Origin of the sequence: Streptomyces sp. NPDC059989, assembly GCF_042736975.1 — a bacterium.
Taxonomy (GTDB): Bacteria; Actinomycetota; Actinomycetes; order Streptomycetales; family Streptomycetaceae; genus Streptomyces.
Genome location: NZ_JBHWUO010000051.1, coordinates 1 through 49,746, shown reverse-complemented (window position 1 = coordinate 49,746; position 49,746 = coordinate 1). Strand labels below are relative to the sequence as shown.

The 49,746-nt window shown below is 69.0% G+C and carries 43 protein-coding genes and 11 pseudogenes; 31 read left to right on the top strand and 23 right to left on the bottom strand.

The features are described from left to right. Positions 1-135 (bottom strand): transposase (locus ACFWBN_RS32330; RefSeq protein WP_385182816.1); only part of this gene is annotated, 135 nt, incomplete at its 3' end. 429 nt (positions 136-564) lie between these two features. Here ACFWBN_RS32330 and ACFWBN_RS32325 point away from each other — a divergent pair. Continuing rightward, positions 565-2,136 carry an alpha/beta hydrolase gene (locus tag ACFWBN_RS32325; protein WP_385182813.1) on the top strand — a complete coding sequence of 524 codons (1,572 nt, stop codon included), beginning with the start codon at positions 565-567 and terminating at the stop codon, positions 2,134-2,136. 434 nt (positions 2,137-2,570) lie between these two features. After that, positions 2,571-2,843 (top strand): annotated as a pseudogene (locus tag ACFWBN_RS32320) (transposase); the annotation flags it as partial. Positions 2,844-3,226: 383 nt separating this feature from the next. On the opposite strand, the gene ACFWBN_RS32315 reads toward ACFWBN_RS32320, so the two are convergent. Then, positions 3,227-3,751 carry a peptidylprolyl isomerase gene (locus ACFWBN_RS32315; RefSeq protein WP_385182811.1) on the bottom strand — a complete coding sequence of 175 codons (525 nt, stop codon included), beginning with the start codon at positions 3,749-3,751 and terminating at the stop codon, positions 3,227-3,229. A 699-nt stretch (positions 3,752-4,450) separates the two neighbouring features. Here ACFWBN_RS32315 and ACFWBN_RS32310 point away from each other — a divergent pair. After that, positions 4,451-4,882 carry a DUF5958 family protein gene (locus tag ACFWBN_RS32310; protein WP_385182809.1) on the top strand — a complete coding sequence of 144 codons (432 nt, stop codon included), beginning with the start codon at positions 4,451-4,453 and terminating at the stop codon, positions 4,880-4,882. A 471-nt stretch (positions 4,883-5,353) separates the two neighbouring features. Here ACFWBN_RS32310 and ACFWBN_RS32305 read toward each other — a convergent pair whose 3' ends face one another. Beyond that, on the bottom strand, positions 5,354-5,854 hold the full coding sequence (locus tag ACFWBN_RS32305) for a hypothetical protein (RefSeq protein ID WP_385182806.1): 501 nt from the start codon (positions 5,852-5,854) through the stop codon (positions 5,354-5,356). Between the two features lie 460 nt (positions 5,855-6,314). Between ACFWBN_RS32305 and ACFWBN_RS32300 the strand changes: the two genes are divergently transcribed. Together ACFWBN_RS32300 and ACFWBN_RS32295 are read left to right on the top strand one after the other, a co-directional pair. Continuing rightward, positions 6,315-6,848: a hypothetical protein gene (locus ACFWBN_RS32300; RefSeq protein WP_385182803.1), complete on the top strand. Its 534-nt coding sequence runs from the start codon at positions 6,315-6,317 to the stop codon at positions 6,846-6,848. Between the two features lie 448 nt (positions 6,849-7,296). Further along, positions 7,297-8,226 carry a hypothetical protein gene (locus ACFWBN_RS32295; RefSeq protein WP_385182800.1) on the top strand — a complete coding sequence of 310 codons (930 nt, stop codon included), beginning with the start codon at positions 7,297-7,299 and terminating at the stop codon, positions 8,224-8,226. A gap of 90 nt (positions 8,227-8,316) precedes the next feature. On the opposite strand, the gene ACFWBN_RS32290 is transcribed toward ACFWBN_RS32295, so the two are convergent. Continuing rightward, a complete protein-coding gene (locus ACFWBN_RS32290) occupies positions 8,317-9,543 on the bottom strand; it encodes a serine hydrolase domain-containing protein (RefSeq protein WP_385182797.1) in 1,227 nt (408 codons plus the stop codon). Between the two features lie 292 nt (positions 9,544-9,835). Between ACFWBN_RS32290 and ACFWBN_RS32285 the strand changes: the two genes are divergently transcribed. Both ACFWBN_RS32285 and ACFWBN_RS32280 read left to right on the top strand, forming a co-directional pair. Continuing rightward, entirely contained in the window at positions 9,836-10,612 is a 777-nt protein-coding gene (locus tag ACFWBN_RS32285) for a MerR family transcriptional regulator (RefSeq protein ID WP_385182794.1), read from the top strand. 127 nt (positions 10,613-10,739) lie between these two features. Next, positions 10,740-11,144, top strand: coding sequence for a hypothetical protein (locus ACFWBN_RS32280; protein ID WP_385182791.1), 405 nt, complete (start codon positions 10,740-10,742; stop codon positions 11,142-11,144). A 159-nt stretch (positions 11,145-11,303) separates the two neighbouring features. On the opposite strand, the pseudogene ACFWBN_RS32275 reads toward ACFWBN_RS32280, so the two are convergent. Further along, positions 11,304-12,076, bottom strand: a pseudogene (locus ACFWBN_RS32275) (class I SAM-dependent methyltransferase). A gap of 74 nt (positions 12,077-12,150) precedes the next feature. Continuing rightward, positions 12,151-12,531, bottom strand: coding sequence for a hypothetical protein (locus tag ACFWBN_RS32270; protein WP_385182788.1), 381 nt, complete (start codon positions 12,529-12,531; stop codon positions 12,151-12,153). Positions 12,532-12,964: 433 nt separating this feature from the next. On the opposite strand from ACFWBN_RS32270, the gene ACFWBN_RS32265 reads away from it, so the two are divergent. From ACFWBN_RS32265 to ACFWBN_RS32255, 3 genes and pseudogenes are all read left to right on the top strand, one after another. Beyond that, positions 12,965-13,834 carry a hypothetical protein gene (locus ACFWBN_RS32265; protein ID WP_385182786.1) on the top strand — a complete coding sequence of 290 codons (870 nt, stop codon included), beginning with the start codon at positions 12,965-12,967 and terminating at the stop codon, positions 13,832-13,834. Positions 13,835-14,118: 284 nt separating this feature from the next. Beyond that, a pseudogene (locus tag ACFWBN_RS32260) lies at positions 14,119-14,765 on the top strand (hypothetical protein). A 53-nt stretch (positions 14,766-14,818) separates the two neighbouring features. Then, positions 14,819-15,744 (top strand): annotated as a pseudogene (locus ACFWBN_RS32255) (IS5 family transposase); the annotation flags it as partial. A gap of 33 nt (positions 15,745-15,777) precedes the next feature. Here ACFWBN_RS32255 and ACFWBN_RS32250 read toward each other — a convergent pair. Continuing rightward, on the bottom strand, positions 15,778-16,035 hold the full coding sequence (locus ACFWBN_RS32250) for a hypothetical protein (RefSeq protein WP_385182783.1): 258 nt from the start codon (positions 16,033-16,035) through the stop codon (positions 15,778-15,780). Between the two features lie 389 nt (positions 16,036-16,424). Between ACFWBN_RS32250 and ACFWBN_RS32245 the strand changes: the two genes are divergently transcribed. From ACFWBN_RS32245 to ACFWBN_RS32230, 4 genes and pseudogenes are all read left to right on the top strand, one after another. Further along, positions 16,425-17,864 (top strand): acetyl-CoA carboxylase biotin carboxylase subunit family protein, encoded by a 1,440-nt coding sequence (locus tag ACFWBN_RS32245; RefSeq protein WP_385182780.1) that lies wholly within the window; start codon positions 16,425-16,427, stop codon positions 17,862-17,864. Next, positions 17,861-19,861 carry a PEP/pyruvate-binding domain-containing protein gene (locus ACFWBN_RS32240; RefSeq protein ID WP_385182778.1) on the top strand — a complete coding sequence of 667 codons (2,001 nt, stop codon included), beginning with the start codon at positions 17,861-17,863 and terminating at the stop codon, positions 19,859-19,861. The genes ACFWBN_RS32245 and ACFWBN_RS32240 overlap by 4 nt, the downstream gene beginning before the upstream one ends. Positions 19,862-19,906: 45 nt before the next feature. Continuing rightward, complete coding sequence (locus ACFWBN_RS32235) at positions 19,907-21,178, top strand: MFS transporter (protein ID WP_385182775.1); 1,272 nt, start codon at positions 19,907-19,909, stop codon at positions 21,176-21,178. 266 nt (positions 21,179-21,444) lie between these two features. Further along, a pseudogene (locus ACFWBN_RS32230) lies at positions 21,445-22,036 on the top strand (IS110 family transposase); the annotation flags it as partial. 847 nt (positions 22,037-22,883) lie between these two features. On the opposite strand, the gene ACFWBN_RS32225 reads toward ACFWBN_RS32230, so the two are convergent. The 3 genes from ACFWBN_RS32225 to ACFWBN_RS32215 all read right to left on the bottom strand — a co-directional run bounded on the left by ACFWBN_RS32225 (position 22,884) and on the right by ACFWBN_RS32215 (position 24,993). Then, positions 22,884-23,270: a DoxX family protein gene (locus tag ACFWBN_RS32225; protein WP_385182773.1), complete on the bottom strand. Its 387-nt coding sequence runs from the start codon at positions 23,268-23,270 to the stop codon at positions 22,884-22,886. Positions 23,271-23,305: 35 nt separating this feature from the next. Beyond that, entirely contained in the window at positions 23,306-23,776 is a 471-nt protein-coding gene (locus ACFWBN_RS32220; RefSeq protein ID WP_385182771.1) for a carboxymuconolactone decarboxylase family protein, read from the bottom strand. An 83-nt stretch (positions 23,777-23,859) separates the two neighbouring features. Next, positions 23,860-24,993: a GDSL-type esterase/lipase family protein gene (locus ACFWBN_RS32215; protein ID WP_385182768.1), complete on the bottom strand. Its 1,134-nt coding sequence runs from the start codon at positions 24,991-24,993 to the stop codon at positions 23,860-23,862. 172 nt (positions 24,994-25,165) lie between these two features. Between ACFWBN_RS32215 and ACFWBN_RS32210 the strand changes: the two genes are divergently transcribed. From ACFWBN_RS32210 to ACFWBN_RS32200, 3 genes are all read left to right on the top strand, one after another. After that, a complete protein-coding gene (locus tag ACFWBN_RS32210) occupies positions 25,166-25,657 on the top strand; it encodes a MarR family winged helix-turn-helix transcriptional regulator (RefSeq protein WP_385182766.1) in 492 nt (163 codons plus the stop codon). A 445-nt stretch (positions 25,658-26,102) separates the two neighbouring features. Then, positions 26,103-26,348, top strand: coding sequence for a hypothetical protein (locus tag ACFWBN_RS32205; protein WP_385182763.1), 246 nt, complete (start codon positions 26,103-26,105; stop codon positions 26,346-26,348). A 214-nt stretch (positions 26,349-26,562) separates the two neighbouring features. Continuing rightward, complete coding sequence (locus ACFWBN_RS32200) at positions 26,563-27,066, top strand: N-acetyltransferase (protein ID WP_385182760.1); 504 nt, start codon at positions 26,563-26,565, stop codon at positions 27,064-27,066. Between the two features lie 101 nt (positions 27,067-27,167). Here the strand turns inward: ACFWBN_RS32200 and ACFWBN_RS32195 are convergent. Continuing rightward, positions 27,168-27,302: pseudogene (locus ACFWBN_RS32195) on the bottom strand (N-acetyltransferase); the annotation flags it as partial. Beyond that, positions 27,293-27,655, bottom strand: a pseudogene (locus ACFWBN_RS32190) (transposase); the annotation flags it as partial. The pseudogenes ACFWBN_RS32190 and ACFWBN_RS32195, both read right to left, overlap by 10 nt. A 420-nt stretch (positions 27,656-28,075) precedes the next feature. Between ACFWBN_RS32190 and ACFWBN_RS32185 the strand changes: the two are divergent. After that, a pseudogene (locus ACFWBN_RS32185) lies at positions 28,076-28,374 on the top strand (transposase); the annotation flags it as partial. A 68-nt stretch (positions 28,375-28,442) separates the two neighbouring features. Here the strand turns inward: ACFWBN_RS32185 and ACFWBN_RS32180 are convergent. Next, positions 28,443-30,713, bottom strand: coding sequence for an MMPL family transporter (locus tag ACFWBN_RS32180; protein WP_385182758.1), 2,271 nt, complete (start codon positions 30,711-30,713; stop codon positions 28,443-28,445). 175 nt (positions 30,714-30,888) lie between these two features. Here ACFWBN_RS32180 and ACFWBN_RS32175 point away from each other — a divergent pair, with 175 nt between their 5' ends. After that, positions 30,889-32,061: a sensor histidine kinase gene (locus ACFWBN_RS32175; protein ID WP_385182756.1), complete on the top strand. Its 1,173-nt coding sequence runs from the start codon at positions 30,889-30,891 to the stop codon at positions 32,059-32,061. Continuing rightward, the gene (locus ACFWBN_RS32170) at positions 32,036-32,698 is read left to right on the top strand and encodes a response regulator (protein WP_385182753.1); all 663 of its coding nucleotides are present in this window, start codon (positions 32,036-32,038) and stop codon (positions 32,696-32,698) included. The genes ACFWBN_RS32175 and ACFWBN_RS32170 overlap by 26 nt, the downstream gene beginning before the upstream one ends. Positions 32,699-33,273: 575 nt before the next feature. Here ACFWBN_RS32170 and ACFWBN_RS32165 read toward each other — a convergent pair. Further along, entirely contained in the window at positions 33,274-33,633 is a 360-nt protein-coding gene (locus ACFWBN_RS32165) for a DoxX family protein (RefSeq protein ID WP_385182750.1), read from the bottom strand. A 46-nt stretch (positions 33,634-33,679) separates the two neighbouring features. Then, entirely contained in the window at positions 33,680-34,174 is a 495-nt protein-coding gene (locus ACFWBN_RS32160) for a cupin domain-containing protein (RefSeq protein ID WP_385182748.1), read from the bottom strand. Positions 34,175-34,255: 81 nt separating this feature from the next. On the opposite strand from ACFWBN_RS32160, the gene ACFWBN_RS32155 reads away from it, so the two are divergent. After that, positions 34,256-35,107: a LysR substrate-binding domain-containing protein gene (locus ACFWBN_RS32155; protein WP_385182746.1), complete on the top strand. Its 852-nt coding sequence runs from the start codon at positions 34,256-34,258 to the stop codon at positions 35,105-35,107. 346 nt (positions 35,108-35,453) lie between these two features. Continuing rightward, entirely contained in the window at positions 35,454-36,728 is a 1,275-nt protein-coding gene (locus tag ACFWBN_RS32150; protein WP_385182744.1) for a DUF1266 domain-containing protein, read from the top strand. A gap of 603 nt (positions 36,729-37,331) precedes the next feature. On the opposite strand, the gene ACFWBN_RS32145 is transcribed toward ACFWBN_RS32150, so the two are convergent. Together ACFWBN_RS32145 and ACFWBN_RS32140 are read right to left on the bottom strand one after the other, a co-directional pair. Then, entirely contained in the window at positions 37,332-37,553 is a 222-nt protein-coding gene (locus tag ACFWBN_RS32145; RefSeq protein ID WP_385182741.1) for a hypothetical protein, read from the bottom strand. A 227-nt stretch (positions 37,554-37,780) separates the two neighbouring features. Beyond that, entirely contained in the window at positions 37,781-38,479 is a 699-nt protein-coding gene (locus ACFWBN_RS32140) for a DUF4232 domain-containing protein (protein ID WP_385182738.1), read from the bottom strand. A 402-nt stretch (positions 38,480-38,881) separates the two neighbouring features. Between ACFWBN_RS32140 and ACFWBN_RS32135 the strand changes: the two genes are divergently transcribed. Then, positions 38,882-39,814, top strand: a complete 933-nt coding sequence (locus ACFWBN_RS32135) for an SMI1/KNR4 family protein (RefSeq protein ID WP_385182734.1) — start codon at positions 38,882-38,884, stop codon at positions 39,812-39,814. Positions 39,815-39,843: 29 nt separating this feature from the next. Here ACFWBN_RS32135 and ACFWBN_RS32130 read toward each other — a convergent pair whose 3' ends face one another. Beyond that, on the bottom strand, positions 39,844-40,044 hold the full coding sequence (locus tag ACFWBN_RS32130; RefSeq protein WP_385182731.1) for a hypothetical protein: 201 nt from the start codon (positions 40,042-40,044) through the stop codon (positions 39,844-39,846). Positions 40,045-40,355: 311 nt separating this feature from the next. On the opposite strand from ACFWBN_RS32130, the pseudogene ACFWBN_RS32125 reads away from it, so the two are divergent. Next, positions 40,356-41,234: pseudogene (locus tag ACFWBN_RS32125) on the top strand (IS110 family transposase). Between the two features lie 49 nt (positions 41,235-41,283). After that, positions 41,284-41,766 carry a hypothetical protein gene (locus ACFWBN_RS32120; RefSeq protein WP_385182728.1) on the top strand — a complete coding sequence of 161 codons (483 nt, stop codon included), beginning with the start codon at positions 41,284-41,286 and terminating at the stop codon, positions 41,764-41,766. Between the two features lie 331 nt (positions 41,767-42,097). Here ACFWBN_RS32120 and ACFWBN_RS32115 read toward each other — a convergent pair whose 3' ends face one another. Then, positions 42,098-42,679, bottom strand: coding sequence for a dihydrofolate reductase family protein (locus ACFWBN_RS32115; RefSeq protein ID WP_385182725.1), 582 nt, complete (start codon positions 42,677-42,679; stop codon positions 42,098-42,100). 687 nt (positions 42,680-43,366) lie between these two features. Between ACFWBN_RS32115 and ACFWBN_RS32110 the strand changes: the two are divergent. After that, positions 43,367-43,513 (top strand): annotated as a pseudogene (locus ACFWBN_RS32110) (IS5/IS1182 family transposase); the annotation flags it as partial. Positions 43,514-43,638: 125 nt separating this feature from the next. Here ACFWBN_RS32110 and ACFWBN_RS32105 read toward each other — a convergent pair. From ACFWBN_RS32105 to ACFWBN_RS32095, 3 genes are all read right to left on the bottom strand, one after another. Then, positions 43,639-44,160 (bottom strand): hypothetical protein, encoded by a 522-nt coding sequence (locus ACFWBN_RS32105; protein WP_385182723.1) that lies wholly within the window; start codon positions 44,158-44,160, stop codon positions 43,639-43,641. 289 nt (positions 44,161-44,449) lie between these two features. Next, a complete protein-coding gene (locus ACFWBN_RS32100) occupies positions 44,450-44,824 on the bottom strand; it encodes a hypothetical protein (protein WP_385182720.1) in 375 nt (124 codons plus the stop codon). A 761-nt stretch (positions 44,825-45,585) separates the two neighbouring features. Further along, positions 45,586-46,077 carry a hypothetical protein gene (locus ACFWBN_RS32095; protein ID WP_385182717.1) on the bottom strand — a complete coding sequence of 164 codons (492 nt, stop codon included), beginning with the start codon at positions 46,075-46,077 and terminating at the stop codon, positions 45,586-45,588. A 65-nt stretch (positions 46,078-46,142) separates the two neighbouring features. Between ACFWBN_RS32095 and ACFWBN_RS32090 the strand changes: the two are divergent. From ACFWBN_RS32090 to ACFWBN_RS32075, 4 genes and pseudogenes are all read left to right on the top strand, one after another. Then, a pseudogene (locus ACFWBN_RS32090) lies at positions 46,143-46,403 on the top strand (transposase); the annotation flags it as partial. Further along, the gene (locus tag ACFWBN_RS32085; protein ID WP_385182818.1) at positions 46,292-46,669 is read left to right on the top strand and encodes a hypothetical protein; all 378 of its coding nucleotides are present in this window, start codon (positions 46,292-46,294) and stop codon (positions 46,667-46,669) included. The pseudogene ACFWBN_RS32090 and the gene ACFWBN_RS32085, both read left to right, overlap by 112 nt. A 492-nt stretch (positions 46,670-47,161) precedes the next feature. Further along, on the top strand, positions 47,162-47,644 hold the full coding sequence (locus tag ACFWBN_RS32080; protein WP_385182714.1) for a hypothetical protein: 483 nt from the start codon (positions 47,162-47,164) through the stop codon (positions 47,642-47,644). Positions 47,645-47,841: 197 nt separating this feature from the next. Next, positions 47,842-48,237, top strand: coding sequence for a hypothetical protein (locus ACFWBN_RS32075; protein ID WP_385182711.1), 396 nt, complete (start codon positions 47,842-47,844; stop codon positions 48,235-48,237). 587 nt (positions 48,238-48,824) lie between these two features. Here the strand turns inward: ACFWBN_RS32075 and ACFWBN_RS32070 are convergent. Beyond that, positions 48,825-49,307: a hypothetical protein gene (locus ACFWBN_RS32070; protein ID WP_385182709.1), complete on the bottom strand. Its 483-nt coding sequence runs from the start codon at positions 49,305-49,307 to the stop codon at positions 48,825-48,827. Positions 49,308-49,471: 164 nt separating this feature from the next. Between ACFWBN_RS32070 and ACFWBN_RS32065 the strand changes: the two genes are divergently transcribed. Further along, positions 49,472-49,746: transposase (locus ACFWBN_RS32065; RefSeq protein WP_385182707.1), on the top strand; the 275-nt coding region annotated here is incomplete at its 3' end.

Sequence of the window (49,746 nt, the reverse complement as noted above, 5' to 3'; positions counted from 1 at the left end):
CCCGGTCCGCGTCCGGTAGAGGACACCGTTGACCACGGTCCGGTGGTCGGCCCACCGCCCGCCCGGCCCGCCAGTCTCCGGCAGCAGCGAGGCTACGCGATCCCACTGAGCATTCGTCAGTTCATGCCGACGCACCATGACCGACTCATGCCCGGAACGGCAACAGATCCACCACCCGGGGCAAGAGCCATCAGACACCGCCTAGTACACGGTGGTTCCGACGCTCCGGCTGGTGCTGCCGGCATCCGAGGCCGGCGCGATCCGGGTCTCCTCAAGACGGGTGGAGCAGACACAGGGTCGTCTCGATTCTGGAGCCGAAGAACTCCTGACAGCATGGCAGTGCGGCGATCTCCCCTTGCGGCAGGCGCGTGGCCAGGACGGCCCTCAGCTCAGCCCCGCCGACGGTCTCCTCCCGGAGGAGGAGGCCGGACCGGGCCGCAGGTCCCGGACCAGGGGTGGACGGGACCGGGGTCCTCGTGCCCTTGGGCGATGTGCCGTACCAGGGCGGGTTCCTAGCCTCGGGGCATGCGATCACACGAAGCGGACGATGCTCAAGGAGACCCCGTGACCACTGTCAGCCCCGCCGCACGCCGCGCCTTGGCCGTGGGCCTCACCCTCGCCGCCTGCCTCACGTCCTCCCCCGTCCTGGCCACGGCCGCCGAGACCCCCGCCCAGGACAGCTCCGGGGCCGGACTGGACCGGTACTACCGCCAGCACCTCGGCTGGGGCAGCTGCATCAAGGGCCCCGACGACACCACGGGCCGCGATCTGGACCAGGCAGGCGTGCAGTGCGCGGACGTGACCGTGCCCCTGGACTACGCCGACCCCCGGGGGCGCACGATCACCGTGGCGATCTCCCGGCTCAAGGCCACCGACACCCGCCACCGCATCGGCGCGATCCTCCTCAACAACGGCGGTCCGGGCGGTCCCGCGCTCCAGTCCCCGCCGCAGGCCCGCGCGTCGATGAAGGAGGTCGGCGCGCGCTACGACATCGTCGGCTTCGACCCGCGCTTCATCGGGCGCAGCACCGCGCTGGACTGCGGCTTGCCCGTCGGCATGACCTGGCTGTCCGCCGGCACCGGCCGGGCGGGCTTCGACCGCCAGGTCGCCCTGCAGAAGAGCCTGGCCGACAAGTGCCGGGCCACCGACGCCGCGGTGCTCCCCCACATCACCACCCGCAACACGGCCCGCGACATGGATGTCATCCGGGGCACGCTCGGCGAGCGGAAGATCTCCTTCCTGGGCTACTCGTACGGCACCTACCTGGGCACTGTCTACACGCAGATGTTCCCCGGCCGCCACGACCGGATGGTGCTGGACGGGGCGATCAACCCGAGCGACTACCGCCCCCGGCTGCTGAAGGGCACCGAGCGCGAGAACGAGAAGGCGCTGTCCGACTGGGCCGCCTGGGCCGCGGAGCACCACGACACCTACGGCCTCGGCCGCAGCCGCGCCGAGGTGCTCGCCGCCGTCGACCGCATCGTCGCGGCGGCCGCGCGCGGTCCGCTGACCATCGGCGCCGGCGCCGATGCCTTCCGGATCGACGACAGCCAGGTGCCGCTCCTCCTCTTCTCGGGCATCGCGGACGACACCGCCCCGGCGCGGGCGTCGTTCGGCGAGCTGCTTTCCGTACTGGCCAAAGCCGCGGAGGGCCGGCCGACGACGGTGCCGCCGATGCTCGTCCCGGAGCTCCGGTACGTGCTGCGCGGTGAGGGCGAGCCCACCGGCGCGCAGTCCGCCGTCATCTGCGGGGACGTGGCCGCCGCGCGCGATCCCGAGCTCTACTGGCGGGACATCGAGCGCAACCGCACCGCGCACCCGCTGTTCGGCGCTCTGACCAACAACATCAACCCGTGCGCCTTCTGGGACTCGCCGCGCGAAGAGCCCACCCGGGTGCGGCGCGATGCCCCTGCACTGATCGTCGCCGCCACCGGTGACCCGCGTACGACGTACAAGGGAAGCGTCGAGCTGCACAAGCAGCTGCCGAGCTCCAGGCTGGTCACCCTCGAAGGCGCCAACCGGCACGCCCTCTTCGGGCGCTACGGCAACGCGTGCGTGGACGACCAGGTCAACCGGTACCTGGCCACCGGCAAGCTGCCGGCGAGGGACCGGACCTGCGTCAAGCAGGCGGGGTAGCGGCCCGCGGTTCACGTTCCGAGTGCGCGGGCCGGCAGCATTCTGCGGTTGTTCGTCGCGGTCTTCGCGAACACCGACTTGAGGTGGTCCTGCACGGGTGTGCTCGGAGACGAACATCCGGCGGGCCACCGGGTGGCTGTCCCGCCCTTCACCAGATGGCTGTCACCGAGGAGATCCAGCGAGGCTTTCTCGCGTCGCCCTGACTAGATTCTGAAGTTGGATCGGCCCCGCCGAGCCTCATGGATCCGGAGGCTCGGCGGGGCCGATCTGTAGGGTCGAGCCGCCTCAGGACTCGATGATGCTGTTGAGGAGAGCAACGCTCAAGACCTGTGGATCGGTTCCGGGAGGGCACGCGGAGGGCGTACCTTCCCGAATGATCCGTTGATGGTCACCAAGTAGGCCCGCGTTGCAGCGCGGGTCGGGAAGGCACGCCCGTGCTCAGCGTAGTCACCGCCGACGGCTCCACAGAGTCCGGCTCCCTGATCGATGAGATCGTCCGCGAGAGCGCCCGACGGATGCTCGCCGCCGCACTGGAGGCGTAAGTCAACCAGTACATAGCCGAGTTGGCAGCCGAGAGCGACGAGGCCGGCCGACGCCTGGTGGTCCGCAACGGCCACCACCGGCCCCGCACCGTGGTCACCGCGGCCGGCCCCGTCGAGGTCACCGCGCCACGCGTGAACGACCGCCGCGTGGACGAGGCCACGGGCGCTACTCCGCCAGCCACTGCAAATCACACGTCGCCCATCACCCAGTCCAGCTCAACTCACCCGGTGACACCACCTACACCGCATCAGATCGTCCCCGCGAGCCGCCCCTCGCTGGCCTGACCAGCCCAAAACCGAAGACGGCCCGGAAGGACACCGGCTGGGGCTTGCTGGACAACCACCCACGATGTCGCAATGGGTGCGATGTCCATGGGCAACACCGTACGGAGTCCCCTGGTTGCGCTTGGGCGCTTCGCGTAGTCCGGGCACAAGGTCCGGAGCCCTCCGCTTCCGCACCCAGACGCTTCACTCAGCCGGCGTAGTCCGCATGGGGCGGCCACAGGCGCCGGGCACGCTCATCGAGCACGTGGCCACGCCGCGGTGCGTCAATGCCGGCAGGACGGCCGGACGCGGAGCAGCTCGGTTCGCAGCACGGGTGTGCCGTCGACCGGTGCCGGGTCCTCCGCGGTCGGTTCGATGCCTGCGGCGGCGACTTTGTCGAGTGTCGTCAGACCGTCGGCGCCGACCGTGCCGAACACCGTGTAGTTCGGTCGCAGCGCGGAGTCGCCGTACACGACGAAGAACTGTGAACCGTTCGTGTCCGGACCGGCGTTGGCCATCGCCAGCAGGCCGCGCCCATAGAGGCGGCGCGCGCCGGTGGGATCGGTCGGTGCCGGCGGCAGGTCCACCGGCAGCTCGTCCTTGTACTTGTACCCGGGCCCGCCCTCACCGGTACCGGTCGGGTCGCCGCACTGCAGGACCTTCAGCGTCGGGTACGCCGTCAGACGGTGGCACACCGTACGGTCGTAGAACCCATGCCGTGCCAGGTGCAGGAAACTCTGGACCGTGCACGGCGCCTTGGCCCGGTCCAAGCGCAGCGGGAGCGGGCCCTGGCTGGTCGGAACAGCCATATCAACCGTGCCACGACTGGGGGTGCGCCGCGGGTCAGGCGGCAGCGGAACAGAGCGCGCCGGCGGCTCGTCCGGGGTCTGTGTGTACTGGCAAGGGCCGTGCGTCGTGCGCGGCGGAGCACCGTCGGAAGCGGTGGCGACACTCCCCCCGGATACGACTAACGCCACGGCCGCGAATGCGCTGATCAGTGCCCGTTTCATCTCGCACGCCCTCCCGTTGATCGCCAAGTCCTGGAGCGGTCGCAGTCTAGGGCGTGGGTTTGGTCCGCGGGAATAGTCAACGGCAGGAGGCTGGGCCGGCCGGCCCCGAGGTCCTCGCCCTCCAGCTGAAGTCCCCTGCTCGACGGAGGCGCTGGCGCTGTAGGCGTCGCCGGCACCACAGGCTCCAGAGACGGCCCGTACGCGGCTCCGCCAGCCGCTTCCATACCGTCCCCGAACCGTCACACCGGCAGCCTCCGCCATCACCCGCACATGCAGCGACGACACCGGCCCCGACCCCGGCCCCCGGTCCACCGCCAACAACCGACGGACCACCACACCCCGCGCCAACCGGCCGCCCTCACCCATACCCACCAGCACAGCCCGGCCTTGACCGGCCGCACACAGGAACGGGCAAACCCATGACAGCCACTGCGAATGAAGACATCGCAGTGCACCGGACCACCCTGTCCTGAGCCGACAACATGGAATGATCACGAGATGACCGCAACGAGCAGTGCGGACGGCCGCTCCCAGACCGAGCTGGTCGTCAACGAGATCGCCCAGGAGCTCCGAACCCTGGACGACGGGGTGGCCTGGTTCTCCGGTCTCTCCCCGGCGAGTCGACGGGAAGTACTGCAACAGGTCGGCGACTACGCGATGCAGGCGCACATCACGGCCGCAGACGGCCGCGCGGGCGTGGCGCGGTCCGGGGTGAAACCCACCGCCAACCCCTCAGTGATGATCTGCATGGACCCACCCCGCTACGGGTTCTCAGGTCTCCCCGCCGACGAACACGTGACAGCGTTCCGTGTCCTCGTCTCGGTGTTCGCCGTCGCCGATACCCGCCGCAGACAGACCTACTGCAAGAACGCCTGCGGACACCCCTGGCACCACCTGCCCACAACACCAGCGGAAGCCGAGCAGGCGTAGCAACGGCCGCCCTCAGCTCTAGCCCGTAGGACCGCAGGGAACAGTCACCAACCGCCGTACCCCAGCACGGTCACCCGCTGACAACCAACCGCTGCCACCACACCACCCATTCACAGCCACCGACCGGGCCCCCAGCGCCGCCCGCAGCTGCTCCGCGTCGGCGGCCTCGACCACGGCCCCGCGTCCGCCGCCGGTACCAGGGACGGCGGACTGCAGGCACTACAAGCGTCCGGTCGCCGATCACCTCCCAGTCCAGAAGGTGTTCGGGGCCGGCCCAGCCACAGGAGCACATTGCGCGCAGGACGGCCGCGCGCGGCACGTGGGGAAGTGGCCGTCATCGGCACGCACTCCACTGCGTCACCGCTTGCCCGCCCGAAGCGGAGGCGGTGTCGAAGTACACCGGGCCCGGGATGGTGCCGTCGGCCAGGAGCACTTCTCTGCACCAACAAGGGCGCTGCTGTGCGGAGGAGGTTAGTCCTGTGTGAGCCTGAGCCGTCCCAGGGAGCGCTCGTCTGCAAGCCACTCGTCGGCCTCATGATCGGCAATGAGCGCTGCCAGTCCAGCCCGCAGCTCAGATTCGAGGTGGCTGCAAGCGTCTGTGAACGTCCTCAGGTCATCGGTGCTGCCCAGAAGGGTCAAGAGCTGGAGGACTTGGCCGCTGTGGTCACGTGGGATGTTCAAGAGGTCGGCGGCAGCCGTGATCGTGCCACTGATCAGGTGCTGGCCGGGGAATTGCTCCAGGGCACCGTAGATGGCTTCGTGGGCGCCGTATCCTTGCTCCACTTGGAGCGACGCGATCAAGGCGTGAACGGCTGCGGGACCCTCGGTGCCGTCGACCATGTCCGCAAGGGCGACGTAGCGGTCGTAGCGGTAGCCGGCCTCTTCGTCGGAGACGGAGGTGTCACCGTCCTGGACTAGCACGCCCGTCCAGAGCAGCTCTCGCCGCCAAGCATCGAAGTCACCGAATGGCATGAGTGCTCCCTCTCGCGACGGCCCGCTGGACTGATGGCGGCGGGTTCGACCTCGGACATTACCGAGCGCTCGCGGTCGCGGCCCGCCCGATGACATGCATTGAGCAGGTCGCCATGCTGGCGACGTTCGGTTCGGTGTGGGCGGTGCTCGCGGTCGGACATAACCTCGCGGACCACGTGATCGGACAGACCGACCACCAGGCCGAGGGCAAGGCGGCGCCGACGGCGGCCGAGGTCGCCGACGGCGTGAGACCGAGAAGGGGCTGGGGCTCCCTGTCTGGGACACGTGCTTTCTGTCTGGTTAATGGCGGGTCGAGCCAGCGGTCAGCGAGTGTCGTCCCTGATCAGAACCACTGCGACCGGTCGGACCGCTTCGCGACAGCTGTCGCAGACGGTGCTGGCGCCGACGTACAGTGGCGCCAGGCTCCGCTAATGGGCCTTCGGGGGGACGGGTAATCGCCATGGGCATGAACAAGGCTGCCAGGACCGAGTGGTGGAAGAATCTGCCTACCGGGATCCGCGACGAGATCGACGGATACATCCTCCAGGATTCCCTGCTCATGGCGGTGAAGGTCATCACCGACGTTGGCCTCGTTCCCCATGGCATAGAGGTCGGTACCGCTCAGCTGATCGCCAACGATCGCCATCTCCACTACGGCGACCAGATTGCCCGCGAGCCGGAGAGCCCCCTCGACCTGGAGTCGCTGGCCTATCGGGCGGCTGGATGCGGGGGCCGCATCGTGGCGATCGAGGCGATCTGGGACGGTGACACCGTCCACGACTGGTTTGTGCAGCTGCTGGCCATCACTGCCGACCCGGCGGGAGAGGCTCAGATGGCCACCATCCATTGGTCGACAGCTCAGCAGTGCCTCAGCGAGCAAGAGGATCGCCACCCGCGCCACCCCGTAGCGGTAGCTGCCGAACGGGCTGGTCGTGCCCTTGCTGAGCACCTCTCAGTTCCGTTCCACTTTCGCCAGCCCGGACAGGCCAGATGATGAGGCCCCACGCTGGCAGCCCTGAGCGACAATGAGGGGCGCTGTCATCCTGCCCCCTGCCCGCCTGTATGGGGTGCGTCGGGACGGCGACTCGGGTGCCTCGGTCGCGTCTTCTGTCGGGCTTCTCGAAGGACGAGCGGTAGGCGCCCTTACGTATGTCGTGGTCAGCGCCTCTGCTCTGGGCCGCTGCGATGCACGACACGTGATGCGGAGGGCGGCAGCTTGATGTGGCGCCGTAGGCGCGGCCCACCGGCCCTACCCCAAAAAAATCCGGTGGGTCCTTCGCCGTAGGTGAGGCACAATTCCCGGGGAAACGGGGCGAGGGGGAGCTTGTTTGGACGTGTTTGCGTGTGCCGGGTGCGGCACGGAGCTGACGGCGCGGGTGTCCCGAGTAGCCCTCCCGGTCCATACCCATCACGGGGGATGGGAGGAACTTCATCCTCCGCTGATGGAGCCCGCGACGTACGCCGTCGACCCCCGGCCCACTGGACCGCCGTGGCGGTTGTGGGAGGAGGTCGGAGAGGACGCGGCTGCCCGGCAGGGCGTGTACGCGCCGGTGTTCTCCATTTCCTTCGGCGCGCGCAACAGGATCGTCATCGCCCCCGGCGACTCCCGGTCCATGGCCCTGATACCCGAGAGGTGCGAGGGCTACTGCCAGGGTGTGGACGGCCGGGCCGGCCCCAACCTGGCTTGCGAGGGGTGCGGGCGGGCCGTGGCGACCCGCATGGACGACTGCGGACTGTGGCAGACGGTATGGCTGGAGCCCGGCGCGGTCGTACGCCGCCCCTCGGGGCTCCCCGCCGGTCCGCCTCCCGACTGGGACGAGCTGGAGCGCGCCGAGCACCGCGTCCCACCCGTCGAACCCGACGGGTCGTGGAGCCGTCGCTGGGAGGCGGCGGTCGGGGTCGCGCTGGCTCACCTCGTGGCGGCGACTGAGGACCGCCCCGTGACCCTTCCCGCCGGCCCCGTCACCGAACTGCTCGGCCACGCCGTCGGCCGGTACCTGCCGGCCGGGCCCGATGCCCGTACCGTGGGGCTGGCCGGCCCGGGACTCCGCACGCCCCGGCCCCGTCCCGACGTCCTCCTCGTCCCCTGCCACCCCCTCACGGGCACACCCTGGCGCCCACCGGGCGAGGACGCGGCCGTGGTGCCGCTGGACAGCGGGGTCTGGGCGTACCTCGCCCACCCGGGCGAAACCTCACCGATGCCCGCTACGGGGGTGCTTCCGGACGGCGTGCTGCGCGACGACTATCCCCTGCCGCCGCGCCCCTGGCGCCCGCTGACGCCCCACCACCGCGCCTTCGAGTACACCCTGGTCGGGCTGCCCGCCATACGCGCCCCCCGGCTGCGCAGATACCACGACGCGTACCGATCATGAACGTTCGACTGGGCGTCTACGGCGCCGCGATCGCAGCGGTCCGCTCATTTTGCTTCCCCCTCCTACGCAAAGTATCGGTCGAGCTCGTTGTCAGTCGATGGCCTGGTAGAGCGTGGTCCAGAAGTCGTTCATGGCACGCGGCGAATCCGGGGTGGACAGTCCGACCTGGGTGAGCAGGACTCCGGTGAGCTGGTTGGTCCTGTCTGCGTAGGCGGTGGTGCCGGTACCGCCGAACCAGCCGAACTGGCCGATGGGCGCGTAGTCGCCGCGATAGGTACGCACCGCCATCCCGAAGCCCCAGCCGCCGTTCGACCCCTGGCCGGACGACAGGTGGGCGACGTTGCCGAACATGGCCTCCCGGGCGGCTAGTTGCTCGGGCGAGAGACGGTTGGTGGTCATCAGCTCGACGGCGGCCCGGGACAAGATCCGTTCACGCCCGTGCATCCCGTGGTTCAGCAGCATCTGGAAGTAGGCGTGGTAGTCGTCGGCGGTGGAGACCAGCCCGCCGCCGGCACCCTGGAACGCGGGGGGCACGCTGGACCTTCCCCCTGCCGCCTCGTCCCACACGAGGAACTCGCCGGTCTGCGGGTCGGGCCCGTACAGCGGCGGCAGTCGGTCGATCTTGTCGGCGGGCACGTGGAAGGCGGTGTCCTTCATCCCCAGCGGATCGAGGATGCGTGTCCGCAGGAACGTCTCCAACGACTGTCCCGTGACCCTGGAGACGAGCACACCGACCACCTCGTTGCTGAGGTCGTACTGCCACCGCACTCCGGGCTGGTACTGCAGCGGCAGTTCGCCGAGGCGGCGCATCCACTCGTCCGGCTCCGGGGCCGGCCCGGATGCCACGCTGTAGTCGAGACGCTCGAAGGTCGCGGCCCTGATCGGGGAAGCCATCGACTCGAAGTCCACCCCGAGCCCGAACGTGGAGGTCAGCAGGTCCCGTACGGTGATCGGCCGGTGTGCCGGCACGGTGTCGTCCAGGGGTCCGTCGGGCCGCTTCAGCACCTGCCGGTCGGCGAGTTCGGGCAGCCACTGGTCGACGGGGTCGTCCAGCCGCAGCCGACACTCGTCGAGCAGGATCATCGCCGCCGCCGTCGTGACCGGCTTGGACGTGGACGCCATCCGGAAGATCGTGTCCCGGCGCATCGGTGCGCCACCGTCATGACGCATCGTCCCGATCGCTTCGACGTGCGTCCGGCCGCCGCGGCTGACGAGGGCGACAAGGCCGGGAATCTTCTTGGACTCGACGTGCTGTGCCAGCACCTCGCGCAGCCGGCGCAGCCCTGCGTCGGAGAAGCCGCTGTTGCTTGTTCCCATGATGAATCTCCTGTTCACGGTGTGGTTCTCACGGCGGCCCTGGTGGCTGCCTGGCCCTTCGAACGGCCATGTGCAGAGCCTGCAGCCTTGACCCAAGGTCAAGGTCAACCCCCTTTACCGATCAAGGGGTGACCGGCACCGATCGCAGGCGTCCCGGTCCCTCTTGGCAGCAGGGGGTGGGCGGGAACTGGTGCGCGCTATCCTCATCCCGGTGATCATCCGGACTTCCCGGCCGTCACCGACGCGGTGCGCGAGACCGCAGCCGCCCACGATCCGGAGGTGCGCCGAGCCGATGACAGACGGGCTCACGATCGGTCAGGCGGCGGCGTTCGCCGGTGTCACGATCAAAACCGTGCGGCACTATCACCGGCTCGGCCTGGTCGCCGAGCCGGAACGCGACGGCTCCGGCTACCGCCGTTATCGATCGGACGAGCTGTACCGGCTGGTCCAGGTCCGGACCCTGGCCGCGGCAGGCGTGCCGCTGGCCGAGATCGGTGACCTGCTCGACGCCGATCCCGCGACGTTCGCCGCCACCCTGGACGACGTCCACCACCAACTCACCGAACGGATCGAAGACCTGATCGCGCGCCGCGACAGGCTGCACCGTCTCGACCACGGTGACCGCGCCCTGCTGCCCGACCGGGCCTGCACGGTCTTGGAGCGGCTCGCCGAACTCGGCTTCGATCCCGACTACGTGGCCGGTCAACGGGAGGCTCTGGTGCTGGCCCGGGCACTGGTCCCGGAGATCTTCGACAGCTTCCTGGCCCGGCTCGAGCACTCCCTGGACGACCCCGAGTCCGTCGAGCTGACCAAGCGCGGTTGGGATGCGAGGGCCTGGGATCCGGACGACCCGCGGATCGAGGAGTTGGCGTCGACGCTGGCCGACAAACTGCTGTCCCAACGGGCGCTGCTGGCGATGCCGACCGGGTTTCAAGACCAGTCCGACGCCGCCTCCCGGTACGCAATGGTCAACCACCACCGGGAAGACCAGTCACCGTCCATCGCCCGGTTGAACACGCTGGTCGAGGCGAACCTGCGCGCGGCCGGCATCACCGTTCCGAGTCAGTGACGGCCGCCCGGCAGACCCGGCACTGCGGCGAGACGCCCGCCTCGTCCAGCCGCGTCCGAACCGGGATCTGCCCGGCGGACGGCCAGTCAGCTCGACGCTCATTGCTGAGGCCGGTCAGGTGTGTCTGGTGTTCTTGCCAGTCACCGTGGCCGTCGAGCAATTCCGCCTTGTGGCCAAGGATGGCGCGACGCTCGGCTCCGGCCAGCGCATCGATGTCTCCCCAGCCCGGGATATACATCCTGCGCCCGGCGGGCTCCTGCTAGCCCCGGAAGACCTGCCGGCGCCCGGACGCCTGGTTCAGACCTACCCGCTCGCTGGCTACGCTGCCGACGTACCCGCCGAGTACGAGTACGTCTACGAGCAAGAGCGAGTTTCGAAGCTTCAGATTGGCGTGGAGGCAGGAGGCGCCAAGCTCGCCATTACTGGTACGAGCAGTATGAGGTCGGCCGTGACACTCACCTACACCCTTGCGGGTGGACGCGATTACCGTCTCTGCCGGCTTGCCGACGCCGACGGTCTCCTGTGGGGGTGAGTGGGCATCCCGGCCGTGGAACCTCCAACGGCGCAGCGGTCCCTGGCTAGCGACAGGCCTGAGGCGGACTACTGAAGTTCGATACCGAGAGTTACCAAACGGAGACCAGTCTCTGGAATACGTGACACTTGGACATGCGACCTCACCAGTCTCAACCCCCTACTCGCCGGCGCGGGCCACAAGCAGCGGCTGGAAGAAGCCCGTCTCCTGTGGCATCCGCCACTGAGGGTCGACAAACCCGGCCTCGGCTGCGAGGCCGACCAGCCGGACCCGGCCAAGTGCCCAGTAGGTCGTCCGGCGGACCTGGACGCGCCATTCTCCGCCTGCCGGGAGGAGTTGGAAGTGCTCCAAGTCGTAGTGCTCCCCATCGTCGTGCCAGTGCCAGAGCTGGAAAGTGACGGTTCGCTCTCCGCCGTCGGCTTCGGCGACCCTCGAGACTTGCGGAGGCGTCGAAGCCGGACGATCGCGCAGCAGGTCGTCGTAGGGCCGTGTGCTGATAAGCAGCTGGCCTCCGGGACGCAGGACTCGGCGCATCTCAGCCAGGGCGGCGTTCACATCCTGCTCTGTCAGCAGGTGAGGCAGCGAGTTGTCGGCGCAGACGACAGTGTCGAACTGGCCATCGGCAAACGGGAGGCGCCGCATGTCGGCGGCGGCCGTGCGCAGGCTCAGGCTCCGGCGGGCGGCCTCCCAGGCAGCGCGGGCGGCGGCGCGGGGGCTGATGTCGGTCCCGGTGACCCTGTGCCCGCGCAGCGCCAGGCCGATGGCCTGCGTGCCGATGCCGCAGGAACAGTCGAGCACCGCCGCGCGATCCTGGCCGATCAGGGGTCCAGGGCGTCCCCCTGCCGACGGATGCTCGCGTCCCAGTCTGAGTAGATCAGGTGGTAGTCGTCGGCCAGTTCGTCATAGAAGTGCGCCACTGATATCTCAGGCATGACCTGAGATTACCGTGCCAGATTCCCTGGAGGTCGCCCTGGTGACACGAACGTCCTCGCTGACGACAGTTCCGTCATTCCCCGTGAACATCTGCGAGCGTGCTGATCACCAACTGCTGTTGAAACTCATCGACGAGCGCTGCTGCTGAACGTGAACGAAGCCAGTGAAGGCGACCCCTCAGCACAAACGGCTGGGCGACGATGCCGAGCACAGCAGGGTCGAAGTCGGCATACACGAGATGTGAGAGTTCCGGACGAGACTCGTAGACCACGTGCTTCTGTGTTGTCGCCGACCAGTACGACCCCGAGAAATGCCTCTGCCCCCTGTACCAGCGGAACGTCCTCCATGGACTGGCCGAACGCAGCAAATCCAACGAAGCAGTCGCCCAGCCTTGGTCCTCAATGACCGCATCGCCATGAAGGCGAACACTGAACGTAATGATGCGATCGGTCATGACACACCCCCTCAGCCAGCCGGTGGCAGGGAGGCCGGACTGTCGAGAGACTGTCCAGAAGGGGGCTGTGTTACTTCGCCTTCACCCAAAAGAGCGAGCAGCTTGGGCCGGGGAGTCTCAGATCCGTGGCCAATCGGCCACGAGGTGGCCAATGGCCGTGAGATTTGGCCACGCCATCTGAGATCCCACACAACGCTGGACTCAGGGGCCCTACACACGGAGGTCCGAGTGCGTCCCATCCGGTCCGGAGCGATCTCTTTCGGCCTGGTCACTTCTCTGAACTCTGGCGCGTGCACGGCTGCGGTCGGTTGCGCATAGGCGGTTGTGCCGCTTTGCGCCTTGCGCCGGCATGGGGTGCGCCGCACACAGGAAGGACGCGGCTCGTCCTGTTGGGTTGGGCTCGCTGTCGGAGAGTGTTGGCAAGATCATCGCCATGAATGGCACACGTACCACCCCGCCGCGGCCGGTCGACATCGCCGCGGTCTTCCCCGCGCTGGCCCCGCTGGCCCGCCCAGCGGTCCGGTTGCACCCGCGTCCCGGCTCTCCCACGGTGCACGACAGCTCGATCGGCGGGCCCCTGCTATGGCCCGCACAGGAACCCTGGCTGTACTGCCGCATCGAGCATGAAGGCCTCCACCCCCTGGTGCCCGTCGCCCAGTTGTACGCGCGGGACATACCCCTGCTGCGGCCGCCCGGGCGGACCGACCTGCTGCAGGTCCTGTGGTGCCCTTCGGAGCACGCGCCGGACTCAAGCATTCCGATCGAGTTGTCCTGGCGGACCGCCGCGGATGTCACCGACGTGCTGGCCGCGCCGCCCGAGCCGTTCGACGCGGACGAGTACCTCTACGTTCCTGAGCCGTGCGTGATCGCGCCGGAGCAGGTCACCGAGTACCCCGATTCCCTGGAACTCCCCGAGGAGTTGAAGCAGCAGATCACGGACCCCGCGCCCTGGCGGGCGGCGGGCATCGTGGTCGACGATGCCGACCCGCAGGAGCTCTATGACAACGCGCTGTCCCACGCCCCCGGCTGGAAGATCGGTGGCTGGGCCCCCTGGGGACTCACCGACCCCGTCCCGCGGTTCTGTGTGGCCTGCGGTACCGCGATGACGCCGCTGCTGACCATCGCCTCGTCCGAATGGCACCGCAACAGCACGAGTTGGATCCCGTACGAGGACCGGGTCCCCGGCGTATCCGACGACAGTTGGTCCAATCCGCCCGAGATCACGGTGCTGGACGCCAATCACCTCCAGCTGTACGCCTGCCCGGCGAGCGGAGGCCACCCGCACACCGACCTGGTCCAGTGAGGAGCTGCGGAAGGCCCGGAACCGGGTAACAGAAGGCCGCACTCCGCAACAACGGCGTCCGTACGGGCTGACGAAGGGATCCGGCCGCTCCCCCGGCCGGATCCGGCGGGGCAGGGCGAGCCTTTCCGACCTTGCCGGTCAAGCCCGCGTCGCCCGGTGCCCTGCATCGCAGGCAGAAGGTCGCCCGATTACTAGTGCTCTGACCGCATACCTCCGCCGGGTTGAGCGGGTGTGGGGCCATTAATGCTGGCGATCTGGCCGAGGCATCCGCCTATGCTCGACTCGTGCAGCCGCTTTCCGACAGCAGCAATCCGTTCATCACGGCGTTCCCAGCCGAGCTTGCAAGCGATGCCGAGGCAGTCCTGGCGGTGATGCCTGATTCTCGGCTCCAGCCGCATGCCTCGTTCTGGGTCGCTGTAGAGGGCCAGCAGGTTTTGATCCCCGGGCGCCTTTACAACGACGAGCCGCCAACCGACGCGGTGGCGTCGCTTTCGTCGCGCCAACGGCAGCTTCTGCACTGCCTGTACTCAAGGCACTGCGACGGGGTGGTCAGGCAGCGTCACCTGGAGAAGGTGGTTGGTTCCACGGACCCATGGGTCGGGTCGTCCCCTTCGTCCTGCAGCTGATTGGCGAGTACGTCTTGGAGATCCTGGTCGTCATCTGCGACGAGCTCCGCGATCGCGCCACGCCCGGCACCTGCGGCCACCTCGCTTATGGGCAGTTCATCGCGGACAACCCTGCCTTCTTCGCGCGCACTCAACGACGCGTCGTGAGCTACTGGAGCTGCTACTACCGGGGCAACTATGCGAGTTTTCGGGGCTACCCGGGGTGCACTCTCCTTGACCTCCTACGGTCCGCTGCCTCCGACAGAGCAGGGCATCCCTGGCCCAACCTCGCTCCCGCCGGCGCCAGGGTGGACGGCTACTGCTAGGACTTGTCCAGCCGATCATGTGACTGCTCCATGCCCGGCTCGTTCCTGGGTGCATGGGGCGGGGTGATCTGAGTGATGCCGAGTGGGAACGGTTGCGGCCGTTCCTGCCGGTCAGTAGCGGGCGTTGTGGCAGGTGGCGGGATCACCGGCAGGTGATCGACGGGGTTCTGCACCGGGTGCGGACCGGCGTTCAGTGGCGTGACCTGCCCGGAACGGTTCGGCCCGTGGAGGGCGGTCTACGAACGGCACCGGCTGTGGTCGGCTGACGGAACCTGGGAACGTCTGCTTCAGCAAGTCCAGGCCGAGGCCGACGCGGCGGGCGAGATCGACTGGAACATCTCTGTCGACTCCACCATCGTGCGGGCCCATCAACATGCAGCTGGCGCCCGCACAGATCCTCCGCCGGCTCCCTCGTCAAAGGGGGCCGAGCAGGCAGAACGCCAGGACGAGACACCTCGGCAGAGCCTGCGCGCCCGCCTGGTGGAGGTGGTGCAGGAAGTGAGGGCCTGGGCCGATCGCGCGGAGGGTTCACGACCAAGCTCCACCTGAGCTCGGACGGCCGCTGCCGCCCGTTGTCCCTGATCGTCACACCAGGGCAGCGGGCGGACTGCACACAGTTCACGGCCGTGTTGGAAAAGATCCGCGTCCCCCGGCCCGGGCTGGGCAGGCCCCGCAAGAAGCCGGACAGTCTTGCCGCGGACAAGGCATACAGCAACGGCCCCTGCTGCGACTACCTGCGACGACGCGGATCCGGCACACGATCCCGGAGAAGAGCGACAGCCAGGCCGCCCGCCTACGCAAAGGCTCACGCGGCGGACGGCCACCCGGCTTCGACGAGGAGCGGTACAAGAAACGCAACACCATCGAACGAGCGATCAACCGGCTCAAACAGCACCGCGCCGTGGCCACTCGCTACGACAAGCGCGGCTACGTCTGTCTCGGATCCGCAATCGCAGCAGCCCTCACCATCTGGCTCCGATCTCGACGGTGTAGTTCGGAGCCAATGGTGCTGCTACCAGTCCGCAGGACGCTGAAATCCGCATGGTGCTGGCGCCCCAGCGTGATCGAACACCTCAACAACGTAGTGCTCGTTCACGATCACGCTGACGCCGTCAGGATGGACTGTGACATCGAAGGGCCAAGATGTCGGATCCCCTTCTGCAGTGACCACAAGTGACTCACCAGGCCGCATCCAGTGATCGGTACCCCAGGGCTCCACGAAGAGGCAGAGCATGTCCTGGTTGTCGTTGCGCACGCCGATCTTCTGCATGTCAGCACGATATCGAACGCATGGAGGAATCCGGCAGCGACGTCTCGCAGAGGAAGATCGCCCGGTCAAGTCCTAAGCGAGCTGCTGAGCCCGGGGAAGACCGAGATCACGTGCAGCACGCCGTGTGGACCCCACGCGACTGCCAAACGCCCCGCGCGGACGCGTGATCCCCACGAGCTCCGCGCGAATGGCTGAAACACCCTCGCCCCGGCCCCACTTGGTGAGCGTGGTTGTTTGGCGAACACCTAACCGAGTAGGCGTACATCCGTGCGTCGCCTTTTTCGTCGCGGTCCAGTCACCCCTGGTCCGTTCGCGGTTACACCGCGTACGGATCGTCCGCCGACGACGCCGTCGCACCACGCGGCGTCCCCCTCGACCCGAGGAGCACCATGACCCCGATCCTCTTCGTCTATGCCAAGGGCGGCCCTCCTCTGGAGTACGCGGTCCCGCGCATCGTCGCCCATGCCGAGGTGCACGTCCTGGCGCTCGCGCCGTTGCCCCGAACCACCGAGTTGGTGTGGTTGCCAGGGTGCGCGTCGGTCACCACGGCCCTGCCGGGCGAGGGGGTGGAACTGGTCGATCTCATCTGTTCCCACGCTCGCCGCGTCGGCGCCGAGGCGGTGCTGACCCTGTCGGAGTACGCGGTGGTGGCCGTCGCCCACGCGAGCCTGCGGCTGGGTCTGCGCGGTGCCGGCGAGCGGGTTGCGGGGGCGCGGGACAAGCGTCTGATGCGCCGGATCTGGCGTGCCGCCGGGGTGCCCGTACCGGGGTTCGCGGAGATCCACGCTCCGGAGGACATCACGGCCGCCTTCGAAACCCTCAGGCCGCCGCTCCTCCTGAAGGCCGCCTGGAGCGCGGGTTCCACGGCCCACCTCAGCGTGTGGAACGAGCAGCAGGCCGAGGCGGCCTGGAAGACCGGACGTTCCGTCATGGAAGCCTCCTCCGCGCAGGGTTACGCGGAACTGCACGCCGCGGACCAGGGCGTCAGCGATTTCCTGCTGGAGGAGATCGTGACCGGAGAGGCGTCCTACTGGTTCGACGGGGACGGGTGGGGCGACTACGTCAGCGTGGAGGGGATCGTCGCCGACGGCCACTACCACCCGCTGTGCATCACCGGGCGGATGCCCACCATCGCGCCCTTCACCGAGCGGGCGAGCCTGGCTCCGGCCGCCCTCCCGAACGCGTTGCAGCACCGGATCGAGGAGGTGTCGCGCGCCGCCGTCGACGCGCTCGGCCTCGACACCTGCGCCACCCACACCGAGATCAAACTCGGCGCGGACGGGGCCCTGTGGTTGATCGAGGCCGCGGCCCGTTTCGGTGGGGTGATGACCACCCGGCAGGTGGAGACCGTCTTCGGGCTCGACATGATCGGCATGCTGGTGCGCCAGTTGCTCGGCCGGGAGGTCGCCTACCCGGAGCGGATGCTGACCGAGGGCAAGGGCGCCGCCGGATCCCTCGTCGTCCTCGCCGTCGACCCCCAGGGCCGGCCCTGGACCGAGCACCCGGCCTGGGACTTCGATGCGGTCGACTGGCCCGCCCTGGTCGCGCCGGGAACCCGTGTGGAGCTGGTGCGCGAGCACAGTCTCGCGCCGGGCAGCCCGGTCCCGCCGTACGAGGAGGCGGGAGGGGCCAATTCCATGGCCGCGCTGTGTTTCCTCACCGCCGAGTCCGGGCCGGCGCTGCTGGCCGACTGCGGCCGCATCCTCGCGGCACTGCCGAACGCCCTGACCGCGCCGCCCGTCGCTCCCAAGGCTGCCGCCGCCCCCGCCGCCCCCACCACGCCGTCCGCCCTGTCCGCCGACCGGTCGACGCCCGGGAGCATCGCATGACGAACGCCGGAACCCTCGCTGCCGGCCCGTCCCCCCGGGGCGCCGCCGTGGACACCCTGCTCACGCTCCCCCTGTTCGAGCAGCTGGCCGGGGTGCTGGGCGGGCATCCGTACGTGAAGGTCGTCGTGGACCGCGACCAGGGCCTCTGGCACGTCCTCGACAGCGCCGTGCACTCCTTCCACGTCAACTACATAGCCACCGAGATCCAGGGGCTGACCCTCGAGCAGCTCGACGCCGAACTCGACCGCTTCAACCATGACGTCTACCAGAACCCCGCGCGGCGCTTCCTCCTCGGTGTCCTGTCGCTGCACTCCCTGGGCGGTCCGGAGCGGGACGAGCCGTTCATGGTCCTGGAGACCACCGAGGCCGACACCATGGGCGCGGATCTGTTGATCGAGTTCCACGCCTTCGTACGGGCCCACCTCGATCCCGGGCTGGAGCTGCTGGTCAAGCCGGCCAATCACGGGCAGGAGAACGCCCTCGCGGCGGTGCCGGAGACCGTGGTGCCCCGTGCACGGGGTCACGCGCTCCTGGCGACCGCGCCCTTCGTGCCGTTGACGCTCGCCTCGGCCACCGGCCGGCTCCGCGCCTTCGCCTCGGGCGAGGAGTACCTGGCCGCCCGCGGGGACCTGACCTGGTACGACATCGTCGCCATGCCGGTGGTCCCCGACGACATCCCGCGGCTCGCCGGTCTGATCAACGCCCGGCCCACCACCCCGCTGTCGCACACCAACATGCTGGCCGCCGGTTGGGGCATCCCCAACTCCATCGTCCGCGGAGTCCTCGACACGATCGCCGACGAGAAGCTGGACGGTGCCTGGGTCCGTTACGAGGTCACCGCCGACGCGTTCGTCATCCAGCGCGCCGAGGAGCCGTCCGACCTCGCCGAACCGACGTGGCACACGCAGCGGGTCCGCCTCGACGCGCCGCACGTGACGGACGTTCCGCTCGTGCCGCTGTCCGCGTTACGCGCCCGCGACCGGAACCGCTACGGCACCAAGGCGGCCAACCTCGGGGAACTGCACCACGTACTGCGCCACGGCTCGGGCCGACTGACCGGCTACTACTCCGTGCCCCGCCCGCCCCGGGCCGACCTGCTCGGCCACCTGGCCGCCCGGCTGGGGGTGCCCGAGGACGGCGATCTCGCCCAGTACGCGGGCGAGTTCCTGACCCGGCACGTCCAGGCGCCGGCGGGCATCGCCGTCCCCTTCTCCGTCCAACAGCGCTTCCTGGACTCCTCGCCGGCCGTTCAACAGAGCATCGGCAAGCTGAAGATGGCCCTGGAGCTGAACGCCATGGACGCCGTGGACACGGTCTGCCTCCAATTGCAGCACTTGGTGCGCACCCTTCCGGTGCCCGAGGACCTGGTGCGCGCCCTGGACACGCAGCTGGTCGAGCACTTGGCGGGCACGGGCCGCTTCGCCGTGCGGTCCTCCTCGAACGCCGAGGACCTGCCGGGCTTCTCCGCGGCCGGGATCTACGAGTCCCACACCAAGGTCACCGATCTGCCGGGGCTGCTGGACGCCATCCGCCAGGTATGGGCCTCGTTGCTCTCCCCGCGCAGCGTGCGGCTGCGCCATCAGGCCGGCATCTCCCTGGACGACACCTACATGGGGGTGATCGTCCAGCGCTACGAGCAGTCCCCGCTCGGAGGCGTCATGGTCACCTGCAATCCGACCAACCGGGCCGACTTCCGCAACGTGTACCTCAATTGCGCGCACGGGTCCACGGCCGATGTCGTCGACGGCCGGACGATGCCCCTGCAGTACCTGTACAACACGGTCGAGGGCGGCGGCCGCACGATCTCGCTGGGCGCGGCCACCGAGGACCTGGCCCAGGAGACGAGGGCCCACCTGGGCCGGCTGGCCTTGGCGGGCCGCCTGCTCCAGTCCCATTTCGCCACGGACTACACCTTCGCGGGGCCGCTCGACATCGAGTGGCTGCTCGGGCCGGGAGGCGTGCCCCACATCCTCCAGCTGCGCCCGTACAGCGCCTGACCCGCCCGTACTTCCCCGCGTCCCGTCCACCCGAAGGTCACGCCGATGCCCATGCCCGTGTCCCTGCGTGCGCGCGTGAAGCGCCGCGTCCGTCCACCCGCCGCGGTGCTCCGCGTGATCCGACTGAACAACGGGTTCCAGCTGTTGTTCAACCTGCTGTGGTGGATGCCGGTCTTCTACCAGTACCAGAAGCAGGCGGGCCTGTCGGACAGCCAGATCTTCGGCATCCAGAGCGTCTACTACGTGGCGTTCTGCCTGCTGGAGATCCCCACCGGCTTCCTCGCCGACCGCATCGGACAGCGCCGCTGCATGCAGCTCGGGGCAGCCGCGATGGTCGCGGCGAACCTCCTCCCGGTCGCCTCGCCGTCCTTCGCGGGCTTCATGGCGCACTTCTTGGCCATCGCCGCCGCCCGCTCGCTGGTGTCGGGGGCCTCCAGCGCCTACCTGTACGAGTACCTGCACGAGCACGGTGCGGACGCACACTACGTACAGGCCGAGGGCACCGCCCGAGCGCTCGGCCTCTGGGCGAAGATCGCCTGCTGGCCCCTGGTCGGCGTCCTGATGCACGTCCGGCACGAGGCCCCTTATGTGCTGACCGCTCTCTCCGCGCTCGGTTCGCTGGCCTGCGCCGCGGCCCTCCCGGCGATCGCGGCGCCCCGCGGGGGCGCTCACCCGCCCGCGGACCGCGTCGGGCTCCTCGACTCGGCCCGCCATGCCGCGAAAGTGCTCGGAACGTCACGATCCCTCGGGCCTTTGATGGTGCAGGGCGTAGCCGTGTTCACGCTCGCCCGCATCTGCCAGGTCAACCTCTTCCAACCGCTGCTCCTCGAAAAGGACCTCCCCGTCGCCGACCACGGTGCGGTGCTGTCGGCGATGACGGTCGCCGAGGCCGTTGGTTCGGCCAGAACCGGCTGGTTGCGCAGCCGACTGTCCGACATCACCGTGGTGACCGTCCTCAGCGTGGTCATGGCGCTCACGCTCGCGGCCACCACGCTGTCGGGGGGTCTGGGCACGATCCTGTGGCTGTGCGTGTTCGCCGCCGCGGCGGGCCTCGCGTACCCGGTGCAACGCAACCTGATCAACGCGGCCATCCCGCCGACCCCCTACCGGGCGACCCTGCTGTCGGTGGAGTCCATCGTCGACCGCGGCGTGTGCGCGCTGGTGGCGCTGGCCGTCGGGGCCTACCTGGAGGCGGACCGCCTCGACGCGCTCCTCGTGCACGCCGCGGCGGGCACCTGTCTTCTGCTGCTCGTCGTGGGCGTCGTCCTGGGGCGGCTGCGCCGGGACGGGGTACGTCCGGCCGCCCGTCAGCCCTGATACGGCGGGACAGCCATTCAGGAGCCCCCCCCCGGTTACCTTCTTCGTGGCTCCGCAATGGGGCCTCCGGCCTCCGGGACGGCATGACTTCCCCCCTGTAGTTCGCATGATCTGGGGGGTGGTGTCACCGCTCCCCGAGGCACTGGTTGACCGCTGATGAGGGGCATGACCACCGACTCCTTCGGGAGGCAGGGAGGTTCTTCGTCATGTGGATGCCGGCTCTGGTGCCGCAGGTGAGGCCGGGTACGTACGACCGGAGAGTGCACGTGATCGACACCAGTGACATCGGCGCCTTCCTCGGCCTGGACGTCGGCAAGGGCGAACACACGCCATCACGCTGACACCGGCGGGCAAGAAGGTCTTCGACAAGCGGCTGCCCAACAGCGAACCCAAGCTCCGCGAGGTGTTCGCCAAACTGATCGCGAAGCACGGCACCGTGCTCGTGGTCGTCGACCAGCCCGCCTCGATTGGCGCCCTGCCACTGGCTGTGGCCCGTGACGCGGGCTGCCAGGTCGCCTATCTGCCCGGGCTGACGATGCGGCGGATCGCCGACCTCTACCCCGGTGAGGCCAAGACCGACGCCCGCGATGCGTTCATCATCGCGGACGCCGCCCGCGCGATGCCGCACACACCCTGCGGTCCATCGAACCCACCGATGAGACGGTCGCCGAGCTTCAGATGATCGTCGGCTTCGATGACGACCTCGCGGGCGAAGGCACCCGGGTCGCCAACCGGCTCCGCGGGTTGCCGACCCAGATCCACCCGCACCTGGAGCGAGTTGTCGGTCCACGGATCCAGCACCCGGCTATCCTGACGCTGCTAGAGTGGTTCGGATCTCCGGCCCAGATCCGCAAGGCCCCCGACCCCGTCCCCAGGTACCCGGCCCGATCGACTGGGAGCTGCACGCGGTCCTGTACACCCTGGGCACCGTGCACACCCTGCTCCTGGAGCGGAAGACCGGCGGGACCGCGGGCGGGCCATCGGCGGCGGAGCTGGCACATCAGCTCACGGGGGACTTCCTGCCCCACCGGGCCCGGCCGGGCACCCTGCGAGGAGTCTTCGGCGCGCTGAACCCCGTCCACAACCTGATCCATGCCACGGACAACCCCGAAAACCTCGACCGGGACGCGCGGGGCCCTCTTCGGCCGACCCCTGGCCGGGCTTCTGGGGCCAGGCGGTGCCACACCGTACGGGATCGCTCAAACCCCGCAGCTCCTACGTCCATTCAAGATGTGGAGCACCGTGTCTGGAGTCCTGTCGGCCTGGCTGGGACGGAGACGGTACGGCCAATCGACTGGTCTGCGGACTCCCACGGGCCGTCCGGGCCGGCGGTCGGCGCCGCCCTGATGGCCTGCATGCGCGCCGCACAGCGAGCCGGGAACGCGGCAGGCGCGCTGCTGACCGGAGTGCAGGACGGGAGCACCTCCTCCCCCACTTCACCAGCCGGGTCCCCAACACCGGCCCCTGGCCGGGCTACCTCACCTACACACTGCGCCACCTGACCCTGTGCGCCGACACCCCATAGCCGAGACCGACCCGCAGATGGCGGTAACACGACGGAGGTGACGGACGTCTGACAGGACAGCACCGGACTGGGGGGGACACCCCGCGACGGCCTGAGGCATCGTGGCCCGCAGCAGATCCGCCTACCGGCCCGTGCCCTCCTGTGCTTCGCCGTGCTGGCCTCGATGTCGATCCGCCTCAGTCAGCTGATGAAGGATTCGGGGCCGAAGCGGCCCCACGCCACGAAGGCGGCCAGGGCGGCATAGACCAGGTCCACCATCACGAGCTTGGACTCGTAACGACGGATCCGGATGATCGCCGCGCCCAGCATGAGCAGCACCAGGCCCAGGGCGGCCGACGGCACCAGAACCGGCGCAACGTCGAGTACGGCGGGCAGGACCAATCCCACCGCGGCCAGGACCTCCAGGGTGCCGATGGCCTTGACACCGCCGGCGCTGAACTCTTCAACCCACCTCCCGCTGGACCCGCCGGCGGCTATCTTCTCCTTCGGCGTGATCACCTTGAAGGCGCCGCCGACCAGATAGGCGGCGGCGAGCAGTCCGGTAACGATCCACAGGGCTAGGTTCATCGGATTTGCCTTGTAAGTTGGAGGGGTGGCGGTCGTCAGTGCCGGCCGGGCTCGTAGCTGCCGGCAGGCTGCTGGACGGTGACGTTCAAGCGGTTGAAGGCGTTGATGACGGCTATCTGGGTCACCAGGGCGGCGAGCTGGTCTTCGTCGTAGTGCTTGGCGGCGTTCGCCCAGACCTCGTCGGGGACGCCACCGGCGGCGTCGGCGATGCGGGTGGCCTGTTCTGCCAGGTCCAGGGCGGCGCGTTCGGCGTCGGTGAAGACGGTGGCCTCGCGCCAGGCCGCGACCAGATGGAGGCGCACCGCGGTCTCACCGGCGGCTGCGGCGTCCTTGGTGTGCATGTCGATGCATCCGGCGCAGCCGTTGATCTGGCTGGCGCGGAGCATCACCAGTTCGCGGGTCGCGGTCGGCAGTGTCGAGTCCCCGAGGGCGTTGGCCGCCGCGATGATGTGCTTCCACGCCTTGGCTGCGACCGGGCTGGTGAAGACGTTCAGACGGGCATTCATCGTGGATTCCTTCGTTGTTGTCCGCTGGTGCCCTTAAGACACGGGACCCGGGCGGGTTGTGACGGCGGCAAATATGGCGTGTGTCACAGGTGCAGGTGCGCGAGGTCGACGCCGGCGGCCATCGCGTGCGCGCCCGCGTCGTTGAGGTGGAGGTGATCGCCGCTGTCGAGGTCGGCGCGGATGGAGTCCGGGGCGCCGGGGTCCTGGACGGCCGCGGCGATGTCGGCGACGGCGTCGAAGACGGTGGAGGTGCGGATCCACTCGTTGACCTCGCGCCGGACGGCGCGGCCTTCGGGGGTGTCGATGCCGGGGTAGATGGTGCCGGCGTACGGGCCCATCGTCATGCCGATGGTGGCCAGTCCTGCCGAACGTGCGCGGTCGGCAAGTTCGGTGAAGCCCGCGATCAGGTCCTCGGCGGTGGCCGGGGGCTCACCGGTCATGCCGGGCAGGCCCACGTCGTTGAGGCCGAAGTGGAAGAGCACGTGGGTGACGCCGGGCACCTGGAGGACGTCGCGGTCGAAGCGGGCCAGGCCGCGCAGGCCGATCGCGTCGGTCAGCAGGCGATTGCCGCCGATGCCCTGGTTGACCACCCAGCCGCGGTCGAGCCGTCGGTTCAGCTGGTTGGGGAAGCGCTGGTTGGTGCCGGTGGAGGTGCCGACGCCCTCGAACCAGGAGTCGCCGAACGCGACGGCGATCGCGGTGTTCTCGGGGGCGAGGACGTCGACGCCGGTGACGTAGTAGCGGCCGTCGATCTCCTCGGCGCCCGTGAAGTCGGCCGAGACCGCGTTGCCGGGCAGCACGTAGGCGTTCTGCGACGGAGTGTGGGAGTACGTCGCAAGGCCCGTGTCCCCGGGCAGACGGAGAGTCAGCGCCAGGTCCGTCCCGGCCGGCACCGCGAGGGCGACCGGGTCGCTGTGGAGCCGCTCGCCGACGGGGATGACCACCTCGGTCGCGCCGCCGAAGCGCAGCGCGGTGTCGGTGGCGGGATCGACGACGCTGCCGCTGGTACGGACGGCAAGCCGTGCCGCCTCGATGACCAAGGGCTCCTTGCCGTACTCGTTGCTGAGGAGGACGCGCAGCGCCTCGCCGCCGCCGTCGAGGTGGAGGATCTGGCGCAGCGTCTGGTCGTTAAAGCCGCGGGAGGGCTTGATCTGGATGGACTCGTGGGGGCTGAGGACGGCGGAGCGGAAGCCTGCGACCCATGCGGTCGTCGTCATGAGGGTGAACTCCTTGTCGTGGTACGGGGTTGCGCGGTCGGTCGGCGTCAGGCGACCGACCCTCCATTTACTTGCTGCGGGGAATATCCCCGCGGCAAGTAAATTTCTACCGTGCAGATGTTCCGCACGTCAACTATCCCCGCGGCAAATATGTGTGGCTAGGATGAAGGGCATGGACCCCGACGTCTTCGACGACCCCCGCCTGACCGCCGCCGGCCTGCTCTTCGAGGCCCACGACGGGCTGATCGCGCGGCTGGCGCCGACCTTGGAGAAGGCAGGCCTGTCGTCTCTGGACTTCGGCGCCCTGACGCGGTTGAGCCGTTCCCCCGAGGGCCGGTTGCGGATGACCGACCTGGCCGCCCAGTCGCTGCTGTCGACCAGTGGCGTCACGCGGGTGGTGGACCGCCTCCAGCGCGGCGGCCTGGTGCGCCGCGAGGCAAGCCCCGACGACCGGCGCAGCACCTACGCCGTCCTCACCCCCGAAGGCGCAGACCGGCTGCGCGGGGTGCTGACCGACCACCTCGACGAGATCGAACTCTGGTTCACCGGCCTCTTCACCCCTGAACAACTGCGCAACCTGGTCGCCGGCCTGCGCACGCTCCGCGATGCCGTCCACCCGAACGCCGCGAAGAACACCGACCCACCACCCACCGCCGCAGAGTGACACGGACTACAGCAAGCCCGGCCCGCCGACCCGGTAGCCGCTGGAAGCGGAGCGGGTGCCGGAAAATGCCCCGCTCAACGGCGCGATCGGCGCTGATTCCCGCCACCAGGTCCGGGCGGACGAGCACCACGTCCAGGACGTCCCGGCTCCCCCACGACGCCGCGACTCGCCCCAGACCCGGCCGAGGAAGCCGATGCTGCCCTGCGGTAGCGCCCTGGCAGGTCCTCTCCGGTGTGCCTTCGAGCTGGCTGATGCCGTGGGGCTACCTGTGGCAGCAGCCGTGAGGACCGGCTGGAGGCCTGGGACCTGCCCGGACAGCCCGCTGATGCGCCCAAGGGTGCGATACCCCGTTCTCCATCACCGCTTGCTGTCCGCCGGCTCGGTGCCTTCGCGCCGGTCTCCTTCGTCCGTCTGCGGTCCGGGACGCACTCGAACGGAACTCGTCATGCCCTACAGCCGCGACAAGGCTGGCCTCGCCATGTGCCGGGAGACCCTGAGCATCCCCGCCAACTACCTGCGCCGGATGCGGCAGCCCAACGGCCGGCTCATCCTGGACACCGCAGAGCCGGGGCAGCAGCGTCTTCAGGCGCTGCTGTTCGCCTGCTTCTTCAGCCGCGGTGCCGAGCATCCATTCGACCTGGCAGGCAGCCGCACCTTCCCCGACCTGTTGTCCTACCTAGGGCCTGTCTGATGGGTCGGTGACGAACCGAGAGGAGAACTCGTTCCCAGGCATGTGGGACGGGGAGATCTCAGAGGCCGTTGCCATACCGATCATGGAGTCTGCCGATCGAACGGGTGTCTCGATCGGGTGATCGCGGGCACTGCCCGGCATGAGAGCAGGGCCTGGCGGTATACGGGGAAAATCCAGGGGAGCGGACGGCCGCGCGCTGCTACGGTCGGGCGCTATGAGCTGGCTCCCCGAGAACTTCATCCATCCCGTCCTGATACCGCTGCCGGGCAGTGGTCATCACCTGCGGCCGATCCGGGAGACGGACACCCCGCTCGACTATCCGGCTGTGATGGGTTCGCGCGAGCGGCTGTGGACCATCTACGGCCCAGCCTGGGGCTGGCCCGCGGCCACCATGACCTACGAGGCCGACCAGGCCGACCTGTTGCGCCACGAGAAGGAGATCGCCGCACACCAGTCTTTCAACTACGCGCTGTTCGACGCGGCGGAGACCGCTCTGCTCGGCTGTGTCTACATCGACCCACCGGAGAGGGCCGGCGCGGACGGCGAGATCTCCTGGTGGGTCGTGGACGAGCTGGTGGGCAGCAAGGTCGAGCAGGCCCTCGACGAGCTGGTGCCGCTGTGGATTGCCGCCGACTGGCCGTTCGAGCAGCCGCGCTTCCTCGGCCGAGAGATCTCCTGGTCGGACTGGCTCGCCCTGCCGGAGCACCCCGACGCGTAAGTGGCTGTTGTCGTTCCGATCTTGAGGAGTGCTGGTCGAACGGGGTCCCGTTCGGGTGATCACGGTGGGTTCCGGGCATGAGAACAGGGCCTTTTGGTAGCCAGGTCGGCCTGGTCGGCCTCGTAGGTCATGGTGGCCGCGGGCCAGCCCCAGGCTGGGCCGTAGATGGTCCACAGCCGCTCGCGCGAACCCATCACAGCCGGATAGTCGAGCGGGGTGTCCGCCTCGTTCGCAGGATGTTGGCCAGGGCCGCGGCGTCGACGGCGTCCGACTTCTTGCGGGCGACCGAGTGGCGGTCCCGGTAGCGGGCGACTGCCAACGGATTGATCGAGAAGACCGGTCGGCCGGTGGCCCGCAGACACGCGACGAGCAGTCCGCGTGACGTCTCGATCGCCACCGGAATCGGGGTGTCCTCGCTGTCACCGTGCTCGGCCAGCACAGCCATGAGCTGGGCAAACCCTGCGGCATCGTCGCTGATCCGCACCTTTGCGAGCTGCTGCCCACCCGCATCGACCAGTGCGATGTCGTGGTGATCTTCGGCCCAGTCCACGCCGCAGAACACTGTTGTCGGTAACCCGGTGATCTCCATCTGGCCCTCCTTCGTGACGAGTCTCTTCCCAGGTCAGAGCCTGTGCAGGGTGCGCGTGCTCCCTAATGGAAGTGCTCAAGGCACGTCATCCCACCAGCCGTTCGCAACCCCAGCGAGTCGCGCGGCCCTCGGTCCGCGTCAGAGCTGAAGGCTCAAGGCAGAGCTGAGAGGTGATCCGCGCAACCGGCTCGGACTACGAACAGCCAAGCGCCCGAGATCCGCAGGCGGACCGTCGCGCAGGAACAGGATCTCTTCGAGGCTTATGCAGAACGAACCGCACCTGATTCCGAACACTCCTGCCCGGACTGCTGGGCGCGAGCCGGCCTCGTCTTGTCAACAGGGCTCTTAGGCCCGGTCATACTCAAAGGCTCGACTCGCGCCCACGAAGGTCAGCTCCCGCCGGCTTTCGTCTCCCATTAGGCGTACTCGTCCCGCGGATCCGCGCCCACCTGCGCAAACGCCGTATCAAGGCGGTCATCCCGGAGAAGAAGGACCAGGCCGCCAACCGGAAGAAGAAGGGCTCCAGAGGTGGCCGACCCGTCCGCCACGACGCCGATCTCTACAAGGAGCGGAACACCGTCGAGCGCCTGATCAACAAGCTCAAGGCATGGCGAGGCATCGCCACCCGATACGACAAGACTCCCGACAGCTACCTCGCCGGTCTCCACCTGCGCGCCTCGATGATCTGGATCATGGACCTCACCAGGACCGCCCGATGATCACGACTCGATATGCCCCCTGGGTGACGCGCTGAGGTGCCGGACGCCAAGGGCGGGCAGGAGTTGAGTCAACGGTCAACCGGCCGTGGACGCGGGGCCTCACCCGTGGATTGCGCGTCGGTGTCGTCGGTGCCGACCGGGCCGTGGGGAAGCATCCGGTCCAGCCACTTCGGCAGCCACCAGTTGGTCCGGCCGAGGAGTGTCATGGTCGCCGGTACCAGCACCATGCGTACGACCGTGGCGTCGATGAAGATCGCGGTGGCCAGGCCGAGCCCGAACATTTTGGTGGAGGGGTCCTCGGCGACGGCGAAGGACAGGAAGACCGCCACCATGATGAGGGCGGCCGAGGTGATGATCCGGGCGGTGCCCGAGACGCCCTCAACGATCGCCGTGCCGTTGTCGCCGGTGCGCAGGTACTCCTCGCGTACGCGGGAGAGGAGGAACACCTCGTAGTCCATCGACAGGCCGAACAGGATGGCGAAGAGGAACATCGGGATGAACGACACGATCGGAACCGTCGCTTCCAGCCCGATGAGTGCGCCTCCCCAGCCCCACTGGAAGACCGCGACCATGATGCCGTAGGCCGCGCCGATGCTCAGCAGGTTCAGCAGTACCGCCTTGAGCGGTACGAGTATCGAGCGGAAGACCAGCATCAGCAGCAGGAACGACATCGCCAGCACGGCGGCGACGAGCACCGGCAGGCGTTGGCTGGTGCGTTGGCCCACATCGGACAGGCTCGCGGTGGCGCCGCCGACGTGGGCCCTGGCCGGGCCGTGCCCGATCGCCGTGGGCAGCACGCCGGTGCGCAGCCGGGCGATGGTGTCGGCCGTGGCCTTGTCCTGAGGGCTGGTGGTCGGGAACACCACGAGGGTCGCGATGCCGGTGGCCCGATCGATGTGCGTCGGCGCGACGGATGCGATGCCCGGATCCGCCGCAACCGCCCCGACGAGTCGGTCCAGCACTCCCGGATCACCGGCGGGGTTCGCGGCGATGACGAGGGGACCGTTGGTGCCCGGGCCGAACCCCTCGGCGACGAGGTCGTAGGCGCGGCGCTCGGTACGGCTGTGGGGCTGTGAGCCGTCGTCGGGCAGGCCGACGCGCAGGCCGAGCACGGGCAGCGTCGCGGTCAGCAGCAGCCCCGCCGCACCGATCGCGTACAGCACCGGGTGCCGGCTGACGTGCCCGATCCAGCGCCGCCAACCGGCGGCGGGAGCGGCGCCCGCCACCGTGTCCCGCCGCCGTGCGAGTCGGCCCAGCTTCCCGGTCTGCAGAGCCCGGCCGATCCGGCCGGCCCGGGCCAGGCGTGGGCCGGCGGCGCCGAGGAAGGCCGGCAGAAGCGTCACCGACGCGACCACCATGGTCAGAACGACGATCGAGACGGCGAGCCCGCCCACGGTCATGAACGGCACGTTCGCGACCGCCAGGCCGAGGATCGATACGACGACGACGCCGCCGGCGAAGACCACGGGCCTCCCCGCCGTGGCCACCGCTCGCCCCGCCGCCTCGTGGGGATCGAGCCCGCGCGCGAGGTACTCCCGGTGCCTGGCGAGCACGAACAGCGCGTAGTCGATGCCCACTCCGAGCCCGACCATGCTGCCCAGGACAGGGGCGAAGGTCGGGACGTCCGTCACCCCCGCCAGTACCGTCATCGTGGCAACTCCGATGGTCAGCCCGAAGACCGCCATGCCGATCGGCAGCGCGGCGGCGACGAGCGAACCGAACGCCAGGAACAGGATCGCGGCCGCGGCGAGGAGGCCGATCAGCTCGCTCGCGCCGCCGTCGGGGTCGGAGAAGGCGTAGAAGAGGTTCCCGCCCATCTCGATGCGCAGGGGCAGCTCGGCGCGCAGCCGGTCGCCGAGATCGACGAGGGCGTCGAGGTCTTCGGCCGACAGCCGGCTCTGGTCGGGATACTGCACCCGGACGACTGCGATCCGCCCGTCGGCCGAGACGAGGCCGCCGCGCACGGCGGTGTCCCCGCGTGCGTCGAGCGCCCCCGCCGGGTCGCTCGTGCCGAGCACGTGCGGCAGCCGCTTCACCTCGGTCTGCAGCCGCGTGAGAGCGGTGCGCGCGCTGCCGTGGTCAAAGAACGTCGCACCGCCGTCGAGGGGGGTGACGACCACTTGGGCGGTCATCCCCTCCTGGCCGGTGCCGGCCCGCTCGATCAGTTCCGCGGCCCGTTGGGAGTCCAGCCCCGGAGCGGTCATCGAGTCCGCGGTCCGCCCGCCGAAGGCGATCGCGGCGAGGACGGCAAGCGCGGCGGCGATCAGCCATGCCGCGATCACCCGCCAGGGATGGCGGGCGGCGCTTGCGCCCAGGCGCAACAGGGCTTTCGAGAGCATCGGGTCCTCCAACCACCTCGTCGGCCGTCCTTGTACGGCCGCCGATGCCGAGGCTCGTCGCCACGGCGCTCCGCGGCATCGGCCCGCGGGCCGCGGATCCGTCGTCCCCAGGGCGGAGTGACGACCCGTCCTTTCGGCCGATGCGCGGCACGCCGCGGTGCCTAGGCTGAGAACCGTGCTACGAGACGACCTGCGAACCCTGTGGACCGAACCCCGGCCGCCCGACTCGCCCGCCCGGGTGCGGCGGGACTGGGCGCTGCTCGCCGCGGGCCTTGCCGGTGTGGCGCTGGAGGCCACCCTGCGCGAGAACGTCGTGTGGCGGCCGGTGGCGGTGGTGTTCGCCGTATGGCTGTGCCTGCTGCCCCTGTGGCGCCGGACCCGCCCGCTGGCGATGGTGACGCTGGCGTTCGGCTCGGTGATCCTGCTTCAGGTGGCCTCGCTCGTCGCCGCACCGCGCGAGCCCGTCGGCCTGTACACCGGCGCGGTCGTGCTCGTGCTGGTGTACGCGCTGCCCCGGTGGGGATCGGGACGCGAGATCGTGCTGGGCGGCGCGGTGATCCTCGCGGCCGGCGCGCTGTGTTCCGTCACGGACGAGACCCCGGTCGTCGAGAACGTCGTGGGCCTCGTCTTCCTGCTGCTGCCCGGCGTGGTCGGGGCTGCCGTGCGGTTCCGGGTGACCGCTCGCGAGCGACAGTTGGAGCAGGTGCGCTCCCGCGAGCGCGAGCAGCTCGCCCGGGAACTGCACGACACGGTGGCCCACCACGTGTCGGCCATGGTGATCATCGCCCAGGCGGGCCGGGTGCTCGCGGGCACCGACCCGTCCGCCGCCGTCGAGGCGCTGGAGGGGGTCGAGGAGGAAGGGGCGCGCACGCTGGAGGAAATGCGTGCCATGGTCGCCGCGCTGCGCGACCGCGGGGTCGGCGCCGAGCTGGCGCCGCCTGCCGGTGTCGCGGATCTGGAGCGCCTGGTGCGCACCCCGGGTGGTCGCCTCAGGGTCGACCTGGGGCTCGACGGCGAACTGGACGCGCTGCCCCGGGCCGTGGACGCGGCCGTCTACCGGATCGTGCAGGAGTCGGTGACCAACGCGCTGCGCCATGCGGTCGACGCGACCGAGCTCGTCGTTCGGGTCGCCGCGGAACGGAACACGGTACGGGTGAGCGTGCGCGACAACGGCCGGCGCACCGGCCGGGGACGCGACGGATACGGACTTACCGGATTGCGCGAGCGCGCGACGCTGCTCGGCGGCACACTACGAGCCGGCCCGGGTACCGACCGGGGCTGGCATGTCGACGCCGAACTGCCGAGAGCGAGGAGCGAGAGCGGTGTCCATTCGCGTCCTGGTCGCTGACGACCAGACGATCATCCGCAACGGGTTGCGGATCATGCTGAACGCCCAGCCCGGCATCGAGGTGGTCGGCGAGGCCGCCGACGGGCGGGAAGCGGTACGTCTGGCCCGCGAACTACGCCCCGACGTCTGCCTGTTCGACATCCGCATGCCCGTACTCGACGGGCTCGAGGCCACCCGGCTGGTCGCCGGCCCGGGCGTCGCCGACCCGCTGGCCGTGGTCGTCATCACCACGTTCGACCTCGACGAGTACGTCTACGGCTCACTGCGTGCCGGCGCCCGCGGATTCCTCCTCAAGGACACGGGACCGGACCTTCTGGCGCAGGCCGTACGGTCGGCGTCCGACGGTGAGGCGCTCATCGCGCCCAGCGTCACCGTCCGTCTGCTCCAGGCATTCGCGGACCTGCCCGCCGGCCGGCCCGTGGCCCAGCCGGTCTCCCCCGTCACCGCCCGCGAGGAGCAGGTGCTCCTCGCCGTCGCTCGCGGGCTGACCAACACCGAGATCGCCGATGCACTGCACATCAGCCTCAGCACGGTGAAGACGCATCTGGCCAGCCTGATGGCCAAACTCGGCGCCCGCAACCGGGTCGAGATCGCGATGTGGGCCTACGAAACGCGCCGTATCCTCCCCGGAACCTGAGCCGGGTGCTGGGCCATGTCCCATGAGTCCCCGCCCGGACATCAGTGCACCGGTCGGCTCACGTCGGCTCACGTCGGCTCCACGTGCCTCACCCGCCCCAGAGCGTGACGTACCAGGAGGCCGGAACTGGGACGGTGAGACACTCGATACGACAAGACTCCCGACAGCTACCTCGCCGGTCTCCACCTGCACGCCTCGATGATCTGGATCAAGGACCTCACCAGGACCACCCGATGATCACGACTCGATACGCACCCTAGGCACCTCGGTACCGCTCTCCCAAGGGGCTGGTCTATCCGAGGGATTCGAACAACAGCGCCACCCACTGCCTCCCGGTCTCGTGAAAATCTGCTGTTCGTTCCCGGGCTCTGGCTCAAGTTCTGTGGTGACGGCTCGTCGCTGGGTTCATCGCAACCGTGGACGACCGGAACCAGCAGGTCAGAAGGCTGGTCCGGGCTGGGCACGAGCCCGCAGGGCGCAGCTCCACAGAAGTTGTGCCCGGAACCCGAGAGATGACAGCAGCCGTGTGGCGGCTGTCCCTGCAGTTGCATCCACCAGTCGAGGGCTGTGCTCCATCACAGCCCGGTGGCCAGCCAGATGGTCACGGCTGCAGCGGTGATGAGTCCGACGTTGAGTGCGATGCGGCGATCTTCGCCTGACAGGTGGACGGCGATCGCACCTGCCTGGAGGAATACGAAGCCGCCGGCTGCGGCCGGCGCCAGCGGCAGTGCGATTCCCGTCAATGGCGGCAGGATCAGGCCGGTCGCGCCGAGCACTTCGACCGTCCCCAGCACCCTGAGGGCGGGCAACGGCATGCGGTCGACCCAGGACATCATCGGCCGGAGCCGATCGCGGCTGCGGATCACTTTCAGCGTGCCCGCGTAGACGTAGAAGAGGGCGAGCAGTCCCGCGACGATCCAGTAGGCGATGTTCATAGTTCCCGTTCAAGAGTCATCGGTTCACGGCAACCCGTCGACTGCTTCAGTCGAGGTCGGTGGAAGGCTCGGTCGCGTAGCGGCTCATCGCATCGATATTCGCCTGGGGCGTCAACGGCCGGCCGCTGGCGAGCACCTCATGAAGGTCCCGGAAGTACTGCACGTACAGGTCGGGGGTGAATGTGCTGAGGATGACGGCGGGTTGGTCGGTCAGGTTGGCGAAGGTGTGCGGGGTACCGGGCGGAACCATCACGAGCGTGCCCGTGGTGGCGTCGTGGTCCTCGTCCCCGACGGTGAACCGCACGGTCCCGGAGAGGATGTAGAAGCCCTCGTCGTGCTGGGCGTGGCGGTGCTGCGGCGGTCCCTGGGTGTGCGGGGCGAGGACGGACTCGGCGATCGCGAGGCGGTGCCCAGTGTGGCTGCCGTCCTCCAGAACGCGCATGCGCGTGGTGCCCAGCCCGATCGTCTCGCCGTCGCCGGGACCCACTACCGATACGGCGGGGTCGGCCTGCGGCGCGTTGGCCTCAACTTCTTCGGTCATGGTCACAAGTGCACCGCCGGGGACCTGCCGGTGTCCAAGACCCATCCTGCCGCGCCGATACCACATGGGTATCGTGGGAGCGTGGAGCTACGGACCTTGCGCTATTTCGTGGCCGTCGCCGAGGAACTCCACTTCGGCCGGGCCGCCACCCGACTGCACATGAGTCAGCCGCCGCTGAGTCGGGCGATCAAGCAGTTGGAGGCCGATGTCGGGGCCCTGCTGTTCGCCCGCCGGCCCACCGGCGTCACGCTCACTGCGGTGGGCGCAGTGCTGCTCGACGAGGCGCGAGCCCTGCTCGACCATGCCGACCGCGTTCGTGTACGCGTCAGCGCGGCAGCCGGCGCCGCGACCATCACCGTCGGCATCCTGGGCGACGGCACCGACCCGGGAGTGTCCAGGCTGGCCGCCGCCTACCGCCGAACCCACCCCGGCATCGACATCCGCATCCGCGACACCGATCTGACCGACCCCACCTGCGGGCTGCGCACCGGACTGGTCGACGTCGCACTGACCCGTGCGCCGTTTGACGAGACCGCCCTGACGGTGCGTGCGCTGCGAACCGATCCGGTTGGCGTGGTCCTGCGCGCCGACGATCCGCTGGCTCGCTGCGACCGGCTGAGGCTGGCCGAGCTGAGCGACCGCCGCTGGTTCCAGTTCCCGCAGGGCACCGACCCCATTTGGCAGTCGTACTGGAACGGCGGCACGCCGCGCGAGGGCCCCGTGGTGCGCGCCGTCCAGGAATGCCTGCACGCCGTGCTGTGGAACGGCACGGTCGGCCTGGCCCCCCTCGGACACGACCTGCCCGCGGAGTTGGCCGTGGTGCCGCTGATCGACATGGTGCCGAGCCGAGTGGTGGCGGTGTGCAACGAAGGGGACGCCAACCCGTTGATCCGATCCTTCATCGAGATCGCGGCAGCTGCGTACCGTCACTGAGTGCCGGCAACCGGTGCTGCCGCTGCTCGTGAACCATTCGAACACAGTGGCCCTTGGAGCTGCCGCCCGAAGGGGCGAACACATGCTGTCCGCTCTTGGGTTCCGGCACAACTTCGCATCTATCCCTTCTTCCTCCTGTCGATGGTCTTCCGGGTGTGGGGAGGCGGGTACGGGTACCCGTGCATCCGCTCGGGTCCAGGCGCAGCCCAGGGTTCGGAACCGGTGTCGTGCCTTTCCGGGGCCTGCGGCGTTTGGGGCGCGGCGGCTCGGCGTCCTCGCCCCGGTCGCCCCCCGTCCGCCGGGACCGGCACGCCGACCGCACTGGACCACCCCTTAGGGTTTGCCCATGGGTTTGACAGCAGGTCACGAGGGAGGAGCCCTGCCCGGTCCGACGGGCCCGGCGCAGGGCTGGCAGGCGCCGAGCGCGGTCGAGCGGGGGTTGTACGAGGCCAAGGCGCGCGGCGACTGGCCCGCGTACTACGACCTCGTCGCCCGGGCCGACCTGTACATGATGCAGTCGCGGGCGTACGTCGACGCGAACCCGGGCAACACCCGCTTCCACCCCTACTGGAACCCGCAGACCCAGACCGTGTGCCTGGCCGTCTACACCGGCGGCATGCTGCCGCCGCCCATCGCCGACCCTGTCTACAACTGCTACGACCTGGGCTGGTTCGCGGAAGTCTGGAACCAGAACGACCCGCCCTACCTCGTCGTCAACCCCGGCAGCCCCTGCGAGGGCGTCCTGCCGGCCGGGCCGGAGGGCCGCGCCCTGTGGCAGCGCCACTCCGCCCCGGTCGAACGGCCGGGGCTGGCCCAGGACGTCATTCACACCCTGGAGGTGGGCGGCCCCCGCAGCGGCCCCGTCGCCTTCGGTCTCGCGGCCGGCGCGCACATCAACGTGCGCAACGGGCGCTACTGGAACTCGATGGCCTACCACGGCTGCGGCTACCTCAACGAGAAGCGCACGCTGGAACGCTGGTGGGGCGTCACCACCCGCGAGGACTGGCAGGACACGCAGGAACAGCTGCTGCGCGCCGGAATGGTCAGCGGCGTCTGGGAGTTCGTCCTGCAACTGCGCCGCTCCATGGCCCTGGACTTCGCGGGCCCCGTCGACGTCGACCACTGGCGCCAGGCCGCGGGGAACGTGGTGCGCCAGCGCGCCGAGGCCACCGCCGAACCCCGCCTGACCGCGGACGGCGTCACCCAGGGCCGCATCGTCACCGCCGCGGAGCTGGAGGGCCAAGTGACCGGCGTGCAGCGGCTGATCGGCCGCATCGCCCGGTACGAGGCGCGGTTCCGCGCCGACGGCCTGCTGCCCGAAGGGGACTTCGTCCGGAGCGTCGAGGCCTGGGACTACGGCCGGGCCTCCGGCATGGCCCGCTGGGGACTCGCCGCCCGGCTGTGCTCCCTGCAGGAGGCGGAGGCGGCCGTGGTCCGGGCCGGCCGTCTCGTCCAGCTCAACTACCGCTCGTGGGAGAACTTCTCGGCCGCCTACGTCCTGGGCCGCTGCCTCCACTTCGACGAGGAGGAGTTCGGCGAGTGGTACGAGACGGTCCTCGCGACCCACCGCGCCCTGACCACGGACCCGGCCAGCCCGTGGCGCACGCTCCACTGGACCTGAGGGCCCCCGCTTCAGCGCCCCGGTTCGGCGCCGACGGGTGCCTCGTACACCTCCCCGTCGACGCCCGCCCGGTACAGCCGGCGGCGGAGAAGCCCCGGTCGCCGTGCCCGTAGGTGAGCTGCGTGGAGAGCGGAAGCCCCGACTCCACGGCGCACGGCCGCCCTTCCTCGGCGCGCCAGATCTGCCCCGCCGTGTGCGTGGCGACCAGCGGGCGGCCCCGGCCGTCGAGGGTCAGCCCGTCGAGCAGGGCCAGGACGTCGGCGGCGTCGGCGTCGGCGGAGATCCACCGCCGCGGGTGGGCCGGGTCGCCGACGGGGATCCGGCACAGCCCGGGGGCGACGGTGGTCTGGACGACGTACACCTCGCCGCCGTCCGGGGAGACGGCGCACCCGTTGGGCTGCGGAACCCGGGCCCAGGCCGGGTCGACCCGCCCGTCCGGCGTGACGCGGCCGATGTTCCGGCCGCCCAGGGTCGTGGTGTACACCGTGTCGTCGGGAGCGAGCGCGACCCCGTCGATCCCGCCGAGGCCGGCGGCGTAGGTGGTGACCGCGCCGGAATCCAGATCCACCCGCAGCAGCCGCGACGTGGGGAAGAGGTCGCCGGTCAGGGAGTGCGCGAGGTCGCTGCCGTGCCGACGAGCAGTTGCCCGTCCCCGCGCACGACGATCCCGCCGTTGGCCCCGATGTCCCCGGTGAGCGCGGCCGGCTCGCCGCCCGGTACGTCGACCCGGTAGACCCGCCCGCTGAAGTGGGCGGTGGCGAACATCCGGCCCCGCCCGTCGACGGCGATCGACTCGACCCAGTCCGGGATCCGAGCCAGCCGCACCGGCGGTGCCGCCTCCGCCGACCCGCACTGGGCCGCAGCGTACGCGGGCCCCGCGGCCGGGACTGCCGTGGCGGCGGCCGGCACGGCCGCCGCCGGCGCCGTGCCGCGCGCTCCCGTAACGCGGTGCGGAGCTTCCTGGTGAGCCTCATCGTTCCCCCACCACGGCCGGACCGTCTGCCCGTGAAGTACCGGCGCGGGCCGGGGGCCGCACCACGCCGCACTTCCGGTCAGGACGGCTTGGCGGCGGAGAAGGCGCTGACCGTCACCTTGTTGTCGCACTCGGCGAAGACTCCGTCGGTCATGGCGATCTGGTGCGAGCCCGCGCCGGGCACACCGATCACGAGCGTCGGGAAGCTGGCCGGAGTGGCTCCCGAGACGCAGTATCCGTCCGCCTCGCCCTGGACGTTGACGAAGGTCAGCTTCGTCCACGCGCGGGCTCCGGGAGTCAGCGTCACCGTCGACGCCGTACCGCTGTGGGTGGTGGCGAGCGGCAGGTTCTTCTCGGGTGAGCCGTTGCCCGCACCGGCCACCGTCGGGTATCCGGTGAGCGTGCAGGCGTGCTTCGAGCCGTTGGCGACCGAGAAGACCGCGGCGCCGGTCCCGGTGCCCGGCGGCCGCACCGCGGCCTGCTGGGCGTCGGAGACCTTGACCTCGCCGACAGTGCAGGGCTTCGTACCGCCGCCCGGGGCGGACGCCGAGGGGGTGGGCGCGGTCCCGCCCGAGCCGCCGGTGGGGGAAGCGCCCCCACCACCGGTCGAGGAGCCGCCCGTGGGCGTCGGCGCGGCCGGCACGGAAGCAGCCGGGGTGGCCGGCGGCGTGCCCGCCGCCCCGTCGTCGGCCGGGCCGCAGCCAGTCATCAGGACGGTGGCGGCGGCCGCCGCCACGAGCACCGCCGCCGAGCGGCGGAGGCCTGCTGAGTACTGCATGGGATGCTCCTCGGTGTCTCCCGGCCGGCCCCGCACCGGCACGTGCAGGGACACGGCACCGTGGCCCGTCCGAGTTCCCGTGCTGCGCCGTTGTGGCAGTCCTGTCACGCGACCATGACATGGCGTCCGCCAGCCCAGACTGGGACTGCCCCGTACGGCACGCCGCCCTGTGGCAGCACGGGCGGATGCGGACGGCGCTCCCGCGCTTTGAGCGCGGGAGCGTCCGGTTGGACGTCCGAGGAGATCACGCGACTACGCAAGGCCCTGGAGGTGGCTCACGGCGAGAACCTGGATCTTCGGCGCCGTCCGGCCATGTTCGATGCGGACTGACAACAGCCCGGCAGCCCGGGCGGGGGTTATGCTCGCAGCTCGAACTACCTTCCGATATGAGAAGAAGTACCGGTGGACGCCAGGATCACCCGGATCCAAGCCAAACTCGCCGCACTGCCGACCGCGGAGAAGGCCGTACTCGGCCCCGTGCTCACCGAGACGCAGATCTCGGACTTCGAGGACACCCACGGCATTCGACTGCCCGAGGAGTTTCGCCAGTTCCTCACCCGAATCGGCCACGGTGGCTACGGTCCCACCTACGGGTTGCTGCCCGTGGAGCGATGGGTCGGGCGGGGTGGCACGGAGCAGCCCGCCGAATCGTTCCCAATCGTCCCCGATGCCGATGTCCCCACAGGTCCCGATGACCGGGGCGACCTCGCGGGCTACTTCCCCGGCACCATCACAGTCGTCTACCGGGGCTGCAGCGACTTCACGCTGCTTGTCGTCACAGGACCCGGACGCGGGCGCCTGGTGGAAGTCAACGCCGAGGGATTCTTCGCTCCCCGGTTCTACGCCGATTCCGACTTCCTGTCTTGGTACGAGCGGTGGCTCGACTTCGTTCTGACAGGACACCGGGAACTCAACTGGTTCGCCGACCAGATGGCCGGCAACGAGGACCAGCTCGTGGCGACGCTCCTGGACGACGAACTCCCTACAAGGCGGCGAGCCGCCGCCTACACGTTCATCACCTACCCGGCCCCGAGCGCCACCTTGCCCAGCACGCTCATTCGGGCCCTTACTGCGGAGACTCACCCGGCCGTGAGAGAAACGATCCTTCGCGCCCTCGCCGCCCAGGGAGAACACGGCCGAGACCTGCTGACCACGGCGCTCGCCGATCCGGTCACCGATGTCCGATCCCTCGCTGCTGTGCTCATGGCGACGAACACACCGCAGGGACGGCGGCTACCTACCCGGCGACGAGAGGCCCTTAGCCGGCACCTCTCGAACGAGACGGACGACTCAGTACGCGAAACCATCCAGAGAATGCTCGATCACTCAACCTGACGTGGCGCTCCCCGAGCCCCCGATCAACGTCAACGGCAGGTGCAACCCGGACCGGTGGCCGGATACTCCACGGCCTCCGACAACAGGACTTCCTGGCCGGTATTGCAACCGTCCGAGGGCAGGTCGCCGGCGTTCCAGTGCCGGAACTTGGTGCGCTGGTAGCCGATCCGATCCTCGACCGCGACCGGCAGCACGGACACCGCGACCCCGATCGGCAGAACCTGCGGCACCGCACGCTGTGAGCGTTCACGTTTCCCCCATCTCGGGTGGTTTGAGCGTCATGTAATTCCTCATCCCGACTTCTCCTAATTGGCCTTACGTTCCAGGGACGGGATGGTCGAGCCCTTCGTATGGTTGGGCCGCCCAGGGGTGCCGGGTGTGGCTTCTAGTTGGCTGCCGTCCGTGGCTGCGCGGGCTTGGCCGCCCGGCGCCCCGCGACGACCCGGCCGCCAGATTGGGAAGTGCGACAAAGATCGCTGTGTAAGGCCATGCCGGCGAGGTCGTCTGCGGCAGACCTGCACGCACGATCGTCTGGAGCACGATGAACCGGATCTGGGCCGGAATCGACAGCGGCAAGACCCACCACCACTGTGTCGCCATCGACCAGGAGGGCACGAAACGCCTGTCCCGGCGGGTGCCGAACGGAGAGCCTGAGTTACTCCAGCTCCTCCAGGACATCCTCGCTCTGGGGGATCACGTCACCTGGGCCGTCGACATGGCCGGCGGGGAGCCCGCGCTCCTCCTGGCCCTGCTCACCGGCCACGGTCAGGAGCTCCTCTACATCCCCGGCCGGGTCGTCAATCGGGCCAGTGACGGATACCGCGGCGAGGGCAAGACCGATGCCCGCGACGCCCTCGTGATCGCTGACCAGGCCCGCATCCGCCGTGACCTCAAGCCGATGCGGCCCGCTGACGAGGCCACCATCGAGCTGAAGATACTCACGAACCGACGTATGGATCTTGTTCGTGACCGGACCCGGGCGATCAACCGCCTGCGCTCCACGCTGACGGGCATGTTCCGGAGATCATCACGAGTATGCCCGGCATCGGACCTCTCCTCGGCGCCGAGCTCCTCGCCGGAGTCGGCAGCGACCTCACCTTCTTCGGGACCCCGGGACCGGCTGGCCGCGTTCGCCGGCCTTGCGCCGGCACCGCACGACTCGGGGAAGAAGAGCGGCAACCTCCACCGACCCCGCCACTACCACCGCGGCCTCCAGCGCGTCTTCTACATGTCCGCCCTGACCAGCGTCCGCTACGACCCGAACTCCCGGACCTTCTACGACCGCAAGCGAGCCGAGGGGAAACGCCATACCCAGGCCGTGATCGCCCTCGCCCGCCGCCGCGTCAACGTTCTATGGGCCCTGATCCGTGACCGGTGCCTCTACGAGGTCACACCACGGCCTGTCACCGAGCCACTCTGATCGGCCCACGGCTGGACAGCTCCGGGATGGCCCGTGACATTGTGTGGCAGTGCTTTTGAGTGATCACGCAAACAGTGTCGAGCTCCACCCGCTGCGCTATCAGTTTCCCCTGGTCGGGGCCAACTCATACGACAACAACTGGCTGGTCATCGGTGGCTCGGTGACAACCGCCGAGGGCAGCTGGTCCTTTGCCGATCCATGTCTGCTGACCGACGAAGCGCGTGAGGTGTCCGCCTGGCTGCGCGCCGTGGCAGCGGGGAAGGTAGCTGTCACCGGACTCGATGCCGAAGGTGAGTTGTCCCCGGACACGTGGTTCATCGAGCCCGTCCTGGCCTTCAGCCTCGCCGACCGAAGCGAGGGTGGGGCGGTGATTCGGGTCCACCTGTCCTTGGAAGCAGCACCCCCATGGCAGCAGGCCGATGACGGAGCAGACATCTACCAGTACGTCGTGGAGGTGCAGCTGGATACGGTTGCGCTCCTTCACGCGGCTGACCAATGGGATCTTGGTCTCGCTTCTTTCACGACCCGCTGATCAACCACAGACCCCCGAGAGACGTTGATCTGCGGGCCCTGAACAGAGCCCCGAGGCTTGACTTCTCCATTGGGAAGCCATGGGTACGACGGAGTTCGGGATCGAGGGACGGTGGGACCTGGTCATCGCGGAGGCGTGTGGGCGGCCCTGGGCCTGTGGTTCGGAAGGCCGATGGTCAGCCCGGATGGCAAGGAGAACGTTCGTCGTGGTCGACATCACCGAGATCTACGTTCACTGGTACGCGGGCCGCTCGAAGCCGCAAAACGCAGCCGGAGGCCCGATCTTGTGTCACCGTTCGCAGTGGACTTCTTCGCGTACCCGCTCAGATCGGTCAACGGCGCACCCGATAGCGCAGGTGAAGCACCCGGTTGCCCTGAATCACCACGTCAGGATCCTCCAACAGGTGCTGCGCGTGGACCGACCCGAAGTAGCGCTTGCCGGATCCGAACACGACGGGTACGACGTCCATGCGCACCTCGTCGATCAGGCCCGCGGCAAGCACCTGGCCACCGACGTCGCCGGCGGCGACCTCGACCATGCGGTCACCCGCAAGCTCCTGCGCCTTGGCCATGGCTGCCTCGACGCCGTTGACGAAGTGAAACGGCGCCTCGGGGTCCCAGCCCTCGGGCTCCGGCCGGTGCGTCACGACGACCACGTGGTCGATCCCGCCCGGCGGCTTCCCGTCCCAGCCGTCCGTCAGGTCGAAGACGTGGCGGCCGACGATCGTGACTCCGATCTGGTCCCAGTACGGCCGGGTGTAGTCGTAGGACGTCTGCGACACCTTCAGCTCGCCGCTCCCGTCCAACGGGACGTCACCGCTGGACAACCAGTCGAACAGCGGTCCGGGCTGGTCATTCTCGTCCGCGACGAAGCCGTCCACGGACACCGAGCTGTACATGACCACCTTGCCCACGGGGCTCTCCTCTGCTTTGGGGTGCCCCAAATTAGCGTGTCGTGAGCTGTCGCTCTTGTAAGAAATCGATCGGCCGGCAGCGGCCGGCCGTCCAGCGCGTGGCCGGGATGTTCGCGCAGGAACCGCCGCCGGACTTTGATGAGACTCTTTGAAAACGGCTGTGGCTGCTCCCCTTCAGGCCGCTGGCGATCGGGATGATCTCGTCGAGGCTGGCATCGACCGCGCTCCACGCATCGGACGTAGCTGTCTGCAGCGGACGGCGGCCACGAGTCGCGGGCCTCCACCGCACCGACGGGCCGGACTCGGCGCGGAGCGGGCACACACCACAGCCGGCCACGAACACCATCAGCCGTCTCTACGGGTGGTGGCGGGCAGAGCTGTTTACGGCTCCAGTTCAAGGCCGAGGCCGGCCTGGTGCCCGCCCGCCCAGCTGAAGGGGTCGAGCACCTCGTTCGGGTCCATCTGGTCGACGGGCAACAGCCGGGAAGGGCGGCCTCCGCGCGGTAGGCGGCAACGGCCACCACTGCGCGTCGAGGACCGGGAGCAGGACGGGGACGACCGCACCGGCAGTCGACGTCAGCACCCGCACCGCCAAACGGCTCATCACCAAAGCCCGTGCCAGCCGCACTGCTTGACCGCCCGCAGCCGTACACCCGACCCGCCGCCGCCCCGGTCAGCCGGGCTCAGCGCCTGGGCCGCCACCGTTGTACCGTGGAGCGGACGGTGGCCTGGCTCGCCGGGTGCCGCCGTCTGCACCGCCGCTACGAGCGCAAGGCCGAACACTTCCTCGCGTTCGCCGGCATCGCCGCCACCCTCATCTGCTATCGGCGTCTGGACGGGTGGGCCGGTTCATGCGACTCCGAGGAAGCCCGGGGAGCTCGGGATGCTCGTGCCCGGCCATGGAGCGGCTCATTGCATGAGACTGATTCCCAATGACCGTTGTCAAGCGTCGAAGGTGCTTACTGGATTCTGCCGATGGCACGCCGGAACCTTGCCCATAGAGAGGTCGGCAAGGTGACGTCAGCGACTTCATCCTGAGAGCCGGCATCCTGCGCCGTGGCGGTCGGCTCTGTTGGGTCCTCGTGAGCGTCTCCGCGGAATGCGACGGCGGCCTCCCCGATCCCGACTACCTCCAGGAGGGTGTCCAGGGCCTTGTCGGCTTGCTCGTGTGGTTGGGTGAGCCAGACATACGAGACGCCGACCGGATTGCCGTCGTGCTTGCTGATCGCGAAGCTGAATCCCTTCAGCCGGAACATTACGACGTCGAGGTCGTCCAGCCCGTCCCACGACCGCTCCACGTGCAGACGTAGCCGCTGAGCCACGGGCTGCACCGGCAGCGCCAGCACTCCGATCATCTGGAACAGCGGGGCGGAGTGCTCCCAAACGCTGTACTGATGGGCGGGATTCCTGCCGGTGTAGTGGCGCGGCTGTGTAGCCGGCTGCCAGTCGGGATCAGGCCCCGGGACCTCGATCTCTTTCACAGCAGCTCCTCCCCACGGCCTCCAGCCAACCGGTGATCAACCTACCTTCACCGGCTCGGCCGACGTTATGCGGCGCTGGTCAGGCCCGGTTGCGGTGGCTGCGCTGTCCAGTGGCGTTGGTCGCGGATGAGGGCCCGCGGAACGTCGAGGCGGCGGCTTGCTGGGGCGAGGACTGCCTGCTTGTGGCTCTCGCCTTCAGCTCGCTTGCGGTCGTAGAAGGTCTTGGACGTGGGGCAGAAGCGGGCGGCGGTCTGGGCGGAGAGGTAGAAGATGGCTCGTCGACGGGTGATCAGAGCTGGTTCGTGATCCGCCGATCGAGTTGTTCGAGGAACTCCTGCAGGCTGGCTGCGGCGACCTCGAAGTCGTCAAACCAGGAAGCTGTGGTCGATCTCCAGACCCGTCCGCTGTCTCCGATCGCGAACAGATGGCCCCCGCCGTCGCTCGCGAATACCAATGCACCCCGTTCCCCGCCGATCAGAGGAGGCCCGTACTCGCGGAAGTGCCCTGCGACGGTCGAGGGTGAGTGGATGAAGTAACCCTTGTCGACATCGGGCAGCGAAGCCTCGCTGATCACCCAGTAGAACGCGGTCAGATCGGAGGGGACCGGCGTCAGGCCCACGAGTGCGGCCGTCGCCTGGTGGCTGTCGTCCGTTGCGAGCGTCACGACGTTTTGGTCGGGCGGGAAGCCATGCATCGTGAGGAACGACCGCATCAGCTTCGTGACTGCCGCATCGACATGCTCCCACCAGGATCGGACCCACTCCGCGTCAAGCCGCTAACCTGGCACGCTTCCCCCTCCAAAGCGCCTGAGACTCGTCGCCGCGAGCCCGGAAGAACATATCGGAAGGCTCTGCCATGGGCACGACTGAAACCGTGCTCTTTCGCTCTGCTGCTCCAGGGCTGGCCAAACCTGCTCAGATGGTCCCTACCCTTTGCGTGATCGACGGCAGCTTTGGCACCGGATTCCTCCCGCGCCGTGCAGTCGTTGCGGATTCCGGGCAAGCGCCAGGTCAGACACTCCGTCTCCGGCTACCGGGTCGCGCGGTGGAACGCGTCCTCGAAGGCATACGAACCGCTGCACTCCGGGGCTGCTGCCGGCGACGGACAGGAACTACTCGGCCGCCCCGGCCGCCCCGGGGGACACGTGGTTCTACACGCTGCAGGCACTGCGGGCGAATGGCAGCGCGGTGGCCACGTACGCGTGGTCGTGCGTCCTGGCGGCTCTGGTCTGCCCCTGTCGGGACCGCTGTGAGTCGAGGAGGGGGCTGCGAGCGCCTGATCAACAAGCTGCAAGCCTGGCCAGGCATCGCCCCCCGTACGACAAGACCCCGGACAGCTACCTCGCCGGCCTTCACCTGCACGCCTCGATGATCTCGCTCAAGGACCTCACGAGAACCCCCCTTTGATCACAACTCGATACGCACCCTAGGAGGCGAACAGGGCAGCCGGGGCCCGAACCCGCCCCGCTGCCAGAGCGGGGACGCAGCCCAGCAGGGTCAGGTAGGCCCACCACTGCCAGGCCGCGCCGTCGAAGGAGTAGGCGACAGCGGCCGGGATGAGCGGCAGGATGGGGACGGGTGCCAGGTGCCACAAGATCCGGCCGCCGGGCAGCCGCCGGGCCAGGGCTTCACCGATCAAGGCCGTCGGAGTGGCGAACAGCACGGCTTGGACCAGCCCCAGGACGACGCTAAGGAAGGCGAGCCACACCAGCGAGTACAGCCAGTCGCTGCGCTCGATGGGCAGCCCCTCGGTGACCAGCGACAGTGCGATCAGGACGATGCCGATGGCCGCATACTGGGCCGTTGTCGCGTACCCCGCGACGCACAGGGTCCGCCTGCCCGTCATCTTCCGCACCGCTGCGCACACCCCCTGCTCGCTCCGGGGGTGCCGGGCGATCTTGAAATTGAACACGTTCAAGCGTTCGCCACAGTACACCCCCGCCCAGACGCGGCGGCCGGGCGGGGTCGAGACGGACGTAGACCGAGCATCGTCGCGGGCACGGAGCAATGTACGGCGGCCTGAACCAGGGCCGGATCGACACCGGCCGACCGCGGACTGTGCTGGCCGGGCTGTCGCTGCCGCGTTTCGACGGCGGGCGTCTGGTGCTGGTGCTGGTGGTCGATGTGTCGCCTTGGCTTCGCTCGGACGCGCCGTGATCGGCGGAGCGGTTGTTCTGCCACGTCTACGGCCGGGCGAAGACGGCGTCGCAGTTCTGGGCGGCCTTATCTCCTGGGGATACGACTACTCCGGTGACGAGCACTTCTTCTGGTCATGCGACGCGGACCCGGACCGCTGGAAGATCGTCACGAACATCAACGGGGCCGACCCCGAGGTCTTCGCTGGAGCGTTCACCGACTTCGTGATCGCCTTCGTCAAGCGCCTGCGCGACGTGGACCCGCACCACCGGATCGACCCTGATCTCTTGGAGTTCCTCGAGCTGAAAGACCTGAACGAACTGGCAGAGCGCGGCGAGATCGGTCCCGTCAAGCCGCGCTTTGGGCCGTTCTGATCCGGCTGCTTTGCGGAGGCGTTCCCTCGGCCAAGACCAGACAGGCGGCGATCTGCCGGTGCCCCATGCCCAGGGCCGCTATCTCCAGCCCGGCCCCAATCACCTCAGCCGCATCCATCCGCCGCGGCCAGACCACTTCCGGCAGCAAAACGTGCGTGCCCTGGCAGCCCGTACAGCGCGAGCGACGAGGACTTGCGAACAGCCGGGCTTCGAGATCACCACGGACCTCCCGCGGCCGCCCGTGCCCCCACGGGGCAGGCACGACCCCCGCATGAGGGACATATCAGTTCACCGGCCCGCAGCCGGCGTTCTAACAACAGGACGTCCGAGTCCAGGATCAGCACCGAAACCTCCGCCTGACCTGCAGCAATCAGCCGGAATCTCTCCAGACGTGCCAGCATTCATGTTCGGATCACCCGGTCAGCGGCCTCGCTTCGACGACAGCCCCACCCCGCCACTCTGCCCTTCCTGAGCAGCAGCGATGATGGCCCCGTGGTGACAGACCTTGAGCTCTTTGCGGACTACTTCCAGATCCACGTCCTGGACGACGAGTCCGAGGGTGACCTGAGTGATGTGTGGACCGACCAAGCCGTCCTGGACGGACTCGGCGTCACTGACGATGCCCTGGCCATCGGCACCGACGTCAACGTCACCGTGGCAGTCAGCGTCCACGTCCTCACGCATCATCCGGACGACGACAACGACGCCTTCGACCACATCGTCGAAGCAAGCCTCAACCTGGTCTCGGGAAGACTCGTCGTACTGGGCTGCACCGACTACTTCCCCGATGCCGCACGCTTCGTCATGCCCGACGGGTGGACCCGCATCCGTGCTTCCCGACGGAACCTCGCCGCCGCAGCCGACCCCGACTGCGAGGACGAGCCGGAGGACACCGAGGAGATCCGACTGCAAGCCTGGCCGGCCCCGTACGCCCAGCCGCACATCATAAAGCGATGGGCACGCCCGGACGCGTAGTTGCTCGCGCGAGCCCCTGGGATTGTTCATGAGCACGGACGGCAGATGTTCACGACTTCGGGAGGTACCGCTGTCCGGCGCTGTTCGATTGCGGCAGCAGCAATCGAGCTTCAACCTCCACGGGGCGCCGCGCCGGCCGCTGCCCTCCCTCCGTGCCATCGAACACGGTTGCGGAAGCCAGGTGAGATCCTGCATGTATGAACCATCTCGGCGACGAACACCTGCGCAACTGGACGATGCGCTTTATGACCCTCCTGGCAGCCGACACCCAGGATCAACTTGCCTGGCTGGGCAAGCGTGAAGAGGACACGAAGAGCGTCGTTGAAGAGGTAGAGCTACTCTGCCGCGTCTCTGAAGGACTCGCGGAGCGCGGATTCTTCGAGCCCGAGGATCTGCACAACCTTCGGGCCATCGGCCGTCGCCTCGGCGAGATCGATGCCAGCTGCCGCGTCGGCCTCTGGGACAACGCCCTGGCCACAGATCCCGTGTGGGACGACATACGTTCTCTCGCCCGCCAGTTTCTCCTCACGAGACTGGGCGACTGGCGCCAGCCACTGCCACCTCCCCGCCGCCCGCACGCAGGCGACCGCTGAGCCGCCCAGCCCGCCTGCGCGACTCTGAAGCAGTCGGCGCCGCACACACGAGATCGCGGGACGTCGCGGCTACGCTCGCATGGGTGGCGGCAGGTAGGCCGCCGCACACCGCCTGCCAGACCTCGGCAGTCGCCTCTCAGGTCGAAACTCAAGCAGCGTTCGAATTCTCAGCGTGCTTCGGTGCCTCCCGAAGTCGCGAACATCTGCCGTCCGTTTCTTATGAACAAAGCCAAGCCCCTCTCCGTTCTCACCATGTCGCCGCGCACGGAGTCTTCTCAGTCATCACATACCTCACCTGAACGTCTCCGCCGCGAGTGTCGCCAAGTCTCTCGTTCCTGTTCATACAGAACGTCGCTCAACACGATGGGAAAGGGCCGTGAGCCCGACCAACGTCACCTCGCTGCCCAGGTCCTTCGCGTACCGGCGGCGCCGCTCCGCCGTCCAGCCGTAGCCACCAGCTGGCGGAGAGCGTCATTCGAGACGCGCGGTTTTCCTGTCTGGTCCCGGCGGTTGAGAGGTTCGAGCCGACGGTCATTTGGTGCGGCGGGCGCCGCAAGATTATGCGTTCCCGCCGGCGGCAATGGGCGTCAGGAGTGGGAAGCGGCCTTATCCCGCTTCAGGTAACCGCCCAGAGGGCAGCCGGCGTCCGGGTCCCTTGTGGGGCACATGCTGGGGTCCTCGGCGTCGCCGAAGTACCCGTAGAGGTAGACCCACACCGTGCACGTCGGATCCTCGGTGAAAGACAACTGGAGTTCATGGCCATGTGTGGCAGTCTCGTCGGGGACGATGAAACCGTTGCCTTCGGGGCTGACGTAGAAGGCCCAGCGGCCAGTGGACAGTGTCTCGGGGTGAGCGCAATCAGCCATCGCCTCGACCTTGTCGAAACCCGTTCCGGCGAAGGTGTGCTCCTTCGAAAAGGTCAGGGACGTCCCGGCAGCGCTGGTCCATGCCCCTACCAATTGCTCCTGCGGAATCTCCGCCGAGTGGATCGCTGCGGCATACCCACAGGACGCAGTGAGCACCACCCCAGTCACCGCGAGAACGATCACACGCCATCCGCGCATGTTCACAGACCCCTCCCCAGAAGTTCGATGTCCGACCATGCGGCCGTACATCCATATTTGAACATGCTCAAAACGTGCGACTTCCCTCGGGTCCCCACAACCGACGCCTCACAGAGCGCACCCGATCGGCTAGCGCGTGTCTCTTTGATGGGTTGGTCGGTTGATCGGATGTGTCTGCCCGATTAGTGATCACTGATGCGATGTGGGGCCGGATCGAGCCGCTGATGCCGGCCGATCCGGTCCGCGGCAGGCGGTGGGCCGATCACCGCCGCACCCTTGAGGCCATCGCGTGGAAGTACCGCACCAACTCGCCCTGGCGGGACCTGCCCGACGAGCTCGGCCCGTTCCACACCGCCCACAAACGGCTGATCAGATGGGCCGTCGACGGAACCTGGCAGAACATCCTGACCGCCGTGCCGGCGGCCCCGGACGCCGATGACCGTGC

Bases quoted from the DNA above. Each gene is read 5' to 3' on its own strand.
- ACFWBN_RS32245 (WP_385182780.1), top strand. From the start codon at position 16,425: ATGACCCCGATCCTCTTCGTCTATGCCAAGGGCGGCCCTCCTCTGGAG.
- ACFWBN_RS32265 (WP_385182786.1), top strand. From the start codon at position 12,965: ATGAATGGCACACGTACCACCCCGCCGCGGCCGGTCGACATCGCCGCG.
- ACFWBN_RS32250 (WP_385182783.1), bottom strand. From the start codon at position 16,035: ATGCAGAAGATCGGCGTGCGCAACGACAACCAGGACATGCTCTGCCTC.
- ACFWBN_RS32140 (WP_385182738.1), bottom strand. From the start codon at position 38,479: ATGCAGTACTCAGCAGGCCTCCGCCGCTCGGCGGCGGTGCTCGTGGCG.
- ACFWBN_RS32315 (WP_385182811.1), bottom strand. From the start codon at position 3,751: ATGGCTGTTCCGACCAGCCAGGGCCCGCTCCCGCTGCGCTTGGACCGG.
- ACFWBN_RS32305 (WP_385182806.1), bottom strand. From the start codon at position 5,854: ATGCCATTCGGTGACTTCGATGCTTGGCGGCGAGAGCTGCTCTGGACG.
- ACFWBN_RS32310 (WP_385182809.1), top strand. From the start codon at position 4,451: ATGACCGCAACGAGCAGTGCGGACGGCCGCTCCCAGACCGAGCTGGTC.
- ACFWBN_RS32180 (WP_385182758.1), bottom strand. From the start codon at position 30,713: ATGCTCTCGAAAGCCCTGTTGCGCCTGGGCGCAAGCGCCGCCCGCCAT.
- ACFWBN_RS32150 (WP_385182744.1), top strand. From the start codon at position 35,454: ATGGGTTTGACAGCAGGTCACGAGGGAGGAGCCCTGCCCGGTCCGACG.
- ACFWBN_RS32235 (WP_385182775.1), top strand. From the start codon at position 19,907: ATGCCCATGCCCGTGTCCCTGCGTGCGCGCGTGAAGCGCCGCGTCCGT.
- ACFWBN_RS32200 (WP_385182760.1), top strand. From the start codon at position 26,563: ATGAGCTGGCTCCCCGAGAACTTCATCCATCCCGTCCTGATACCGCTG.
- ACFWBN_RS32075 (WP_385182711.1), top strand. From the start codon at position 47,842: ATGAACCATCTCGGCGACGAACACCTGCGCAACTGGACGATGCGCTTT.
- ACFWBN_RS32210 (WP_385182766.1), top strand. From the start codon at position 25,166: ATGGACCCCGACGTCTTCGACGACCCCCGCCTGACCGCCGCCGGCCTG.
- ACFWBN_RS32295 (WP_385182800.1), top strand. From the start codon at position 7,297: ATGGAGCCCGCGACGTACGCCGTCGACCCCCGGCCCACTGGACCGCCG.
- ACFWBN_RS32165 (WP_385182750.1), bottom strand. From the start codon at position 33,633: ATGAACATCGCCTACTGGATCGTCGCGGGACTGCTCGCCCTCTTCTAC.
- ACFWBN_RS32160 (WP_385182748.1), bottom strand. From the start codon at position 34,174: ATGACCGAAGAAGTTGAGGCCAACGCGCCGCAGGCCGACCCCGCCGTA.
- ACFWBN_RS32270 (WP_385182788.1), bottom strand. From the start codon at position 12,531: ATGACCGATCGCATCATTACGTTCAGTGTTCGCCTTCATGGCGATGCG.
- ACFWBN_RS32290 (WP_385182797.1), bottom strand. From the start codon at position 9,543: ATGGGAACAAGCAACAGCGGCTTCTCCGACGCAGGGCTGCGCCGGCTG.
- ACFWBN_RS32220 (WP_385182771.1), bottom strand. From the start codon at position 23,776: ATGAATGCCCGTCTGAACGTCTTCACCAGCCCGGTCGCAGCCAAGGCG.
- ACFWBN_RS32205 (WP_385182763.1), top strand. From the start codon at position 26,103: ATGCCCTACAGCCGCGACAAGGCTGGCCTCGCCATGTGCCGGGAGACC.
- ACFWBN_RS32240 (WP_385182778.1), top strand. From the start codon at position 17,861: ATGACGAACGCCGGAACCCTCGCTGCCGGCCCGTCCCCCCGGGGCGCC.
- ACFWBN_RS32300 (WP_385182803.1), top strand. From the start codon at position 6,315: ATGGGCATGAACAAGGCTGCCAGGACCGAGTGGTGGAAGAATCTGCCT.
- ACFWBN_RS32285 (WP_385182794.1), top strand. From the start codon at position 9,836: ATGACAGACGGGCTCACGATCGGTCAGGCGGCGGCGTTCGCCGGTGTC.
- ACFWBN_RS32215 (WP_385182768.1), bottom strand. From the start codon at position 24,993: ATGACGACGACCGCATGGGTCGCAGGCTTCCGCTCCGCCGTCCTCAGC.
- ACFWBN_RS32225 (WP_385182773.1), bottom strand. From the start codon at position 23,270: ATGAACCTAGCCCTGTGGATCGTTACCGGACTGCTCGCCGCCGCCTAT.